General features: G+C 73.0%; 45 protein-coding genes. 24 read left to right on the top strand and 21 right to left on the bottom strand.

Translation table 11 applies throughout. The features are described from left to right. Nucleotides 1-161: 161 nt before the first annotated feature. The 7 genes from ABZ719_RS27910 (at nucleotide 162) to ABZ719_RS27880 (ending at nucleotide 9,251) form a co-directional block, all read left to right on the top strand. A complete protein-coding gene (locus ABZ719_RS27910) occupies nucleotides 162-1,004 on the top strand; it encodes a nitrilase-related carbon-nitrogen hydrolase (RefSeq protein WP_366727928.1) in 843 nt (280 codons plus the stop codon). Next, on the top strand, nucleotides 1,001-2,284 hold the full coding sequence (locus ABZ719_RS27905; RefSeq protein WP_366727927.1) for an aspartate aminotransferase family protein: 1,284 nt from the start codon (nucleotides 1,001-1,003) through the stop codon (nucleotides 2,282-2,284). Before ABZ719_RS27910 ends, ABZ719_RS27905 begins: the two co-directional genes overlap by 4 nt. Before the next feature lie 253 nt (nucleotides 2,285-2,537). Then, complete coding sequence (locus ABZ719_RS27900) at nucleotides 2,538-4,157, top strand: PucR family transcriptional regulator (RefSeq protein ID WP_366727949.1); 1,620 nt, start codon at nucleotides 2,538-2,540, stop codon at nucleotides 4,155-4,157. 219 nt (nucleotides 4,158-4,376) lie between these two features. Next, entirely contained in the window at nucleotides 4,377-5,219 is an 843-nt protein-coding gene (locus ABZ719_RS27895) for a nitrilase-related carbon-nitrogen hydrolase (RefSeq protein WP_366727926.1), read from the top strand. Between the two features lie 31 nt (nucleotides 5,220-5,250). Further along, nucleotides 5,251-6,654 (top strand): dihydropyrimidinase, encoded by a 1,404-nt coding sequence (gene hydA, locus ABZ719_RS27890; RefSeq protein ID WP_366727925.1) that lies wholly within the window; start codon nucleotides 5,251-5,253, stop codon nucleotides 6,652-6,654. A gap of 11 nt (nucleotides 6,655-6,665) precedes the next feature. Next, nucleotides 6,666-7,691, top strand: coding sequence for a TIGR03842 family LLM class F420-dependent oxidoreductase (locus ABZ719_RS27885; RefSeq protein WP_366727924.1), 1,026 nt, complete (start codon nucleotides 6,666-6,668; stop codon nucleotides 7,689-7,691). Nucleotides 7,692-7,721: 30 nt separating this feature from the next. Beyond that, nucleotides 7,722-9,251 carry an NCS1 family nucleobase:cation symporter-1 gene (locus tag ABZ719_RS27880; protein WP_366727923.1) on the top strand — a complete coding sequence of 510 codons (1,530 nt, stop codon included), beginning with the start codon at nucleotides 7,722-7,724 and terminating at the stop codon, nucleotides 9,249-9,251. Between the two features lie 101 nt (nucleotides 9,252-9,352). On the opposite strand, the gene ABZ719_RS27875 is transcribed toward ABZ719_RS27880, so the two are convergent. The 5 genes from ABZ719_RS27875 to ABZ719_RS27855 form a co-directional block, all read right to left on the bottom strand. Next, a complete protein-coding gene (locus ABZ719_RS27875) occupies nucleotides 9,353-10,078 on the bottom strand; it encodes a hypothetical protein (protein WP_366727922.1) in 726 nt (241 codons plus the stop codon). Nucleotides 10,079-10,248: 170 nt separating this feature from the next. Beyond that, complete coding sequence (locus tag ABZ719_RS27870) at nucleotides 10,249-11,313, bottom strand: lipoate--protein ligase family protein (protein WP_366727921.1); 1,065 nt, start codon at nucleotides 11,311-11,313, stop codon at nucleotides 10,249-10,251. 664 nt (nucleotides 11,314-11,977) lie between these two features. Then, a complete protein-coding gene (locus tag ABZ719_RS27865; protein WP_366727920.1) occupies nucleotides 11,978-12,637 on the bottom strand; it encodes a response regulator transcription factor in 660 nt (219 codons plus the stop codon). Next, complete coding sequence (locus ABZ719_RS27860) at nucleotides 12,634-13,848, bottom strand: histidine kinase (RefSeq protein WP_366727919.1); 1,215 nt, start codon at nucleotides 13,846-13,848, stop codon at nucleotides 12,634-12,636. The genes ABZ719_RS27865 and ABZ719_RS27860 overlap by 4 nt, the downstream gene beginning before the upstream one ends. Beyond that, the gene (locus tag ABZ719_RS27855; RefSeq protein ID WP_366727918.1) at nucleotides 13,848-14,681 is read right to left on the bottom strand and encodes a CPBP family intramembrane glutamic endopeptidase; all 834 of its coding nucleotides are present in this window, start codon (nucleotides 14,679-14,681) and stop codon (nucleotides 13,848-13,850) included. Before ABZ719_RS27855 ends, ABZ719_RS27860 begins: the two co-directional genes overlap by 1 nt. A gap of 327 nt (nucleotides 14,682-15,008) precedes the next feature. On the opposite strand from ABZ719_RS27855, the gene ABZ719_RS27850 reads away from it, so the two are divergent. The 5 genes from ABZ719_RS27850 (at nucleotide 15,009) to ABZ719_RS27830 (ending at nucleotide 21,046) form a co-directional block, all read left to right on the top strand. After that, entirely contained in the window at nucleotides 15,009-16,838 is a 1,830-nt protein-coding gene (locus ABZ719_RS27850) for a gamma-glutamyltransferase (RefSeq protein ID WP_366727917.1), read from the top strand. A 220-nt stretch (nucleotides 16,839-17,058) separates the two neighbouring features. Further along, on the top strand, nucleotides 17,059-17,904 hold the full coding sequence (locus tag ABZ719_RS27845; protein ID WP_366727916.1) for an inositol monophosphatase family protein: 846 nt from the start codon (nucleotides 17,059-17,061) through the stop codon (nucleotides 17,902-17,904). 496 nt (nucleotides 17,905-18,400) lie between these two features. Beyond that, nucleotides 18,401-19,810, top strand: a complete 1,410-nt coding sequence (locus tag ABZ719_RS27840; RefSeq protein WP_366727915.1) for an NAD(P)/FAD-dependent oxidoreductase — start codon at nucleotides 18,401-18,403, stop codon at nucleotides 19,808-19,810. Then, nucleotides 19,807-20,343, top strand: coding sequence for an O-acetyl-ADP-ribose deacetylase (locus tag ABZ719_RS27835; protein WP_366727914.1), 537 nt, complete (start codon nucleotides 19,807-19,809; stop codon nucleotides 20,341-20,343). Before ABZ719_RS27840 ends, ABZ719_RS27835 begins: the two co-directional genes overlap by 4 nt. Nucleotides 20,344-20,620: 277 nt before the next feature. Next, complete coding sequence (locus tag ABZ719_RS27830) at nucleotides 20,621-21,046, top strand: PPOX class F420-dependent oxidoreductase (RefSeq protein WP_366727913.1); 426 nt, start codon at nucleotides 20,621-20,623, stop codon at nucleotides 21,044-21,046. A gap of 170 nt (nucleotides 21,047-21,216) precedes the next feature. Here ABZ719_RS27830 and ABZ719_RS27825 read toward each other — a convergent pair whose 3' ends face one another. Further along, nucleotides 21,217-22,278, bottom strand: a complete 1,062-nt coding sequence (locus tag ABZ719_RS27825) for an alpha/beta hydrolase-fold protein (RefSeq protein ID WP_366727912.1) — start codon at nucleotides 22,276-22,278, stop codon at nucleotides 21,217-21,219. A 252-nt stretch (nucleotides 22,279-22,530) separates the two neighbouring features. Between ABZ719_RS27825 and ABZ719_RS27820 the strand changes: the two genes are divergently transcribed. Together ABZ719_RS27820 and ABZ719_RS27815 are read left to right on the top strand one after the other, a co-directional pair. Next, entirely contained in the window at nucleotides 22,531-24,027 is a 1,497-nt protein-coding gene (locus ABZ719_RS27820) for an AlkA N-terminal domain-containing protein (RefSeq protein WP_366727911.1), read from the top strand. Nucleotides 24,028-24,038: 11 nt separating this feature from the next. Beyond that, nucleotides 24,039-24,521: a methylated-DNA--[protein]-cysteine S-methyltransferase gene (locus tag ABZ719_RS27815; RefSeq protein ID WP_366727910.1), complete on the top strand. Its 483-nt coding sequence runs from the start codon at nucleotides 24,039-24,041 to the stop codon at nucleotides 24,519-24,521. Here ABZ719_RS27815 and ABZ719_RS27810 read toward each other — a convergent pair. Next, nucleotides 24,518-25,261, bottom strand: a complete 744-nt coding sequence (locus tag ABZ719_RS27810) for a Sir2 family NAD-dependent protein deacetylase (protein ID WP_366727909.1) — start codon at nucleotides 25,259-25,261, stop codon at nucleotides 24,518-24,520. The genes ABZ719_RS27815 and ABZ719_RS27810 overlap by 4 nt on opposite strands. Before the next feature lie 103 nt (nucleotides 25,262-25,364). Further along, nucleotides 25,365-25,856 carry an NUDIX hydrolase gene (locus ABZ719_RS27805; protein WP_366727908.1) on the bottom strand — a complete coding sequence of 164 codons (492 nt, stop codon included), beginning with the start codon at nucleotides 25,854-25,856 and terminating at the stop codon, nucleotides 25,365-25,367. A gap of 277 nt (nucleotides 25,857-26,133) precedes the next feature. Here ABZ719_RS27805 and ABZ719_RS27800 point away from each other — a divergent pair, with 277 nt between their 5' ends. After that, on the top strand, nucleotides 26,134-27,252 hold the full coding sequence (locus ABZ719_RS27800; RefSeq protein ID WP_366727948.1) for a glycerate kinase: 1,119 nt from the start codon (nucleotides 26,134-26,136) through the stop codon (nucleotides 27,250-27,252). Between the two features lie 72 nt (nucleotides 27,253-27,324). On the opposite strand, the gene pssA is transcribed toward ABZ719_RS27800, so the two are convergent. From pssA to ABZ719_RS27755, 9 genes are all read right to left on the bottom strand, one after another. Further along, nucleotides 27,325-28,143, bottom strand: coding sequence for a CDP-diacylglycerol--serine O-phosphatidyltransferase (gene pssA, locus ABZ719_RS27795; RefSeq protein WP_366727947.1), 819 nt, complete (start codon nucleotides 28,141-28,143; stop codon nucleotides 27,325-27,327). A 22-nt stretch (nucleotides 28,144-28,165) separates the two neighbouring features. Further along, entirely contained in the window at nucleotides 28,166-28,822 is a 657-nt protein-coding gene (locus ABZ719_RS27790) for a phosphatidylserine decarboxylase (RefSeq protein ID WP_078884257.1), read from the bottom strand. Nucleotides 28,823-28,992: 170 nt separating this feature from the next. Further along, nucleotides 28,993-30,198: an acyl-CoA dehydrogenase family protein gene (locus tag ABZ719_RS27785; RefSeq protein ID WP_366727907.1), complete on the bottom strand. Its 1,206-nt coding sequence runs from the start codon at nucleotides 30,196-30,198 to the stop codon at nucleotides 28,993-28,995. Next, nucleotides 30,199-30,714, bottom strand: a complete 516-nt coding sequence (locus ABZ719_RS27780; RefSeq protein WP_366727906.1) for a MaoC family dehydratase — start codon at nucleotides 30,712-30,714, stop codon at nucleotides 30,199-30,201. 5 nt (nucleotides 30,715-30,719) lie between these two features. Beyond that, complete coding sequence (locus ABZ719_RS27775; RefSeq protein WP_366727905.1) at nucleotides 30,720-31,694, bottom strand: CoA ester lyase; 975 nt, start codon at nucleotides 31,692-31,694, stop codon at nucleotides 30,720-30,722. After that, nucleotides 31,691-33,838 (bottom strand): protein meaA, encoded by a 2,148-nt coding sequence (locus ABZ719_RS27770; protein WP_366727904.1) that lies wholly within the window; start codon nucleotides 33,836-33,838, stop codon nucleotides 31,691-31,693. Before ABZ719_RS27770 ends, ABZ719_RS27775 begins: the two co-directional genes overlap by 4 nt. Before the next feature lie 17 nt (nucleotides 33,839-33,855). Beyond that, a complete protein-coding gene (gene ccrA / locus ABZ719_RS27765; protein ID WP_366727946.1) occupies nucleotides 33,856-35,193 on the bottom strand; it encodes a crotonyl-CoA carboxylase/reductase in 1,338 nt (445 codons plus the stop codon). Between the two features lie 539 nt (nucleotides 35,194-35,732). Next, nucleotides 35,733-36,560 carry a TetR family transcriptional regulator gene (locus ABZ719_RS27760; RefSeq protein WP_366727903.1) on the bottom strand — a complete coding sequence of 276 codons (828 nt, stop codon included), beginning with the start codon at nucleotides 36,558-36,560 and terminating at the stop codon, nucleotides 35,733-35,735. 172 nt (nucleotides 36,561-36,732) lie between these two features. Further along, nucleotides 36,733-38,538 carry a 3-hydroxybutyryl-CoA dehydrogenase gene (locus tag ABZ719_RS27755; protein ID WP_366727902.1) on the bottom strand — a complete coding sequence of 602 codons (1,806 nt, stop codon included), beginning with the start codon at nucleotides 38,536-38,538 and terminating at the stop codon, nucleotides 36,733-36,735. Nucleotides 38,539-38,956: 418 nt separating this feature from the next. Here ABZ719_RS27755 and ABZ719_RS27750 point away from each other — a divergent pair, with 418 nt between their 5' ends. Further along, nucleotides 38,957-39,532 carry an adenylosuccinate lyase gene (locus ABZ719_RS27750; RefSeq protein ID WP_366727901.1) on the top strand — a complete coding sequence of 192 codons (576 nt, stop codon included), beginning with the start codon at nucleotides 38,957-38,959 and terminating at the stop codon, nucleotides 39,530-39,532. A gap of 186 nt (nucleotides 39,533-39,718) precedes the next feature. Here ABZ719_RS27750 and ABZ719_RS27745 read toward each other — a convergent pair whose 3' ends face one another. The 3 genes from ABZ719_RS27745 to ABZ719_RS27735 all read right to left on the bottom strand — a co-directional run bounded on the left by ABZ719_RS27745 (nucleotide 39,719) and on the right by ABZ719_RS27735 (nucleotide 43,151). Beyond that, nucleotides 39,719-40,117, bottom strand: a complete 399-nt coding sequence (locus tag ABZ719_RS27745; protein WP_366727900.1) for a RidA family protein — start codon at nucleotides 40,115-40,117, stop codon at nucleotides 39,719-39,721. A gap of 63 nt (nucleotides 40,118-40,180) precedes the next feature. Further along, complete coding sequence (locus tag ABZ719_RS27740) at nucleotides 40,181-41,782, bottom strand: alpha/beta hydrolase (RefSeq protein ID WP_366727899.1); 1,602 nt, start codon at nucleotides 41,780-41,782, stop codon at nucleotides 40,181-40,183. Nucleotides 41,783-42,059: 277 nt separating this feature from the next. Then, nucleotides 42,060-43,151, bottom strand: a complete 1,092-nt coding sequence (locus ABZ719_RS27735; protein ID WP_366727898.1) for an Rv2578c family radical SAM protein — start codon at nucleotides 43,149-43,151, stop codon at nucleotides 42,060-42,062. 203 nt (nucleotides 43,152-43,354) lie between these two features. Here ABZ719_RS27735 and ABZ719_RS27730 point away from each other — a divergent pair, with 203 nt between their 5' ends. From ABZ719_RS27730 to ABZ719_RS27695, 8 genes are all read left to right on the top strand, one after another. After that, nucleotides 43,355-43,798, top strand: coding sequence for an SRPBCC family protein (locus ABZ719_RS27730; RefSeq protein ID WP_366727897.1), 444 nt, complete (start codon nucleotides 43,355-43,357; stop codon nucleotides 43,796-43,798). Between the two features lie 160 nt (nucleotides 43,799-43,958). Beyond that, nucleotides 43,959-46,379 carry an MFS transporter gene (locus ABZ719_RS27725; RefSeq protein WP_366727896.1) on the top strand — a complete coding sequence of 807 codons (2,421 nt, stop codon included), beginning with the start codon at nucleotides 43,959-43,961 and terminating at the stop codon, nucleotides 46,377-46,379. A gap of 239 nt (nucleotides 46,380-46,618) precedes the next feature. Next, nucleotides 46,619-49,273: a SpoIIE family protein phosphatase gene (locus ABZ719_RS27720; protein ID WP_366727895.1), complete on the top strand. Its 2,655-nt coding sequence runs from the start codon at nucleotides 46,619-46,621 to the stop codon at nucleotides 49,271-49,273. Between the two features lie 139 nt (nucleotides 49,274-49,412). Further along, nucleotides 49,413-50,141 (top strand): methyltransferase domain-containing protein, encoded by a 729-nt coding sequence (locus ABZ719_RS27715; RefSeq protein WP_366727894.1) that lies wholly within the window; start codon nucleotides 49,413-49,415, stop codon nucleotides 50,139-50,141. A 588-nt stretch (nucleotides 50,142-50,729) separates the two neighbouring features. Beyond that, a complete protein-coding gene (locus tag ABZ719_RS27710) occupies nucleotides 50,730-53,612 on the top strand; it encodes a bifunctional glycosyltransferase family 2 protein/CDP-glycerol:glycerophosphate glycerophosphotransferase (protein ID WP_366727893.1) in 2,883 nt (960 codons plus the stop codon). Further along, nucleotides 53,609-54,742, top strand: coding sequence for a glycosyltransferase (locus ABZ719_RS27705; RefSeq protein ID WP_366727892.1), 1,134 nt, complete (start codon nucleotides 53,609-53,611; stop codon nucleotides 54,740-54,742). The genes ABZ719_RS27710 and ABZ719_RS27705 overlap by 4 nt, the downstream gene beginning before the upstream one ends. 98 nt (nucleotides 54,743-54,840) lie before the next feature. After that, nucleotides 54,841-56,271, top strand: a complete 1,431-nt coding sequence (locus ABZ719_RS27700; protein WP_366727891.1) for a glutamate decarboxylase — start codon at nucleotides 54,841-54,843, stop codon at nucleotides 56,269-56,271. A 15-nt stretch (nucleotides 56,272-56,286) separates the two neighbouring features. Then, complete coding sequence (locus ABZ719_RS27695; RefSeq protein ID WP_366727890.1) at nucleotides 56,287-57,156, top strand: class II glutamine amidotransferase; 870 nt, start codon at nucleotides 56,287-56,289, stop codon at nucleotides 57,154-57,156. A 101-nt stretch (nucleotides 57,157-57,257) separates the two neighbouring features. On the opposite strand, the gene ABZ719_RS27690 is transcribed toward ABZ719_RS27695, so the two are convergent. Continuing rightward, on the bottom strand, nucleotides 57,258-57,671 hold a 414-nt coding region (locus tag ABZ719_RS27690), incomplete at its 5' end, for a C40 family peptidase (protein WP_366727889.1).

Here is a 57,671-nt window from a genome sequence, read left to right as displayed (position 1 = left end):
CGCCGCCGGGCCAGGGCGCTCACCCAGCGGAGTGTGAAACAGGATCGACTCCGCGGGTTCACGACGATGGTCTTGGCAAGGCGGCCGGGGAGGCTTACGTTCGTGCCTCTACGTGTGTTCTACGGGCGTAGAGGCTCTGACGTACGTCGAAGGAGCAGCTCATGGCCAATGTCGTCCGTGCGGCCCTGGTCCAGGCCACCTGGACCGGCGACACCGAGTCCATGGTCGCCAAGCACGAGGAACACGCCCGCGAGGCGGCCCGGCGCGGTGCCCGGATCATCGGGTTCCAGGAAGTCTTCAACGCGCCCTACTTCTGCCAGGTGCAGGAACCGGAGCACTACCGCTGGGCCGAACCGGTCCCGGACGGGCCGACCGTGCGCCGGATGCGGGCCCTCGCCCGGGAGACCGGGATGGTCGTCGTCGCCCCGGTCTTCGAGGTCGAGCAGACCGGCTTCTACTACAACACCGCCGCCGTGATCGACGCCGACGGCAGCTATCTCGGCAAGTACCGCAAGCACCACATCCCGCAGGTCAGGGGCTTCTGGGAGAAGTACTACTTCAAGCCCGGCAACCTCGGCTGGCCGGTCTTCGACACCGCCGTGGGCCGGGTCGGCGTCTACATCTGCTACGACCGCCACTTCCCCGAGGGCTGGCGGCAGCTCGGCCTCAACGGCGCCCAGCTCGTCTACAACCCGTCCGCCACCCACCGCGGTCTGTCCTCCCACCTGTGGCGGCTGGAGCAGCCCGCCGCGGCCGTCGCCAACGAGTACTTCGTCGCCGCGATCAACCGCGTGGGCCGCGAGGAGTACGGCGACAACGACTTCTACGGGACGTCGTACTTCGTCGACCCGCGCGGGCAGTTCGTCGGCGACGTCGCCGGTGACGCCGGAGAGGAACTGGTCGTCCGCGACCTCGACCTGGACCTCATCGAAGAGGTGCGGCAGCAGTGGGCCTTCTACCGCGACCGCCGCCCCGACGCCTACGAAGGGCTGGTGCAGCCGTGAACGACCTGTACGACCGTCACCGGGCCGTGCTGCCCGACTGGCTCGCCCTCTACTACGAGGACCCGCTGGAGATCACCCACGGCGAGGGCCGCCACGTCTGGGACGCCGCGGGCCGCCGCTACCTTGACTTCTTCGGCGGCATCCTGACCACCATGACCGCGCACGCGCTGCCCGAGGTCACCAAGGCGGTGAGCGAGCAGGCCGCCCGGATCATCCACTCCTCGACCCTCTACCTCAACCGTCCGATGGTCGAACTGGCCGAGCGCATCGCCCAGTTGAGCGGCATCCCGGACGCCCGGGTCTTCTTCACCACCTCGGGCACCGAGGCCAACGACACCGCGCTGCTGCTGGCGACGGCGTACCGGCGCAGCAACACGGTCCTGGCGATGCGCAACAGCTACCACGGCCGTTCCTTCAGCACGGTCGGCATCACCGGCAACCGCTCCTGGTCGCCCAGCTCCCTGTCCCCGTTGCAGACGCTGTACGTCCACGGCGGCGTGCGCACCCGCGGCCCCTTCGCGCACCTGGACGACGCCGGGTTCATCGCGGCCTGCGTCGACGACCTCGTAGACCTCCTCGGTCACACCCGGCCGCCCGCCGCGCTCATCGCCGAACCCGTCCAGGGGGTCGGCGGTTTCACCTCCCCGCCCGACGGCCTGTACGCCGCCTTCCGGGACGTCCTGAAGGAACACGGCATCCTGTGGATCGCCGACGAGGTGCAGACGGGCTGGGGCCGCACCGGCGACCACTTCTGGGGCTGGCAGGCGCACGGACGCAGCGGGCCGCCGGACATCGTCACCTTCGCCAAGGGCATCGGCAACGGCATGTCCGTCGGCGGGGTCATCGCCCGCGCCGAGATCATGAACTGCCTGGACGCCAACAGCATCTCCACGTTCGGCGGCACCCAGATCACCATGGCCGCGGCCCTCGCCAACCTCAACCACCTCGTCGAACACGACCTCCAGGGCAACGCCCGGCGGGTCGGCGGACTGCTCATCGAGCGGCTGCGGGCCGTCGCCGCCGGGCTGCCCGGCGTACGGGAGGTACGCGGACGCGGGCTCATGATCGGCGTCGAACTGGCCCGGCCCGGCACCGACGAGGCGGACCCGCGGGCCGCGGCCGCCGTGCTGGAGGCGGCCCGGGAAGGCGGCCTCCTCATCGGCAAGGGCGGCGGCCACGACACCAGTGCGCTGCGCATCGCCCCGCCGCTGTCGCTGACCGTCGCCGAGGCCGAGGAGGGCGCCGCGATCCTGGCGGACGCGCTGCGCGCCGCCCACTGAGGGCGCGCGCGAGGCGCACCCCGCAGCGAGAGGCGAGAAGAGGGGAGTGCCGCCCATGACCACCGCCTCGGACCGGACCCCGGCCGCCCCCGGCCGCCCGGGACCGGCAGCCCCCGGCCCCGGGGGACCGGGCTGCCCGGTACCCGCCGCCCGCCCCGCGCCGGAGACCGGCCTGTCTGCCCCACCTGTTCCGTCGTCCCCACCTGTTCCGTCCTCCCCACCCGTTCGGTCCGTCCCCTCCGTTCCTTCCGCCCTGTCCGCCCTGTCCGTCCGCCAGGTGCTCGCCCTGGAGCGCGTGCTCGCCGGGGAGCCCGAGGTGGTGGCCGGCGCGGGCCGGCTCGACCGGCCCGTGCGCTGGGTGCACGTCGCCGAGGCCGCGGACGTCGGCGTGATGCTCAGCGGCGGCGAGATGGTGCTCACCACCGGCGTGCTGCTCGCCGGGGACGAGGAGAAACAGGCCGAGTACATCCGCTCCCTGCACCGCGCGGAGGCCGCGGCCGTGGTCCTGGGCCTCGGGCGGGCGTTCCCCGCGCCGCCCGAGGTGATGCGCCGGGCCGCCGAGCGGTGCGGGCTGCCGCTGGTCGTCCTGCACCGGCCCTTCCCGTTCGCCGAACTGACCGAGGAGGTCCAGTCCCGGCTGGTGCGGCGGAAGTTCGCCTCGGTCAGCCTCTCGGAGGCCGTGCGCACCGCCCTCACCGCACTGATCACCGCCGGCGCCCCGCTCCAGGCGCTGCTCGACGAGATCGCCCGGCACAGCGCCTGCCCCGTCGTCGTCACCAACCTCGCCCACCGGGTCCTCGCCACCGCCGGGGAACGCTCCGCGGTGGACGACGTCCTGCGCGACTGGGAGCGCATCGCCCGGCAGGCCGGCCGCAGCGAGGGCGACGGCTGGATCCGCGCCGAACTCGGCGGCCGAGGCGAGAGATGGGGCCGGATCGTGCTCTGCGGCCACCGCGGGGACGCCGCCGCCGGACGGCTCCTGGCCGACCGCGCCGCCGAGGCCCTGGTCCTGCACCGGATGCTCGGCGCCGCCGCGGGCGGCTCCTGGGAGGAACAGTCCGCGCAGAGCCTGCTGGCCGACCTGATCGGCGAGGCCGTGCCCGCCCGGCACCTGCTGCCCCGGGCCCGGGCGGCCGGCCTCCCGGTCAACCGCCGCACCTTCGTGCCGCTGTTCGTACGGGGCGCCGACCCGGCCGGACTCGACCGGCTGCTGCGGCTGCTGGGCCTGCCCGGCCTGGCCGCCGCAGTGTCCCCCGGCCTCACCGCCTGCCTCCTCAGCCTCCCCCGGGACCAGGACGCCGAAGCCCTCACCGCCCACTTCGCGACCCGGCTGCGCGCGGGACCGGACGGGCCGTGCGCCGGCCCGGGACACGGCGGCCCGGGACACAGCGGGCCGGACCAGGCACCCCCGGGCACCGGCGCCCCGTACGCCGGTCCGGTCGTGGCGGCCGGGGAGGCCCGCGCGGACTGGGACGACGTACCCGCCGGGCTGCGGGAGGCGCGGCACGTGGCCGACGCCGTGGGGGACGCCGCCTCCACCCGGGACCTGCCGGCCGTGGTCCGGCTCAAGGACGTCCACCTGCGCGGGCTGGTGCGGCTGCTGCGTGACGACCCGCAGGTGCAGTCCTTCGCCGAGCGGGAGCTGGACGGGCTGCTGTGCGGCACCGCGCAGGACCTGCTGGACGTGCTGCGCACCTACCTCGCCACCGGCCGCAACAAGTCCCGCACCGCCCGGCTGCACCACGTCTCGCGGCCCGCGCTCTACCGCCGCCTGGAAGCCATACAGAGCCGCCTCGGAGTCGATCTCGGCGACTTCGAACAGGCCGCCTCGGTGCACATCGCGCTCCTCGCGCACGACGCGCAGCAGCAGTGAGCGGGGCGGGGCGCGAGGACGCGGGAGGAGGCGCGGCGGCAGACGCGGACACGGAAGCGGCATGACGAGCGGCGGACGGCAAGGACGGTGAGGCATGGGACGGCGCCAGGGTGACACGGTGGCACGCCGCGGCCCCGGGGACGTGACACCGTGCACCTCACCACCGGGCCCGCCCCCTCCCTACGCTCACCGCACACCGACCCAGCAGCGGAGGTTCCGATGAGCCGAGTGATCCGTGCCGCCCTCTTCCAGACCGCCTGGACCGGCGACAAGGAGTCCATGATCGCGGCGCACGAGCAGGCGGTGCGCGACGCGGCAGCCCAGGGCGCCCAAGTCCTCTGCTTCCAGGAGCTGTTCTACGGACCGTACTTCTGCCAGGTCCAGGACCCCGCCTTCTACGCCTACGCCGAACAGATCCCCGAGGGCCCCACCGTCCGCCGCTTCCGGGCGCTCGCCCGGGAACTGGGCATCGTCCTCGTCCTGCCGATGTACGAGGAGGAGCAGCCGGGGGTCCTCTACAACACCGCCGCCGTGATCGACGCGGACGGCTCCTACCTGGGCAAGTACCGCAAGACCCACATCCCGCAGGTGCACGGCTTCTGGGAGAAGTTCTACTTCCGGCCCGGCAACAGCGGCTGGCCCGTCTTCGAGACCGCCGTCGGCAAGGTCGGCGTCTACATCTGCTACGACCGGCACTTCCCCGAGGGCTGGCGGGCGCTCGGGCTGGCCGGCGCGGAGATCGTCTTCAACCCGTCGGCCACCTCACGCGGCCTGTCCGGCTACCTGTGGCAGCTCGAACAGCCGGCGGCGGCCGTCGCCAACGAGTACTTCGTCGGCGCCATCAACCGCGTCGGCGTCGAGGAGTACGGCGACGACGACTTCTACGGGACGTCGTACTTCGTGGACCCCGAGGCGCGGTTCGTCGGCGAGGTGGCGAGCGACAAGGAACCCGAACTCGTCGTCCGCGACCTGGACCTGGCCAAGCTCCGCGAGGTGCGCGACCGCTGGCAGTTCTACCGCGACCGGGCGCCGGGCGCGTACACGCCGCTGACCGCCCCCTGACCCGGAACGTCCACCTGCAAGGAGTGGGAGCATGAGCAGCCGTACCGTCATCCGCGGCGGCCTCGTCGTCACCGCCGCCGACGAGACGCACGCCGACGTCCTGATCGAGGACGGCCGCATCGCCGCCCTCGCCGCCTCCGGCACCCCGGCGGCCGAGGCGTTCACGGCGGAGCGGACCATCGACGCCACCGGCAAGTACGTCATCCCGGGCGGCGTCGACGGACACACCCACATGGAGATGCCCTTCGGCGGCACCTACGCCTCGGACACCTTCGAGACCGGCACCCGGGCCGCCGCCTGGGGCGGCACGACCACCATCGTCGACTTCGCGATCCAGTCCAAGGGCGGCACCCTGCGCGAGGGCCTGGACGCCTGGCACGCCAAGGCCGAGGGCAACTGCGCCGTCGACTACGGCTTCCACATGATCGTCTCCGACGTGAACGAGGACACGCTCAAGGAGATGGACCTGCTGGTGGAGGAAGGTGTGACCTCCTTCAAGCAGTTCATGGCCTACCCGGGTGTGTTCTACAGCGACGACGGGCAGATCCTGCGCGCCATGCAGCGCGCCGCCGGCAACGGCGGGCTGATCATGATGCACGCCGAGAACGGCATCGCCATCGACGTCCTGGTCGGACAGGCCCTCGCCCGCGGCGAGACCGACCCCCGCCACCACGGTGAGGTCCGCAAGGCCCTCCTGGAGGCCGAGGCCACCCACCGCGCGATCCGCCTCGCCCAGGTGGCGGGCGCCCCGCTGTACGTCGTGCACGTCTCGGCGCGCGAGGCGGTCGCCGAACTGACCCGGGCCCGCGACGAGGGGCTGCCGGTCTTCGGCGAGACCTGCCCGCAGTACCTGTTCCTGTCCACCGACAACCTCGCCGAACCGGACTTCGAGGGCGCGAAGTACGTGTGCAGCACACCCCTGCGCCCCCGGGACCACCAGGCCGCCCTGTGGCGGGGCCTGCGCACCGACGACCTCCAGGTGGTCTCCACCGACCACTGCCCCTTCTGCTTCGCAGGCCAGAAGGAGCTGGGCCGCGGCGACTTCTCCAGGATCCCCAACGGGCTGCCGGGCGTGGAGAACCGCATGGACCTGCTCCACCAGGCCGTCGTCGACGGGCACATCTCGCGCCGCCGCTGGATCGAGATCGCCTGCGCGGCCCCGGCCCGCATGTTCGGCCTGTACCCGAAGAAGGGCACCATCGCACCGGGCGCCGACGCCGACGTCGTCGTCTACGACCCGCACGCCGAGCAGGTCCTGTCCGCGGCGGCACACCACATGAACGTCGACTACTCGGCGTACGAGGGCAAGCGGGTCACCGGCCGCGTCGAGACCGTGCTCTCGCGCGGCGAGCCCGTCATCACCGAGCGGGAGTACACCGGACGCGCCGGCCACGGCGTCTACACCCCGCGCTCCACCTGCCAGTACCTCGACTAGGAGCGGCGCCCATGGACTTCGGACTCGTCCTGCAGACCGACCCGCCGGCCTCGCGCGTCATCAGCCTGATGCAGCGCGCCGAACACAACGGTTTCCGCTACGGCTGGACCTTCGACTCCGCCGTGCTGTGGCAGGAACCCTTCGTCATCCACAGCCAGATCCTCGCCCGGACCGAGCACCTGACCGTCGGCCCGATGGTCACCAACCCGGGCACCCGCACCTGGGAGGTCACCGCCTCCACCTTCGCCACCCTCAACGACATGTTCGGCAACCGCACGGTGTGCGGCATCGGCCGCGGCGACTCCGCGATGCGCGTGGCCGGCCGCAAGCCCGACACGCTGGCCCGCATCAGCCAGGCCATGAAGGTCATCCGGGCGCTGGGCAGGGGAGAGGAGGCCGACCTCGGCGGCGGCACGGTCGTCCGCTTCCCCTGGGTCGGCCCGGGCGCCGAAGTGCCCGTCTGGATGGCCGCGTACGGGCCCAAGGCCCTGAGGACGGCGGGCGAGGAGGCCGACGGCTTCATCCTCCAGCTCGCCGACCTGTACCTCACCGAGTACATGGTGAAGGCGGTGAAGGACGCCGCCGTCGCCGCCGGACGCGACCCGGCCGAGGTGAAAGTGTGCGTGGCCGCGCCCGCCTACGTCACCGCCGACGACTCGCCCGAGGCGCTCGCCCACGCCCGTGAGCAGTGCCGGTGGTTCGGCGGCATGGTCGGCAACCACGTCGCCGACCTGGTCGCCCGCTACGGCGAGCACTCCGCCGCCGTCCCCGACGCCCTCACCGACTACATCAAGTCCCGCCAGGGCTACGACTACGCGCACCACGGGCGCAGCGGCAACCCGGACACCGCGTTCGTGCCCGACGAGATCGTCGACCGGTTCTGCGTGATCGGACCGGTCGCACAGCACATCGAGAAGCTGAACGCGCTGCGCGGACTGGGCGTGGACCAGTTCGCCGTGTACGCCATGCACGACGCGCGGGAAGCCGTGATCGACGCGTACGGCCGAGAGGTCATCCCCGTCGTCAACCCCGGATAGCCGAGCACCCCTTCTCGATTGGGGCCGTCCATGACCGACACCGCACCCGCGGGCATACCGCCGACCGCCCAGGTCACCCTCCCCGACGGGCGCGTGGAGATCGCCCCCGGCACTCCACCGCCCAGCGGCCCCTACGCCAACGCCGACCTGCTCCCGGTCCCCGTGGCACGGCGCACCTGGACCACCTACAACTTCTGCGCCCTGTGGGTCGGCATGGCCCACAACACGGCCTCCTGGACCCTCGCCTCCGGACTGATCGCCGTCGGCATGGACTGGAAGCAGGCGGTGTTCACCATCGCCGTGGCCAATCTGACCGTGCTCGTCCCGATGCTGCTCACCGGCCACGCGGGACCCCGGTACGGCATCCCCTTCCCGGTCTTCGCCCGTGCGTCCTTCGGGGTGCGCGGCGCCAACCTGCCCGCAGTCGTGAGGGCGTTGGTGGCGTGCGGCTGGTTCGGCATCCAGACCTGGATCGGCGGCGAGGCGATCTACTTCCTGGCCGGGAAGCTGATCGGGGCCGGCTGGAGCGACGCCTCCCGCATCGGCGGGTACGCCTGGACGATGTGGCTGTCGTTCGCGATCTTCTGGGCGATCCAGGTCGCGATCATCCACCGGGGCATGGACACCGTCCGCCGCTTCGAGAACTGGGCGGCGCCCTTCGTCCTCGTCGGCGCGCTGGTGATGCTGTGGTGGATGAGTGCCAAGGCCGGCGGCTTCGGCCCGCTGTTCGACCAGCCCTCCCGGCTCGGCTGGGGAGCGGACTTCTGGCGACTCTTCGCGCCGTCGCTGATGGGCATGATCGGTTTCTGGTCGACGCTGTCCCTGAACATCCCCGACTTCACGCGCTACGGCAGGAGCCAGCGGGCACAGACCTGGGGCCAGGCGCTGGGCCTGCCCACCACCATGACGCTGTTCGCGTTCCTGTCGGTGCTCGTCACCTCGGGTTCGCAGGCCGTCTACGGCCGACCGGTCTGGGACCCCGTGCAGTTGGCGGCGAAGACGGACAGCACGGTCGGGCTGCTGTACGCGCTGGTGACCGTGCTGGTGGCGACCCTGTCGGTGAACATCGCCGCCAATCTGGTCTCCCCGGCCTTCGACTTCTCCAACGTCGCCCCGCGCAAGGTGAGTTTCCGCACCGGGGCGCTCGTCACGGCCGTGCTCGCCGTGGTGATCTGCCCGTGGAGGCTCTACTCCGACCCGCAGGGCTACATCTTCACCTGGCTCGGTCTGGTCGGCGGGCTGCTCGGCACGGTCGCGGGCATCCTCGTCGCCGACTACTGGATCCTGCGCCGCACCCGGCTCGACCTCGGTGACCTGTGCCGTCCGGGCGGGCGCTACTGGTACGCGGGCGGCTGGAACTGGCGGGCGGTGACCGCCTTCCTCGTGGGCGGCGTGCTGGCCGTCGGCGGCGCGGACTTCCATCCGCTGATCGACGGCCGGCCCGTCGCGGCCCTGAAGCCGCTGGCCGACTACGGCTGGGCGGTGGGCCTGGGCACGTCGGCCGTGCTGTACCTGCTGCTGTCGCTGCCCGCCCTGCGGGAGCGGTCCGCTTCCCGCTGAGGGGCGGAGGACAGAGCCGGGCGGGACGGACGGCGAAGGCGGCCCGGCGGGACGGGACCGGCCGGGCCAGGGGTGGACGGGAGGGCACCTGGCCGGGGCGGTCAGTTCCCCTGGCCGGCCCCGCTGTTCACCAGCGCCGCCACCGCCTCCCTGGCGGCCTTGATCGCGCCCTTGTTGATCTCGTCCGTGGCGGGCGCCTTCTTCGACTCGAAGTCGCTGCCGTTGTACGTCACCACCACCAGCGCGTTGGCGGCCCGGACCAGCACCACGCCCTCCCGGGTCTGCTGCTTGTCCTCGGTGGTGAGGTTCACCACCGAGTACGCGGCGTCACCGAGGCCCGGGACCGCTCCGCCGCCGCTCTTCTCACCCGTGCGCTGCTGGTAGGCGGTGGTGGCCGCCTCGTTCGACCGCATCACCTCGAAGGACACGTCGAGCCAGCGGTAGTCGTAGCCCTTGAGCGCGTTCCACGAACAGGTGCGGCGCACGCTCTCGTCCGTCGACGCGATCTCCTTGCCCGCCGTCTTCGCACCGGGCACCAGCGCGGTGACGGTCTTCGTGGAGACGGCGGTGCAGGGCGCCGGGGCCGACGTGTACGTCTTGGGCCGGTCGGCCGCGGCCGTCGCCGAGGACGCTCCGGGGACCTGGGGCGAACCGTTCGAGGAGGCCGACCGGGTGCCGGCGCCGCCGGCCCCCTGACCGGCCGCGCCGTGGCCGCCGGCGGGCGGGGCGGCGAACGGGCCGGACGTCAGCGCCCAGCCCGCACAGGCGAGTACGACGACCGGACTCAGCCGCGCGGTGAGTGCGAGCGGCAGGGGAAGATCACGCACGGCACACTTCTCGTGTGGGGGAACGGACGATGCGGGGGCCGTCCGCAGTGTGGACGGGACGACAGTGTCACATGCCCGCCTGTGCGGCGGAAGTGCGACCTCGCTCCGTGCTCAGGCGCTCACGCGGCGGGCGCCGCCCGGGCGCGCGCAGGACGCGAGGGGCAGGGGTGTCAGGGGACGCGCGCCGTCCACTGGGGCGTGCCGAACTTGGTGCGCGCCAGTTCCTGGGCACGGGCGAGTTCCTCGCCGGTGACCTTGCCGTCCGTCAGTCCGTACCGCCCGTCGAAGGACTGGATCATCCGCTCGATGACGGTCTCGCGGGCCAGGCCGGTCTGCCGGCGCAGCGGGTCCACCCGCTTCTTCGCGCTCTTCGTGCCCTTGTCGGACAGCTTCTCCCGCCCGATCCGCAGCACGTCGAGCATCTTGTCGGCGTCGATGTCGTAGGACATGGTCACGTGGTGCAGCACGGCGCCGGGCCCGCCGCCGGGACCGACGATCCGCTTCTGCGCGGCGCCCGCGATCTTGCCCTGGTCGGTGGCGATGTCGTTCAGCGGCTGGTACCAGGCCCGGATGCCCATGTCACCGAGGGCGCCCAGCACCCAGTCGTCCAGATACGCGTAGCTGTCCTGGAAGGACAGCCCCTGCACGAGCGCCTCGGGGACCGACAGCGAGTACGTGATCGTGTTGCCGGGCTCGACGAACATCGCGCCGCCGCCGGAGATGCGGCGCACCACCTCGACGCCGTGCCGGGCGGCGCCGTCGGCGTCCACCTCGTTGCGCAGCGACTGGAAGCTGCCGATGATCACCGCGGGGGAGGCCCACTCCCACACCCGCAGGGTCGGCGGGCGGCGGCCCGCGGCGACCTCGGCGGTCAGCACCTCGTCCAGCGCCATGTGCAGGGCGGGGGACTGCGGGCCCTCGTGGATCAGCTGCCAGTCGTAGTCGGTCCAGTCGGTGGCACGGGCCAGCGCGCGGCGCACCGCGATCCCGACGCCCTCCGAGGTCAGCCCGTACATGACGGTGCCCTCGGGCAGGGCGGCGTCGATCCGGGCGGCGAGCCCCGCCGCGTCGGTGTCGGCCGGGGCGCCCTCCAGCGCGCCGTTGACCGCGTCGAGTGCCTCGTCGGGCTCCAGGAAGAAGTCGCCCGCCACGCGCACCCGCCGCAACAGGCCGTCCTCGGACTCCACGTCCACGACGACGAGCTTGCCGCCGGGCACCTTGTACTCACCGTGCACTTTCCCGGGCCTCCCTTGCTGCCGCAGGGACAACGCCCGGGCCGGCCGCCGTGTTCCCGGCCTGCCGCACGGCGGGCCGGTGACCCACGCCGGTGATGCCCGCCGGTCGTGTGCGCCGGTCGTGTGCACCGGTGACGCGTCCCTGGGCCGCATCCCGGTGACGCGTACCCGTGATGCGCCGGTGACCCGGAAGTATGGCTTCCATCACAGTCGCGCCGGACGGCCCCTGATGGGCTGGCCGGTGCGCAGAGCCACCCCCCTCGTCCTGATCCTCACCGCGTGCCTCGGGCTCTCGGCGGACGGTGACCAGTCCGGACCCCGGGCACCGGAAGCCGGGTCCGCGGCGGCCGGCACCGCCGGCTCCCAGCCGCTGGACGCCTACGACATGACCCCCGCCGAGACACGCACCGTGAAGGGGGCTGGCGGGGAGCGGCGGGTGGGGCGTGCGAGGGGGGGAGGGTCGTGAGGCGGGGTCTGGCCGGGAGCGGCGGGTGGGGCACGCGCGGAGCCGTGAGGCGGGATCCGGTCTCGCCGGGAACGGGCTGTGCGGCGGGGCGCTCGTGCGGGGGCGGCCGGTGAGCCGGAACAGGTCGGGCCGGCAGGTCAGTTCGGCCGAACAGTTCGGCCGGTCAGACCGGTCAGGCCGGCCGGCCGAGTCGGCCGGTCAGGTCGCCAGGCCGTGCCGGTAGGCGTAGACGACGGCCTGCACGCGGTCGCGGAGCTGGAGTTTGGCGAGGATGCGGGAGACGAAGGTCTTGACCGTCTCCTGGCTGATGACGAGTGCCGCGGCGATCTCGCTGTTGGACAGGCCGTCCGCGATGAGGCGCAGCACCTCCAGTTCGCGGGGGGTGAGCGGGATGTCGCGTGAGGTGCCCTCGGCGGGCCGGATGCGCGCGGCGTAGCGCCCCACGAGCCGGCGGGTCACCTCGGGGTCCAGGAGGGCCGCGCCGGTGGCTACGGTCCGGATGCCGTGCAGCAGCCGGTCCGGCGGGGCGTCCTTGAGGAGGAAGCCGCTGGCCCCGGCGCGCAGTGCCTCGTAGACGTACTCGTCCAGGTTGAACGTGGTCACCACGAGAACCTTCACGGGGTGGGCCACCCCGGCACCGGCCAGCAGGCGGGTGGCTTCCAGGCCGTCGAGGACCGGCATGCGGATGTCCATCACGACGACGTCCGGCCGCACCGCGCGGGCGAGTTCCACGCCCGTGCGCCCGTCTCCGCACTCACCCGCCACCTCCATGTCGGGCTGCGCGCCGATGATGGTAACCAGGCCGGTGCGGACCAGCATCTGGTCGTCGCAGACCAGGACCCGGATCGGTGCGCTCACGAGGTTCCGCCGGCGGGGATGCGCGCCCGCACGGTGAAGCCGCCGTCCGCCGCGCCGCCGGCGCTGAAGTCGCCGCCCAGGACGCCGACGCGTTCGCGCAGACCGGCCAGGCCCCGTCCGCTGCCGATCGCGGCGGCGGTGCGCGAACCGGTGCCGTCCGTGCTGACCTCCACGGTGATCTCCCTTTCGCCGTGCCGCACCTGGACGGAAGTCCGGCTGCCGTGAGCGTACTTGAGGGCGTTGGTCAGCGCTTCCTGCACCACCCGGTAGGCGACGAGGTCGGCGCTTCCGGTCGACGCCGGGGGCGTGCCCTCCTCGGTGAAGTCCACGGGCTGCCCGGCCCGGCGGGTCTGCTCGACGAGCGTGAGGACCCTGCCGACGGCCGGTGTCCTGGGTTCCTTGGCCCCCGCCGCGCCGGTGCCCGTACCGTGCTCGGTGCCCTGGCCGGCGCCGTGGCCCGGGTCCGGGCCGGGGTTGAGCAGGTCGAGCAGGTGGCGCAGGTCGGTGAGGGCGCGGCGGCCGGTGTCGCTGACGGCCGTCAGGGACTGCTCGAGCCGCTCGGGCGCGGCCGTCAGGTAGCGGGCGGCCTCGGCCTGCACCACCATGGCGGTGACGTGGTGGGTGACCACGTCGTGCAACTCCCGGGCGATCCGGGCGCGTTCGGCGGTACGGGTCTGCTCCGCGACGCGCTCGCGGCGCTCGGCCTCGGCGACCCGGGTGGACCGCAGCCACGCCCCGGCGCCCCACGCGAGCGCCAGCACCAGGTAGAACGTCACGAACTCCTCGGGCGTCTCACGGCCCGAACCGAGCCGGGAGAGCGCGACCGCCAGCGGCACGTACGCCACGGAGAGGAGGACCGCGGTGGTGCGCCTGCGGTGTTCCAGATGGGATCCCGCGCTGATCAGCACGAGGGGCAGGGTGGCGCCGGCGCTCGAGTGGTAGCCGCGCAGCTGGTCGAGGGCGAAGCCGCCCGCCACCAGGGCGAGACAGACGGCCGGCCACCGCCGGCGCACCGCGAGCGGCAGGCACTCGAGCGCGAGGGCGACGGCGGCGAGCGCGTCGAAGGGGCGTGTCGGCAGGTCCCCGACCTCCGTGCCGTGGCCGCGCAGTCCCGGCAGGAACGACGCGAGCAGGAACAGGATCCCGAGCGGGAGGTCGCGGACCGTGACGTCGAGCCGGTGCCATGCCTGGCGGGCCCCCTGAAGGCTCATCACCGGGCGAGTGTAGCCAGGGCGTCGACGCGCCCGGTCCGCCGGCGGGGGACGATGGTGCCGCGCCGGTGGGCCAGCCACAGGAAGACGAGCGTCAGCAGCGCACCGAACACCACCGAGTACACACTGGCCTCCGGACCGAACTCGCCGCCCGTGATCAGCTTGCTGCCCGACGTCGAGGCGTCCAGCAGACCGTGCACGTCGCCGTTGCCGGAGACCTCGGTGCCGAAGATGCCGGACTCGGCGAAGTTCCAGCCGAAGTGCAGACCGATCGGCAGCCACAGCGAGCGGGTGGCGATGTAGGCGGCGGCGAGCGTGCCGCCGGCCTCGATGGCGATGGCGACGGCACCCAGGACGGTGGCGTCCTTGTTGAGCAGGTGGCTCGCGCCGAACACCACGCCGGACAGCACGAGCGCGATGTACGTGCCCGTTCCCCGCTCCACGAGCCGGAAGAGCAGCCCGCGGAACATCAGTTCCTCCGTGACGGCGGCCCCGGCCATGAAGCCGACCAGCGCGATCGCACCGGTCAGCGAGCCGGAGCCGTGGACCTCGTAGTCCCCGAGGAAGTAGAGGTTCGCGATGACGCACCCGAACCACACGACGCCGAGGACCAGGCCCCGCAGCAGCGCCCCCCGCGCCCCCTGCCGGGCCAGCTCCGTGACCGGGCGCCCTTCGGTGCGCCCGACGACCCACCGGTAGACCAGCACCGACAGCACGGCCGCCAGGCCGCCCAGGAGCAGGGAGAGCCACGGGTTGCCCTGTACCGCGTTGACGATCTGACCGCCGACCGCACTGACCGCCACCACGGCCAGGATCTGCCACACCAGTTTCATGACGACTCTTTCTCGCGGGTCCCGTTTCCGGTACCTCGTCCGGTCCGCGGCAAGGGCTCCGCGGCTGCACCGAACGCTAGGGAAACGGTGATCGAGAAGCGTCACCTCACAGTGGACACCTGCACGTAGCTCTCACGGGGGACAGGGCGGAACCCGGGCACCGCGCACCCGGGCCCGTGCGGGGTCGGCGTCCTCCACGGGTGGGCCCGTCGCGCGTGCTCCACGGGTGTTGCCGGTCGCGCGTGCGGGGAGCATCGCGGCAGGCGGGAACGCGACGGCGGCTTCGCCCGGGTCCACCGACGTACACGACAGCGAGGTCAGGTCGACATGCGCTTCACGACGCGCCCCACCCTCCAGGGCACCTTCGGCATGGTGTCCTCCACCCACTGGCTGGCCTCCCAGTCGGCGATGGCCGTGCTGGAGGGCGGCGGCAACGCCTACGACGCGGCCGTCGCCGGCGCGTTCGTGCTGCACGTCGTGGAGCCGCACCTGAACGGGCCGGCCGGCGAGGTCCCGATCCTGCTCGCAACGGCCGGCGGCGAGGTACGGGTGCTGTGCGGGCAGGGGGTGGCGCCGGCCGGGGCCACGGCCGCGCACTACCGGGGGCTCGGCCTCGACCTCGTGCCGGGCACCGGACCGCTCGCCGCCGCCGTCCCGGGCGCCTTCGACGCGTGGATGCTGCTGCTGCGCGATCACGGCACCAAGACGCTCGACGACGTCCTGCGGTACGCCATCGGGTACGCCGAGCACGGGCACGCGCCCGTGGAACGCGTCGGGGCGACCGTGGAGACCGTACGGGAACTGTTCGAGACCGAGTGGACCTCGTCGGCCGAGGTGTACCTGCCCGGCGGCCGGGCACCCCGGCCCGGGGAACTGCTGCGCAACCCCGCGCTGGCCGCCACCTGGAAGCGGCTGCTCGCCGAGACGGCGGGGGCCGGCGACCGGGAGGCACGGATCGACGCCGCGCGCGAGGTGTGGCGGTCCGGCTTCATCGCCGAGGCACTGGTGCGCCAGGCCCGGCGGCCCACGCTGGACACCAGCGGCGAGCACCACACCGGGACCCTCACCGCCGCCGACCTCGCCGGCTGGTCCGCCACCTACGAAGCCCCGGTGACCTACGACTGGAACGGCTGGACCCTGTGCAAGGCGGGCCCCTGGAGCCAGGGACCGGCGTTCCTCCAGCAACTCGCCCTGCTCCCGCCCGAACTGCCCCCCTACGGGTCCGTGGACTACGTCCACCTGCTCGTCGAGGGCTGCAAGCTCGTCATGGCCGACCGCGAGGCCTGGTACGGGGACGCGGCCGGCGTACCGCTCACCGACCTGCTCTCCGCGCGGTACAACGCCGGGCGGCGCGCACTGATCGGTGACGAGGCCTCCTACGACCTGCGCCCGGGCAGCCCCGGCGGGCGTACCCCGCGGCTGAGCGCGCACGCGTACCGGGTCGCCGCGGACGGCGGCGACTTCGACGCCCTGGGCGTCGGCGAGCCGACGGTCGCCAAGCCGTCCACGTCGCCCGTGCCCGGCGAGCCCGCGGTCCGCGCCGACGGCGCCACCCGCGGCGACACCTGCCACCTCGACGTCGTCGACCGCTGGGGCAACATGGTCGCCGCCACCCCCAGCGGCGGCTGGCTCCAGTCCAACCCCGTCGTGCCCGGACTCGGCTTCCCGCTCGGCACCCGGCTGCAGATGACGTGGCTGGAGGAGGGCCTGCCGAACACGCTGACCCCCGGCCGCCGCCCGCGCACCACCCTCAGCCCGTCGCTCGCGCTGCGCGACGGCGTACCCGTCATGGCCTTCGGCACGCCCGGTGGCGACCAGCAGGACCAGTGGCAGGTGCACTTCTTCCTGGCGGTCGCCCTGCGCTCCGCCGTCCGCGGCGGACTGGACCTCCAGGGCGCCGTCGACGCCCCGAACTGGCACAACGACGCCTTCCCGGGATCCTTCTACCCGCGCGGCATGCGCCCCGGCTCCGTCACCGTGGAGTCCCGCACCGACCCGGAGGTCGTCGCCGGGCTGCGCCGCCGCGGCCATGACGTGACGGTCGGCGACGCCTGGTCCGAGGGCCGCCTGTGCGCGGTCGCCCGGGACCCGCGCACCGGGGTCCTGTCGGCGGCGGCGAACCCGCGCGGGATGCAGGGGTACGCGGTGGGCCGCTGAGCGGCACGGGAGCGGGCCCGCCTCCGGGGCCCGCCACCGCCCCCGGCACAGGGCCCTTCCACCGGGGCCCCCGGCACAGGACCCGTCACCGGGACCCCCGGAACCCCCGGCACAGGGCCCCTTCACCGGAGCCCCCCCGGCCCCGGGTGTTCACGCCGATTCCACCCGGTGTGCACCCTGCGGGCGGGCGTTGTCACAGGCGCGTGCTCTCATGGGGGACATGATCGAAGAGACGGAAACCATCGAAGAGTTTCTCGCGGACCGCTCGGCCGACGTGGAGGAGGCGCTCCGCAAGGCCGCCGCGGCCGAGATCATGCCCCGCTTCCGCCGGCTCGCGGAGCACGAGATCGACCAGAAGTCCGGGCCGCACGACCTGGTCACCGACGCCGACCGGCTCGCCGAGCGGTACCTGACCGACACGCTCGCCGCCCTGCTGCCCGGCTCCCTCGTGGTCGGCGAGGAAGCGGTGCACGCCGACCCGGGGGTGTACGGGGCGATAGGCGGTGACGTCCCCGTCTGGATCGTCGACCCGGTGGACGGCACCCGCCAGTTCGTCCACGGCGATCCCGGCTTCTGCACGCTGATCGCCCTCACCCTGCGCGGTGCGGTGCTGGCCTCCTGGACCTACGCCCCGGCCCTCGACCGACTCGCCACAGCCGTACGCGGCCGCGGTGCCCGCCTCGACGGCGAACCGCTGCGCGCCGGCGCGCCCGAGCCGGGCCGCGCGCTGCAAGTGGCCACCTCCCACCCGGACTACACGACCGACGCGCAAAAGCGCGCCCTGCACGGTCTGTGGACGGACGGGTTCGCGCCCCGCCCCTGCGGCTCGGCGGGCCTGGAGTACCTCGCCGTCGCCCGCGGCGAGTCGGACGCGACCGCGTTCACCTGGGAAGCGGCCTGGGACCACGCGGCGGGCCTGCTCCTCGTCGAGGAGGCGGGCGGCACCCATCTGACCCTCACCGGCGAGCCGTTCCGCATCACCGGCGGCAACGCCCTGCCGTTCACGGCCGCGAGGGACGCGGCCACCGCCCGGCGGGTGACCGGCGTACTCACACCACCGGAGTGAGCCGTGCACCGGCAGCCCGGACCGTTCCCCTCCGTGGGGCCGACCCGCCTGCCCCGGCGACCGGACCGCCGGCCTACAGAGACCGGCCTACAGAGACCGGCCCACAGGGAGCGGACCGGTTCGCAGGGACGGGTCCGCAGAGACCGGCCCACAGGGACCGGACTGTTCGCAGAGACCGAACGGCAGAGACCGAACCGCAGAAGCCGGATCGCGGGGACCGGACCCTAGAGGCCGACCCCTGGAGGCCGGATCGCAGGGCCGGACCGCAGAAACCTCATCGCCGGCATACGACCCCAGCGGCCGGGCCCCTGACCGGTGACCACGGCGTCTGCCGGTCAGTGCGGCACCGCCACCGCTCCACCCCCGGCAGCGGCCACCGCGCCCTGTGCCGGAGGCGGCGCCCTGCGGTCCGGGGCGCCGGGCCGGCGGCATATCCTGGCCCGGACGACAGGTCCGCGTGGCCATCGGCTGACGAAGGGGTCCGAAGGTGCCGTCGATGCTCGATGTCGTGGTGGTGGGAGCGGGACCGAACGGCCTGACCGCCGCCGTGGAGCTGGCCCGCCGCGGCTTCTCCACAGCCGTGTTCGAGGCCCGTGACACGGTCGGCGGCGGTGCCCGCACCGAGGAGCTGACCCTCCCGGGCTTCCGGCACGACCCGTGCTCCGCCGCCCACCCCCTCGCCGTCAACTCGCCCGCCTTCCGTGCCCTGCCCCTGGACCGCTACGGCCTGCGCTGGCTCCACCCCGAGCTGCCCATGGCCCACCCCTTCCCCGACGGCACCGCCGCCGTCCTGGCCCGCTCCGTCGCCGAGACGGCCGCATCGTTCGGACCGCGTGACGCCGGCGCGTACCGCAGGCTGGTCGAGCCGTTCCTGCCCCACTGGGACACCCTGGCCCGCGACTTCATGTCCCTGCCGCTGACCGCGCTGCCCCGCGACCCGGTCACCCTCGTCCGCTTCGGACTGGCCGGGCTGCCGCCCTCGACCTGGCTGACCCGCCGCTTCCGCGACGAGCGGGCCAGGACGCTCTTCGCCGGCCTCGTCGCCCACGTGATGGCCCCGCTCGGCGGCTTCGCCACCGGCGCGATCGGCCTGGTCTTCGCGCTGGCGGCGCACGCCCGAGGCTGGCCGCTCGCCCGCGGCGGCTCGCAGGCGATCTCCGACGCCCTCGCCGGCTACCTCCAGGACCTCGGCGGCGCCGTGCACACCGACTACGAGGTCAAGCGCCTCGACGACCTGCCGCCCGCCCGGGCCTACGTCTTCGACACCTCGCCCACCGCCCTGGCCCGCATCGCTGGCCTCGGCCGCTACTACGACTCCTACCGGTACGGCCCCGGCGTCTTCAAGATCGACTACGCGCTGGACGGTCCCGTCCCCTGGACCGCAGAGGAGCCCCGGGCCGCCGGCACCGTGCAGATCGGCGCGGACAGCGCCGAGATCGGCGCCGCGCTGCGCGCCGCCTCCCGCGAGGGCCGCGCACCCGACAGACCCTTCCTCATCACCGTCCAGCCCACCGTCGTCGACCCCACCCGGGCCCCCGCGGGCAAGCACGTCTTCTGGGCGTACGGTCATGTGCCGGCCGGCTGGGACGGCGACCTCACCGACGCCGTCGAACGCCAACTGGAGCGCTACGCGCCCGGGTTCCGCGACCGCGTCCTCGCCCGGGCCACCGCGGGACCGGCCCAGCTCGCCGCACGCAACGCCAACTACGTCGGCGGCGACATCGCCTCCGGCGCGGTCTCCGGACTGCAGATCCTGCTCCGGCCCAAGCTCACCCTGTTCCCGTACCACACCCCGCACCCGGCCGTCTTCATCTGCTCCTCGGCCACTCCGCCGGGTCCCGGAGTGCACGGCATGTCCGGACACAACGCCGCCAAGGCGGTCTGGAGGAGGCTGAGACAGACATGACCCACCCTTCCGGCGCCGCCCCGGGGCCCGCCATCACCCTGGTCCTCGGCGACATCACCCGGCAGCGCGCCGACGCTCTGGTCAACGCCGCCAACTCCTCCCTGCTCGGCGGAGGCGGCGTCGACGGCGCCATCCACCGGCGCGGCGGGCCCGCCATCCTGGAGGAATGCCGTGCGCTGCGCGCCTCCAGGTACGGCAAGGGCCTGCCCACCGGCCGGGCCGTCGCCACCACCGCGGGCGCGCTGGACGCCCGCTGGGTGATCCACACCGTCGGACCGGTGTACCAGGGACCGGGCAGCGACCCGTCGCCCCTGGCGTCCTGCTACCGCGAGTCCCTGCGGGTCGCCGACGAGCTGGGCGCCCGTACGGTCGCCTTCCCGGCGATCTCCACCGGTGTCTACCGCTGGCCGCTCGACGACGCGGCCCGCATCGCCGTCCGGGCGGTGCGGGAGGCCAGGACCGCGGTCGAGGAGGTCAGGTTCGTGCTCTTCGACGAGCAGGCGTATCAGGCGTTCGCCGCGCGACTCGGCTGACTCCCGCCCGCCCGCGCCACCACCGGCGGCCCTGCGGGCGGACCCGCTCCGGGCGGACCCGTCCCGCGTGTCCGCCGCCGCCGACGGCCGGCGACGCACCATGATCTCCACGACGAGCCGTCCCCCGACCCGGTACCACCGCCCACCGCTCACCGACCCCCCGCCCGCGGTCCCGCCGCCCACCGATCCGCCGCCCACGGCCCGGCCGGCGACGAGCGGGCCGCCGCCCCGGCCGCCGGCCCGCCGCCCGCCGCCCGAACCTCCGAGGAGCTGCCCCGTGTCCGAGCCCCCGCTGCCCGCCGAGGCCGTCGCCCTGCTGCGCCGGCCCAACCCGTGCGTCATGGCCACCCTGCGCGCCGACGGCGCTCCGGTGTCCACCCCCACCTGGTACGTCTGGGACGACGACGGGCGCGTGCTGATCAGCCTGGACGAGGGCCGCGTACGCCTCAAGCACCTGCGCCGCGACCCCCGCGTCACCCTCACCGTCCTCGCCGGGGACGACTGGTACACGCACGTCACCCTGATCGGCCGGGTCACCGGACTGCGCGAGGACGAGGGCCTCGCCGACATCGACCGCATCGCCCGGCACTACACCGGCGGGCCCTACCCGGACCGGGTCCGGGCCCGGGTCAGTGCCCGGATCGAGGTCGACCGCTGGCACGGCTGGGGCGCGCTCAAGGACAGTGACCAGGCGTCCACCTGACCGGGCGGCCTCCCGCGCGGCCCGCTTCCACGACCGGGCCGCCCGGTGAGACGGGCCGGGCTCCGAGACCGGCCCGCCCCCGCGACCGGCCGGCTTTCGCGACGGGACGGCCTTCGCGACGGGAGCCGCGACCGGCCGGCTTCGGCCCCGCCCCTACTTCAGCCCCGCCCCTACTTCGGCGCCGACAGCCACGCGCCCAGCCAGTGGAAGGCCAGCGGGTACGACGCCGCGAACGTGTGGTAGTTGTGCCCGCCGCTGGGCAGCAACTGGGTGCGCACCTGCACCGAGGACGCCGCCGACGCCGCCAGGAACTTCTCGATGGAGGCGGGCGGGCTGACCCGGTCCTGGCGGGAGGTGGCGAGGAACAGGCTGACCCGGGCCGTGGAGCCGACGACGAGATCGGCCGGCGTGTTGGCCCGGCGCAGCTTGGGGTCCTTCAGGACCGCGGTGTCGCCCGTCAGCGGGTCCGGGTCGATGGCCGCGCCCGCACCGAAGATCTTCGGGTACTGCAGCGGCAGTTTCGCGGCGCAGTAGCCGCCGGTGGAGTAGCCCATCAGGCCCCAGCCCTTGCTGCCGCGCAGGGTGCGGAACTTGTGCCGGACCAGGTCGGGGACGTCGTAGGCCAGCCAGGTGGCGACCTTGCGGTCGGGAAGGTCGCTGCAGTCCGTGTCCACGCTGCCCGGGTCGATCACCGGCATCACCAGGATGAAGGGGTGCACCTTCCGCTGGTTCATGAGTTTCTCGAAGTCCCCGGGCATCCCGCCGTGCTCCAGCCAGGACTGCGGCGAACCGGGGACGCCGTGCATGAGGATCAGCACCGGGAACCGCTTCTTGCGGTAGGCGGGCTCCTTGTACTGCGGCGGCGTCCACACCAGGACCTGGCCCGACAGGGTCGAGCGGCTGCCGCGGAAATACGTGTCGAGCACGCCGTCGCGCGTCCCGTGGTTGAACTTGGCGCGGCTCACCGGCGGGCCGGGCATCGCGTCCGCGTTCGCACTGCTGGTCGTGCCCAGCAGGTCCTGCCAGGAGGCGTACAGCCCGTAGCTGTTGTTTATCCAGGTCGCCACCACGGTGATGGCGGTGAGCTGGCACAGGGCGATCATCGCGCCGTGCACCAGCCAGCGCACCGGTCGCGGCCCGCGCACCTTCGACCACACCGCGACCGTTGCGATCATCGCGAGGACCGTCGCGACGACGAGAACGAAGAAGAACGTCGCACCAGTCAGCGCCACGCGGCCACCTTCCCGTAGCGGCACGCCGCACCGGCGGCTGCCGTCCGAAAACCAAGAAGCCGGTGCGTCCACGGGCAGACCCTGCGAACCCCCAGCACCAACCAGGATGCAAAATGGGGAGCCCGGGTTGCCGATGCGCACACCGAAATACGGTGAAAAGTTCGCCAAGGCGATCCGGAGCCGCCCAGGACATGCAAGGGTGATGTCGGATTCCCGCCAGCGACCGGACGGCGGATGCAGGATCCTGGACCCATGCAGAAGGGGATGCACACCGACCGTGCACGCTGTGTCCGCGCCGTCCAGTCCAAGGACGAACGATTCGACGGCTGGTTCTTCACCGCCGTCCTGACCACCCGCATTTACTGCCGGCCCAGCTGTCCCGCGGTGCCGCCCAAGCCGGAGAACATGACGTTCCTGCCGAGCGCGGCCTCCTGCCAGCAGGCCGGGTTCCGGGCCTGCAAACGCTGCCGCCCCGACACCAGCCCCGGCTCACCGGAGTGGAACCGGCGCGCCGACCTCGTGGCCCGCGCCATGCGGCTCATCGCCGACGGTGTCGTGGACCGCGACGGCGTCCCCGGCCTCGCCGCCCGCCTCGGCTACAGCACCCGCCAGATCGAACGCCAGCTCCTCGCCGAACTCGGCGCGGGCCCGCTCGCGCTCGCCCGCGCCCAGCGCGCCCAGACCGCCCGGCTGCTCATCGAGACCACCGCCCTGCCGATGGCGGAGATCGCCTTCGCCGCGGGCTTCGCCTCGATCCGCGCCTTCAACGACACCGTGCGCGAGGTCTTCGCGCTCACCCCCAGCGAGCTGCGCGGCCGCACGCCCCGGCAGCCCGCCCCGGGCAGGGCGCCCGCCGTCACGCCCGGCGCCCTCTTCCTCCGCCTCCCCTTCCGCGCCCCGCTCAACCCGGACAACCTCTTCGGCCACCTCGCCGCGACCGCCGTACCCGGCGTCGAGGAGTGGCGCGACGGCGCCTTCCGCCGCACCCTGCGCCTGCCCTACGGGCACGGCATCACCGCCCTCACACCGCACCCGGACCACATCGCCTGCCGGCTCACCCTCAGCGACCTGCGCGACCTGCCCGTGGCCATCAGCCGCTGCCGCCGCATGCTCGACCTGGACGCCGACCCGGTCGCCGTCGACGACCAGCTGCGCGCCGACCCCGTCCTGGCCCCCCTGGTCGCCAAGGCCCCCGGCCGGCGTGTGCCGCGCACCGTCGACGAGGCCGAGTTCGCCGTCCGGGCCGTCCTCGGCCAGCAGGTCTCCACGGCCGCCGCCCGCACCCACGCGGCCCGCCTCGTCACCGCCCACGGCGAGCCGGTCGACGACCCCGACGGCGGCCTCACCCACCTCTTCCCGGCCCCCGAGGCGCTGGCCGCCGTCGACCCCGAGTCGCTGGCCATGCCCCGCAGCCGGCGCACCACCTTCACCACCCTCGTCCAGCGGCTGGCCGACCGCACCCTCCAGCTGGGGGTGGAGAGCGACTGGGCCCGGACCCGCGCCGACCTGCTGGCGCTGCCCGGCTTCGGCCCGTGGACCGCCGACGTCATCGCGATGCGCGCTCTCGGCGACCCCGACGCCTTCCTCCCCACCGACCTCGGCATCCGCCGCGCCGCCCGGGAACTGGGCCTGCCGTCCACCCCGGCCGCCCTCACCGCGCGTGCCGCGGCCTGGCGTCCCTGGCGGGCCTACGCCGTGCAGTACCTGTGGGCCACGGACAGCCACCCCATCAACTTCCTTCCCGTCTGAGGACGTTCGCCATGAAGCAGCACACCGTCATCGACAGCCCCTACGGCCCGCTCACGCTCGTCGCCGAGGACGGCGTCCTGTGCGGCCTGTACATGACCGACCAGCGCCACCGTCCGGCCCAGGAGACCTTCGGCGAGCCGCGAGGCGGCGCCTTCGCCGAGGCGGTGGAGCAGCTCGACGCGTACTTCGCGGGCCGCCGCCGGGAGTTCACCCTGCCGCTGCGCCTGACCGGCACCCCCTTCCAGCGCCGCGTGTGGGAGCAACTGCGCGCGATCCCCTACGGCGAGACCCGGACGTACGGCGAACTCGCCCACGCCCTCGGCAACCCCCAGGCATCCCGCGCCGTCGGCCTGGCCAACGGGAAGAACCCCATCGGCATCATCGTCCCGTGCCACCGCGTCATCGGGGCGAACGGCAGCCTCACCGGCTACGGCGGCGGCCTCGCCCGCAAGCGCCGGCTGCTCGACTTCGAACAGGGCGCCGGTCTCTTCTAGAGGTTGGGGGCGCTCTCGTCGCGCAGCCGGTCCAGCAGGGCGGGCAGTGAGGTGCCGATGGGTTCGCGGATCACCTCGTCGGCGATGTCGTCGTACGGCGTGGGTTCGGCGTTGACGACGACGAGCCGGGCGCCGTGGTCCGCGGCGACCCGCGCGAGCCCGGCGGCGGGGTGCACCTGCAGGCTCGTCCCCACGGCGATGAACACCTGGCAGGCCTTGGCGATGGCGACCGCCTCACCCAGCACGACCGCATCGAGGCGCTCGCCGAACATGACCGTGGCCGACTTGAGGATGCCGCCGCACCGCCGGCAGGGCGGATCGTCCTCGCCGGCCTCGACACGCGCGAGGGCGTCCTCCATGGGGCCGCGCGCATGACATTCGGTGCACACGAAGTCACGTACCGTGCCGTGCAGTTCGACGACCTTGCGGGCGGGCATCCCGGCGAGCTGGTGCAGCCCGTCCACGTTCTGGGTGATCACCCGGACGGGCACCCCGGAGCGTTCCAGCTCGGCCACCGCCCGGTGCGCGGCATTCGGCTCGGCCCCCAGCGTCCGGTTCTCGCGCCGCATCCGCCAGGACCGCCGCCGGATCTCCGGATCGCCCATGTAGTACGCGTAGGTCACGAGCTTCTCGGCTTCGGGGTCCTTGCGCCACAGCCCGTTGGGGCCGCGGTAGTCCGGGATGCCGGAGTCGGTGGAGACACCGGCTCCGCTCAGGAGGGCGACGAGGGGCTTGGCCATGGGTCCGAGGGTAGGACGGGCGGGCGGACCCGGCGAATCCTTTGTCAGGGGTACGGACGGTACGGGCCTGACGGGAGCCGGCGCGGGGAGGACCGCGGCGCGGTCAGCCCACGCGGTACCCGTTCTCCAGTTCCGCGGTGCCCGCGCCCTCGGTGAGCACGTCCAGGGCGGCCAGGACCCGCCGGCCCAGCGAGCCCGCCAGATGGGCGGCGAGGTCGTCGCGCGCCACCAGGCGCCAGGACAGCAGTTCCTCCTCCTGGAGCCGGATCGCCTTGAAGTCCTCCTCCGCGAGGATCCCGCCGTCGTAGAGGTAGGCCACCAGCGGCGGGCGGCCGGTGCCGGGCACCCAGTCCACCGCGAGCAGCCGCCCGAGCGGGCGGTCGAGGCCGATCTCCTCCAGGGTCTCGCGGCGCGCCCCCTGGCGGGGGCTCTCCCCGGTGTCCGATTCGACCGTGCCGCCCGGCAGCGCCCAGCCCTCCCGGTAGTTCGGCTCGACGAGCAGCACCCGCCCCTGGGCGTCACGGAAGAGGGCGGCGGCACCGGCGAGCACACGGGGCAGGCCGGCGATGTAGGTGGCGTAGTCCGCAGTGGTCATCCAGGAAGGGTAAGGGCAACCGGGGGAGGGGCGGGCACGGTCGCGGAGCTTCCCGGAGGCCCGGCGCTCGCCGGGGCAGGCCCTTCCCGGGACGGCCCGGTGCCGCTCGGGCCGCTGCTCGGTCAGGGCCCGCCGCTTCTCAGGGAGCGGGCGGGGCATGACGGCGGGGGGCGTCGCCGGTTATGGTCACAGCGGCGCGGCTGGCCCCCTGACGTGCGGGGCCCGGAGAGCAAGGGGATGCAAGGTGGCGGACGCTGCAGTGCACGGCACCCGCAGGGTGCTGGTTGCCGCGGACAAGTTCAAGGGCTCGCTGACGGCCGTGCAGGTCGCCGAGCGGGTGACGGCCGGGCTGCGCAGGGTCGTGCCGGACCTGGAGGTCGAGGCGCTGCCCGTGGCCGACGGCGGCGACGGCACCGTGGACGCGGCGGTCGCGGCCGGGTTCGAGCGCCGTGAGGTACGGGTCACCGGCCCCCTCGGCGAGGCGGTGACGGCCGCGTTCGCGCTGCGCGGCGACACCGCGGTCGTGGAGATGGCCGAGGCCAGCGGGTTGCAGCGGCTTCCGGCCGGTGTCTTCGCGCCGCTGACGGCCTCCACGTACGGCTCGGGTGAGCTGCTGCGGGCCGCGCTGGAGGCGGGCGCGCGGACGATCGTGTTCGGGGTCGGCGGCAGCGCGACCACCGACGGCGGCGCGGGCATGCTCAGCGCGCTCGGCGCGCGCTTCCTGCGGGCCGACGGGGAGCCGGTCGCGCCCGGCGGCGGGGGTCTGGCGGACCTCGCGCACGCGGATCTGTCCGCGCTCGACCCGCGGCTCGCCGACGTCGAGTTCGTGCTCGCCAGCGACGTCGACAACCCGCTGACCGGGCCCAAGGGCGCCGCGGCGGTCTATGGGCCGCAGAAGGGCGCCTCGCCCGAGGACGTGGAGACGCTGGACGCGGCCCTCGCGCACTACGCGAAGGTGCTGGAGGGGGCGATCGGGGCCAGGGCCGCCGAGTACGCCGCCTCGCCCGGCGCCGGTGCCGCGGGCGGTATCGGGTACGGCGCGCTCATCCTCGGTGCCCGGTTCCGGGCCGGGATCGAGGTCATGCTCGACGTGCTCGGCTTCGCGCCGGCGCTTCAGCGGGCCTCCCTGGTGATCACCGGTGAGGGTTCGCTGGACGAGCAGACCCTGCACGGCAAGGCCCCGGCCGGGGTCGCCGCCGCCGCCCGCGCGGCGGACAAGGAGGTCGTCGCGGTGTGCGGGCGGCTCGCGCTCGCCCCCGAGGTGCTGGGCCGGGCGGGGATCCGCCGGGCCTACGCGCTCACGGACATCGAGCCGGACGTGGCCAAGTGCATCGCGGACGCCGGGCCGATCCTGGAGCGGGTGGCCGAGCGCATCGGCGAGCACTTCCTGCGCTGACCCGGCCGGCGACGGACGAACGGAAGGGCCCCGGAACCGTACGGTTCCGGGGCCCTTGTGCGTGCCGAGGGGTTACGGGAGCTGCGCCGCCCGTGCCTCGCGCCGGTTGTCGCGGAAGTTGTTGACCCGGCGGGCCGTGGCGAACAGCGGGATCACCGCGCCCATCACCAGTTGGAGCGCGCAGCCGGTCTGCAGCAGCAGCTGACCGCTCGGGGCGTCGAAGGCCCAGGCGGCCAGCAGGCCCATCGACAGCACGATCCAGGAGAGCATCGCCACCGCGAGACGGCCGCGCGGCTTGGGGTACTCCACGCGGCTCACCATCAGCCACGCCGTGCCGAGGATCGCCAGCAGCGTCGCCACGAAGGGCAGCTCCAGCAGGACGACGGAGACCACCGTCAGCGCGCCGAACGGCGAGGGCATGCCCTGGAACACGCCGTCCTTCATCGTCACGCAGGAGAATCTCGCCAGCCGCAGGACGACCGCGAGGAGTACGACGATCGCGCCGAGCGCCGCCATCCGCTGGTGGGCGTCGTCGGCGACCATGCCGTAGACCAGCACGAAGTAGGCCGGGGCCAGGCCGAAGCTGATCAGGTCGGAGAGGTTGTCCAGCTCCGCTCCCATGGGGGAGGAGCGCAGCTTGCGCGCGACCAGCCCGTCGAACAGGTCGAAGACCGCCGCGCACAGCATCAGGATGACCGCCGTGGCGGCGCTGTGCCGGGCCATGCCCGACTCCTGGCTGCCGGTGAGGTGCGGGATCAGGATGCCGGTGGTGGTGAAGTACACCGCCATGAACCCGCACGTGGCGTTGCCCAGGGTGAGGGTGTCCGCTATCGACAGGCGCAGCGAGAGGGGCATCTCCTCCTCGTCGTCCATGTCGTCGGCCTCGGGCACCCAGCCGGCCTGGGTCTCGGGATCAATCACGGTCAATGCGAGTCACCCCAGCCACGGTCTTCTGGCCGACCTCCACCGCGACCTCCACGCCCTCGGGCAGGTAGAGGTCGACGCGCGAGCCGAAGCGGATCAGACCGATCCGGTCGCCCTGCTCGACCTTGGTGCCCGACGGGAGATAGGGGACGATGCGGCGGGCCACCGCGCCGGCGATCTGGATCATCTCGATGTCGCCGAGTTCGGTGTCGAAGTGCCAGACGACCCGCTCGTTGTTCTCGCTCTCCTTGTTGAACGCCGGAACGAACCCGCCGGGAACGTGCTCGACCGACGTGACCGTGCCGGAGAGCGGGGCGCGGTTGACGTGGACGTTCAGCGGGCTCATGAAGATCGCGACGCGGGTGCGGCCGTCCTTCCACGGCATGATGCTCTGCACCACACCGTCGGCGGGCGAGATGACCCGGCCCGGGGTGATCTCGCGCTCGGGGTCGCGGAAGAACCACAGCATCCCCGCCGCGAGCGCGGTGGCGGGGACGGCTACTGCCTTGGCCACGCCCGAGCGGCGGGCGCGGACCAGGCTGACGGCTGCGGTGGCGACGGTCGGCAGAAGCCACGGCGATGCTCCGCGCGCGAGGCGTACGCCGGCGAGGCTGTCGCGAGGTGCAGAGGTTTGGCTGTGGGGCATGGATGACCTTCGTAGCGGATGATGCCGCGCTCTCGACGGGGGACGGCGGCTTTCCGCGATCGTAGCGGTTAAGGGCCACAACTGGGTAAGCCGGGAAGCCGAGTCGACGGCCGAAGACCGCTGACGGGGTGTGATCTTCTTCTCGGATAAAACACCCCGTATGCGGACATTCAGCCTTGGAACCGATACTCCTCGAGCAGCCGGCGGCCGATGATCATTTTCTGGATCTCGGCGGTACCTTCACCGATGAGCAGCATCGGGGCCTCGCGGTAGAGACGCTCGATCTCGTACTCCTTCGAGAAGCCGTAGCCGCCGTGGATGCGGAAGGCGTCCTCGACGACCTCCTTGCAGTATTCGGAGGCCAGGTACTTCGCCATGCCCGCCTCAAGGTCATTGCGCTGGCCGGAATCCTTCTTCCGGGCCGCGTTCACCATCATGGCATGAGCGGCCTCGACCTTGGTGGCCATCTCGGCCAGTTTGAACTGAATGGCCTGGTGCTGGGCGATCGGCTTGCCGAAGGTGTGCCGCTGCTGCGCGTAGCGCACGCCCAGCTCGAAGGCGCGCTGGGCGACACCGCAGCCGCGGGCCGCCACGTTCACCCGGCCGACCTCGACTCCGTCCATCATCTGGTAGAAGCCGCGGCCGGTGACCCCGCCGAGCACCCGGTCGGCCGGGACCCGCAGGCCGTCCATGATCAGCTCGGTGGTGTCGACGCCCTTGTAGCCCATCTTGTCGATCTTGCCGGGGATGGTCAGACCCGGCCGCACCTCACCGAAGCCGGGCTCCTTCTCCACCAGGAAGGTCGTCATCGACCTGTGCGGGGCCGTCCCCTCCGGGTGACCCTCGTCACTGCGCACCAGCACCGCGACCAGCGAGGACGTGCCGCCGTTGGTCAGCCACATCTTCTGGCCGGTCAGGACGTACTCCTCGCCGTCCCGCACCGCCTTCGAGGTGATCGCCGACACGTCCGAGCCGAGGGCCGGCTCCGACATCGAGAAGGCGCCCCGGACCTCGCCGAGGGCCATCCTCGGCAGGAAGTGGTCCTTCTGCTCCCGCGTGCCGTGCTGCTTGAGCATGTACGCGACGATGAAGTGGGTGTTGATGATGCCGGACACCGACATCCAGCCGCGCGCGATCTCCTCCACGCACAGCGCGTACGTCAGCAGCGACTCGCCCAGTCCCCCGTACTCCTCGGGGATCATCAGACCGAACAGGCCCAGCTCCTTGAGGCCGTCCACGATCTGCTGCGGGTACTCGTCGCGGTGCTCCAGCTCGGTCGCGACCGGGATGATCTCCTTGTCGACGAAGTCCCGCACGGTGGAGACGATCTCCTGCTGGACGTCGGTGAGACCGTGGGTCTGGGCGAGACGGCTCATCTACTTCTTCCCCTGTTCCTTCGGTTCGGGGCGGCCCGGCTGCTCGCCGCCGCGCTCCTTGATGTACGTCGCGGTCGGCACCATCACCTTGCGGCGGAAGACGCACACCACCGTGCCGTCCTGCTTGTAGCCCCGGGTCTCGACGTGCACGATGCCGCGGTCGTCCTTGGACTTCGAGGGCCACTTGTCCAGCACGGTCGTCTCGCCGTAGAGGGTGTCGCCGTGGAAGGTCGGCGCCACGTGCCTGAGCGATTCGATCTCCAGGTTGGCGATCGCCTTGCCGGACACGTCGGGCACGCTCATGCCGAGCAGCAGGGAGTAGACGTAGTTCCCGACCACCACGTTCTTGCCGAAGTCCGTCGTCTCCCCGGCGTAGTGCGCGTCCAGGTGGAGCGGGTGGTGGTTCATGGTGAGGAGGCAGAAGAGGTGGTCGTCGTACTCGGTGACCGTCTTGCCGGGCCAGTGCTTGTAGACCGCGCCGACCTCGAACTCCTCGTAGGTGCGTCCGAACTGCATCGCGCTCAGGCCTCCGGGATCTCGAACTTGCTGGTGCGCCGCATGCCGGCGGCGCGGCCCTTGCCCGCGACGACCAGCGCCATCTTGCGGCTGGCCTCGTCGATCATCTCGTCGCCGAGCATCGCCGAGCCCTTCTTGCCGCCGGCCTCCGAGGTGCAGTACTCGTAGGCGTCCAGGATCAGCTCGGCGTGGTCGTAGTCCTCCTGGGAGGGCGAGAAGACCTCGTTGGCGGCCTCCACCTGACCGGGGTGCAGCACCCACTTGCCGTCGAAGCCCAGCGCCGCGGCGCGCTGCGCGACCTCGCGGAAGCCGTCCACGTTGCGGATCTGCAGGTAGGGGCCGTCGATCGCCTGGAGGTCGTGGGCCCGGGCCGCCATCAGGATCTTCATCAGGATGTAGTGGTAGGCGTCCGCGGGGTAGCCGGGCGGCTGCTCGCCCACGACCAGCGTCTTCATGTTGATGGAGGCCATGAAGTCGGCCGGGCCGAAGATGATCGTCTCGGTGCGCGGCGAGGCGGCGGCGATCTCGTTGACGTTGTTCAGGCCCCGCGCGTTCTCGATCTGCGCCTCGATGCCGATGCGGCCCACCTCGAAGCCCATGGTCTTCTCGATCTGCGTCAGCAGCAGGTCGAGCGCCACGACCTGCTCGGCGCTCTGCACCTTCGGCAGCATGATGCAGTCCAGGTTCTGGCCGGCGCCCTCGACGACGGTGACGACGTCGCGGTACGTCCATTCGGTCGTCCAGTCATTGACCCGGACCACCCGCGTCTTTCCGCTCCAGTCGCCCTCGTTGAGGAACTTGACGATGGTGTGCCGCGCCTCGGGCTTGGCCAGCGGAGCGCACGCGTCCTCCAGGTCGAGGAAGACCTGGTCGGCGGGCAGGCCCTGCGCCTTCTCCAGGAAGCGCGGGTTGCTGCCGGGGACGGCCAGGCAGGAGCGCCGCGGGCGCAGTCGGTTGACCTGCGGAGCGGGACTGGTCATGCGGGGACCTCCAGGGGGTCGAGCTTGTTCGCTGTGCGGATCTCGTCCACGATGCGGCCGATGATGCCGGTGATGTCGAAGTCCTTCGGGGTGAACACCGCGGCCACTCCGGCGGCCCTCAGCTGTTCGGCGTCACCGCCAGGGATGATGCCACCGGCGATCACCGGGATGTCTGTGGCACCGGCCACACGCAGCCGCTCCAGCACGTCCGGCACCAGTTGCGCGTGCGAGCCGGAGAGGATGGACAGGCCGACCGCGTGCACGTCCTCGGCCAGGGCCGCGTCCACGATCTGCTCGGGGGTCAGCCGGATGCCCTGGTAGACCACCTCGAACCCGGCGTCGCGGGCCCGCACCGCGATCTGCTCGGCGCCGTTGGAGTGCCCGTCCAGGCCCGGCTTGCCGACCAGGAAGCGCAGCTTGCCGACGCCGAGATCGCGGGCGGTGGCGTCCACCTTGCGGCGCACGTCGTGCAGCGCCGAGCCCTCCGCCGCGGTGACCGCGACCGGCGCGGACGAGACGCCCGTCGGCGCGCGGAACTCGCCGAACACCTCGCGCAGGGCCCCGGCCCACTCGCCGGTGGTGACTCCGGCGCGGGCGCACTCCAGGGTGGCCTCCATGAGGTTGTCGGTGCCCTTCGCGGCCTCCTTCAGCTTCTCCAGCGCCTTGCACGGGCGCGGGTGGTTGAAGGGCGGCTGGTAGCGGGTGTCGCGCCAGTGCTGCAGCGCGGCGATGACACGGGCCTCGACAGCCGGGTCGACCGTCTGGATGGCTGTGTCCAGGTCCGCGGTCAGCGGACTGCGCTCGGTCGTCTCGAAGATGTTGACGCCCACGATCTTCTCCTGACCGGACTCGATACGGGCCCGCCGCTCGGCGTGCGAGGAGACGAGCTGCGACTTGAGGTAGCCGGACTCGACGGCGGCCATCGCGCCGCCCATCTCCTGGATCCGCTCGATCTCGGCCAGGGACTCCTCGACGAGTTTCGCGACCTTCGCCTCGATGACGTGTGAACCCTCGAAGATGTCCTCGTACTCCAGCAGGTCGCTCTCGTGCGCCAGCACCTGCTGGATGCGCAGGGACCACTGCTGGTCCCAGGGGCGGGGCAGACCCAGGGCCTCGTTCCAGGCCGGCAGCTGCACGGCACGCGCGCGGGCGTCCTTGGAGAGGGTCACGGCCAGCATCTCCAGCACGATCCGCTGGACGTTGTTCTCCGGCTGCGCCTCGGTCAGCCCCAGGGAGTTGACCTGGACGCCGTAGCGGAAGCGGCGGTGCCTGGGGTCCTGGATGCCGTAGCGCTCCAGCGTGATCCTGTCCCAGATCCGTCCGAAGGCGCGCATCTTGCACATCTCCTCGACGAACCGGACGCCCGCGTTCACGAAGAAGGAGATGCGTCCGACGACGTCGCCCATGCGCTCCGGCGGCACCTGGCCGCTGTCGCGCACGGCGTCCAGGACGGCGATCGCGGTGGACATCGCGTAGGCGATCTCCTGCACCGGCGTGGCCCCGGCCTCCTGCAGGTGGTAGCTGCAGATGTTGATCGGGTTCCACTTGGGGAGGTGGGAGACCGTGTACGCGATCATGTCGGTGGTCAGGCGCAGCGACGGACCCGGCGGGAAGACGTGCGTGCCCCGGGACAGGTACTCCTTGACGATGTCGTTCTGGGTCGTGCCCTGGAGCTTGGTGACGTCGGCGCCCTGCTCCTCGGCGACGACCTGGTAGAGCGCCAGCAGCCACATGGCCGTGGCGTTGATCGTCATCGAGGTGTTCATCTGCTCCAGGGGGATGTCCTGGAACAGCCTGCGCATGTCACCCAGGTGCGCGACCGGCACCCCCACCCGGCCGACCTCGCCGCGGGCGAGGACGTGGTCGGCGTCGTACCCGGTCTGGGTCGGCAGGTCGAAGGCGACCGACAGACCGGTCTGCCCCTTGGCGAGGTTGCGCCGGTACAGCTCGTTGGACGCCTCGGCGGTGGAGTGGCCGGCGTAGGTGCGCATGAGCCACGGCCGGTCCCTCTCCCTTCGCGCCCGCGGCGCGGGGCGCTCCGTGCCGGTGCCGGTGTCCCCCGGCCCCTCGCCGTGCTTCCTGGTCTTCGTCTCCTGCGACACCGGCGCGCCCTGCGCCGCAGGCACCGTCCGACGCTCAGTCATCTCTGCCTCCGGGTGTCTCAGATGTCGCGGAAGCGGTTGATGGCGTCGAGGTGCCGCGCGCGCATCTCCTCGTCGCGCACGCCCAGCCCCTCCTCGGGGGCCATGCACAGCACGCCGACCTTGCCCTGGTGCACGTTGCGGTGCACGTCGTGGGCGGCCTGGCCGGTGTCCTGGAGGGAGTACACCTTGGAGAGCGTGGGGTGGATCCTGCCCTTGGCGATGAGCCGGTTGGCCTCCCACGCCTCGCGGTAGTTGGCGAAGTGGGAGCCGATGATGCGCTTCAGGGACATCCACAGGTAGCGGTTGTCGTACTGGTGCATGTAGCCCGAGGTCGAGGCGCAGGTGGTGATGGTGCCGCCCTTGCGGGTGACGTAGACGCTCGCGCCGAAGGTCTCGCGGCCGGGGTGCTCGAAGACGATGTCGATGTCCTCGCCGCCGGTGAGTTCGCGGATGCGCTTGCCGAAGCGCTTCCACTCCTTGGGGTCCTGGGTGTTCTCGTCCTTCCAGAACCGGTAGCCCTCGGCGTTGCGGTCGATGATCGCCTCGGCGCCCATCGACCGGCAGATGTCCGCCTTCTGCGGCGAGGAGACCACGCAGATCGGGTTGGCGCCGCCGGCCAGCGCGAACTGGGTGGCGTACGAGCCGAGACCACCGCTCGCCCCCCAGATGAGCACGTTGTCGCCCTGCTTCATGCCGGCGCCGTTGCGGGAGACGAGCTGGCGGTAGGCGGTGGAGTTGACCAGGCCGGGCGCGGCGGCCTCCTCCCAGCTGAGGTGGTCCGGCTTGGGCATCAGCTGGTTGGACTTGACGAGGGCGATCTCGGCGAGGCCGCCGAAGTTCGTCTCGAAGCCCCAGATGCGCTGTTCCGGGTCGAGCATGGTGTCGTTGTGCCCGTCGGAGGACTCCAGCTCGACGGAGAGGCAGTGGGCCACGACCTCGTCGCCCGGCTGCCAGGCGTTGACGCCGGGTCCGGTGCGCAGGACGACGCCCGCGAGGTCGGATCCGATGATGTGGTACGGCAGGTCGTGCCGCCTGGTGAGTTCGCTGACCTTGCCGTAGCGCTCCAGGAAGCCGAACGTCGACAGGGGCTCGAAGATCGAGGTCCACACGGAGTTGTAGTTCACCGAGGAGGCCATGACGGCCACCAGGGCCTCACCCGGGCCCAGTTCGGGCAGCGGCACGTCGTCCAGGTGCAGCGACTTGCGCGGGTCCTTGTCGCGGGTCTCCAGACCCGCGAACATCTCCGTCTCGTCCTTGTGCACGGTGATCGCGCGGTACGACTCGGGGAGCGGCAGGGCGGCGAAATCGGCGGACGTGGCGTCCTTCGACTGGATCGCGTCCAGGATGTCCTTCACGGTCACGGTGTTGCCTCCGGCGGTGAGCGTCCCGGTGAGGGCCAGGGGCGCTGAGGGTTCGTCGGTGCGGGGTGGGTGCTGCGGGGGTTCGGGCGGGTGCCGTCGGTTCGGCGGGGTGCCGGTGGTGCGGCGGGTGGTGCGTGGCGGCGCTTTGTGGCGCGGAAGATGCCTGTGACGCAGGCGTCCGGGCGTGCGGGCCGGGGCCCGCCGGGACAGTCGGCACGCGGTGCGGTCGCTGCGTGCCGGTCGCCCGGACACCTTCAACGTATGACACCGCGTGTCAGCTGACAAGGCACTGAGTGCCACAACTTCCGCTCAGACGAAATCTTTACGCTACAGATGAGCGATGATCGATCGAACGGGTCCGGAAAGGCGGACGAAAAGCGCCTTTGACATGCCGGAACGGCCACCCCGAAAGGTGGCCGTCAACGCCGCGCGCCGACGGGGGCGTGGCCGTCGGGGGCGCGCGGGAGGGTGCTGGAGCCGGGGGTGGGTGCGGTGCCCGAGCCCGGGGGGAGTGCCGAAGGGGAGGGCGGTGCTCAGCGCTCCTTGAGCGCCTCCTCGATGGTCCGCATGACCTCGTCCAGCGGCGCGTCGGTGCGGGCCACGGTGACCAGGACCTCGCCCTGCCGGGACACCGCGGCGGGGGAGGCGGCGGCCGGCCGGGCCGCCGCACCGGCCGTGGAGCGGCCCGCCCCGATCCCCGTCCCGAAGGTCTTGCGGACGATCGCGAAGGCGTGGTCCAGCTGCGCCTCCACGTCGCCCTGGCCGTCCGCCCGCAGCCAGCGTCGCAGCACGTGGTTGTGCGCGGTGACCACCGCCGAGGCGGCGACCTCGGCCAGCAGCGGGTCGTCGTTGGCGTCGTCCGCGTGCGCGCGCTCGTCGAAGTGGCCCAGCAGATACCGGGTGAACAGGCGCTCGTAGCGGGCCACCGAGGCGATCTCCGCCTCGCGCAGCGTCGGCACCTCGCGGGTCAGCTTGTAGCGGGCGACCGAGATCTCCGGCCGGGCCGCGTACATCTTCATGACCTCCTTGATGCCGCGGCAGACCGTGTCGAGCGGGTGCTCGTGCGCGGGGGCGGCGTTGAGGACGGCCTCCGCGCGGACGAGCGTGTCGTCGTGGTCGGGGAAGATCGCCTCTTCCTTGGAGCGGAAGTGGCGGAAGAAGGTGCGGCGGGCGACCCCGGCCGCCGCGGCGATCTCGTCGACCGTGGTCGCCTCGTACCCCTTGGTCGCGAACAGCTCCATCGCCGCGGCGGCCAGTTCCCGGCGCATTTTGAGCCGCTGGGCGGCGGCGCGGGAACCGGCGGCGCTCTCCGGAGCGTCGGGCGCAGCGGGTGTACGTGAGGACTTGGCGGGCTGGGGCATGACCCGAACGTACTGCATACGCGCAGCCCGGTGCGCGGGTGCCCGGCCTTCGCCGGGCCCGGTGACCGGGGGCGGGGCCGCCGGTTCGAGCAGACCGCCCCACTCGGCGCCCTCCTGGAACCGGCCACCCGGCCGCCGGCCGGCGCGCTCGCCCGGCCGGTCGCCCGGCCGGTCAGCGGCGGGCATGTTCGCGGAAGCCGCGGCCCGTCTTGCGGCCGAGGCAGCCCGCGGCCACCAGGTGCTCCAGGAGGGGCGCCGGGGCCAGACCCGGCTCGCGGAACTCGTGGTGCAGGACCTTCTCGATGGCCAGCGAGACGTCCAGGCCGACCACGTCCAGCAGCTCGAAGGGACCCATCGGGTAGCCGCCGCCCAGCTTCATCGCCGCGTCGATGTCGTCCAGCGAGGCGTAGTGCTCCTGCACCATCTTGATCGCGTTGTTGAGGTACGGGAACAGCAGGGCGTTGACGATGAAGCCGGCCCGGTCCCCGCAGTCCACCGCGTGTTTGCCGATGGTCGCGCACACCTCGCGGACGGTGGCGTGGACGTCGTCGGCGGTCAGCACCGTACGCACCACCTCGACGAGCTTCATGGCCGGAGCCGGGTTGAAGAAGTGCATGCCGATCACGTCCTGCGGGCGCGAGGTGGCACGGGCGCAGGCGACCACCGGCAGCGAGGAGGTGGTGGTGGCCAGCACCGCGCCCGGCTTGCAGACCTTGTCCAGCGTGCCGAACAACTGCTGCTTGACGGCCAGGTCCTCGGCGACCGCCTCCACGGCCAGGTCCACGTCGGCGAAGTCGTCGTACGTGCCGGTGGCCGTGATCCGGTCCAGGGTCCGCGCCGCGGCCTCGGCGGACAGCCGGCCCTTGTCGACGGAGCGCGAAAGGGACCTGCCGACACGGGCCTTGGCGGCCTGTGCCTTCTCGGCGCTGCGCGCGGCGAGCACCACCTCGTACCCGGCCTTCGCGAACACCTCCGCGATGCCGGAGGCCATGGTGCCCGAGCCGGCCACCCCGACACCGCGGACGGACCGGCCCGGGACGAGGGCGTCGCCGTCCAGCGGGGTGAGCGAGTCCCGCACCACCGTGCCGCTGCCCGGCGAGGCGTAGGTGTAGAAGCCGCGGCCCGCCTTGCGGCCGGTCAGACCCGCCTCGCTGAGCTGCTTGAGGACCGGCGCGGGGGCGTGCAGCCGGTCACGGGACTCGGCGTACATGGCCTCCAGCACCGTCCGGGCGGTGTCGACCCCGATCAGGTCGAGCAGCGCCAGCGGACCCATCGGCAGCCCGCAGCCGAGCCGCATCGCGGCGTCGATGTCCTCCCGGGAGGCGTACTTGGCCTCGTACATCGCGGCGGCCTGGTTGAGGTAGCCGAACAGCAGCCCGTCGGCGACGAACCCGGGCCGGTCGCCGACCGCGACCGGTTCCTTGCCCAGTTCGACGGCGAGGTCGGTGACGGCGGCGACGGCCTGCGGCGAGGTCAGCACCGAGGAGACGACCTCGACGAGCTTCATGGCCGGGGCCGGGTTGAAGAAGTGCAGGCCGAGCACGCGCTCGGGCCGGGCCGAGTCGGCGGCCAGGCGGGTCACCGACAGCGCGTTGGTGCCGGTCGCCAGGATCGTCTCCGGCCGCACCACGGCGTCCAGTTCGCGGAAGATCCGGTGCTTGATCTCGTACGACTCCGGTGCCACCTCGATGACCAGGTCGGCGTCGGCCGCGGCGGTCAGGTCGGCACAGGTGCGCACACGGGCGAGGACGTCCGCGCGCTCCTGCTCGCTCAGGCGCCCGCGCGCCACCGCGTGGGCGGTGGAGGCCTCCAGGGCGGCGACGGACCGGGCGGCCGCCGCTTCGCTGATGTCGATGCCGACGACCTCGCGGCCGGCGCGGGCCAGGACTTCGGTGATGCCGGTGCCCATGGTGCCGAGACCGATGACGGCCACGGTCTTCAGCGGGCAGGCGGGCGTGTCGGAGAGGGGAGCGGCCATCGCGGGACTCCAGGAATGAGGGGTGACGACTGGGAGCGCGGCCCGGTGCGCCGTCGGCGCACCGGGTGCGGAAGGACAGGGTGCGGGTGCTGCCGGGCTGCGTGCGCACACGCCCGGGTGCCGTTGCCGCGGGCGCGCACACGCCCGCACGGCGCGGGAGCGGCCGGCTCTGTCCCCGAGCCGGGTCGTGCACCGGCGCCGGCGGTACCAGCGGTACCTGAAGCGCCGGGGGCACCGGAGACCGGGTGCCGGACCGACAGCACTCGCGGTGGCTGCGTCACCAGGCCACTGCGAGTCGGTGCGAGCGGTGGCTCGCTCGTCCGAGATTAACCCGTGGGTAACGAGCGCGCCAGGGGCGAGGGGCCCCGAGTTCGCGAGGCGGCTCCCGCACGGCCCGTCACGCCTCTAAGGTGGCCTCGTGGACGAAGAGTTGCGATCACTCACGGAGCGTTTACGGCAGGAGTCGGGCGGGACGGCGGAGTACCGGCAGCTCCTGGCGACGCAGGACCTGGACGAACTGGCCGGTGTCCTCACCGCCGCGGGCCGGCCGCTGTGGGCCAGGGAACTGGCCGCCTTCCGGCTGGGGACCGCGGGCGACCGCCGGGCCTTCGAGTCCCTCGTCCTGCTCCTCAACCACCGCGACCCCCCGCGCTGCGCCGCCGCCGCGCACGCCCTGGCCCGCCTCGGTGACCCCCGCACGGCCCGCGCGGCGGCGGCCCTCGCCACCAACGAACTGCGCGTCGCCTACGCCCTGCACCCGGTGCGCCTCCTCGTCGCCCTGCGCGCCCCCGAGTCGGTGCCCGCGCTGATCACCACGCTGCGTCGGCGGCTGCGCCCCCACGACCCCTACCGCCGGGTGGCGCTGGCCTGCGTGGAGGGCCTCGGCGCGCTCGGTGACCCCCGCGCCCGTCCGGTGCTCGACGAGGCCCTCGCCCACCCGGCCCTCGCCGAGGCGGCCGTCCACGCACTGGCCCGGCTCCCGAAGCAGCGCTGAAGCGGGGAGCGCCCGCTCAGCCCGCCGGCTGCCCGGCGTACCGCGCCCCGGGCGCGGCGGCCGCGCCCGCCTCGTAGGAACCCCCGGCGCCCTCGCCGCGGAAACCCGCGGGTCGGCAGGAACGCCGGGCGCGGGTGTTCCCCCCCCCATAGCCGGCCGGCAGCGTCTCCCGCCCGCCGGCAGCCCTCACCCGTCCACCACCGCGAAGGCCTCGATCTCCATCAGGAACTCCGGGCGGACCAGGGCGGCGACCTGGACGGCCGAGCAGGCGGGGAGGCGGTCGTCGGGTATGTGGGCGGCGCGGGCCTCGCGGATGGCCGGCAGGTGGGCCGTGTCGGTGACGAAAAAGGTGAGTTTGACGACGTCGTCGAAGGTCGCGCCGGCCGCCGACAGGCAGCGGCGGAGATTCTCGAAGACCTGACGGGCCTGGGCCGCCGGGTCGCCCTCCCCGACGAGGGCGCCCTTCTCGTCCAGGGCGAGCTGGCCCGAGACGGCGACGAACCGGCCGGTGCCCAGGACGACATGGGAGTACTGGGCGGCGGGGGCGACGCCCTCGGGGGCGGGGATCCTGGTCAGTTCGCTCATGCCCCCATGGTGGACCATGGCTCTGACAGTCAGGGCCCCCGCCCCCGGCGGGGACGCAGCGCCTCAGCCCCGGAAGCGGACCAGGTCGTGCAGGGCCGCCCCGCGGGCGGCGCCGGTGCCGCGCGGCGGCTCCGTGGCCGAGGCCCTGGCGCTCAGCGGCTTCGGGTCGGGCACCTTCCGGCAGACGGCGTCGGCCCCGCCGGCCGCACCGCGCGGCACCCTGCCGTCGCCCAGGTACGCCGACAAGTAGGCGTCCAGGCAGGCGTTCCCGCTCAGGGTGATGCCGTGGTTGCCGCCGCCCTGCTCGACGACCAGGCTGGAGCCCGCCAGCAGCCGGTGCACCCGTACGCCGCCCTCGTACGGGGTGGCGGCGTCGTCGGTCGCCTGGAACAGCAGCACCGGCGGCAGGCCGCGGTTGGCGATGTCCACCGGCCGTGCGGCCGCGCCCGGCCAGAACGCGCACGGCGCGTTGTACCAGGCGTTGTTCCAGGCCATGAACGGTGCCTTGCCGTACACCGCCCAGGTGTCCTCGCGCCACTGCCGCCAGTCGCGCGGCCAGGCGGCGTCACGGCACTGCACCGAGGAGTAGACGCTGTAGCCGTTGTCACCGGCGGCGTCGACAGCGCCGAAGTCCTCGTAGGCCTGGACGAGCGGGGCCGTCCTGTGGTCCTTCACGTAGGCGGCGAACGCCTGGGCCAGATAGGGCCAGTAGCCGTTGTAGTAGCCGCCGGGGATGAAGGTGTCCTCCAGTTCGGAGGCGCCGACCCTGCCCTCCGCGGGCTTCCTGGCGAGCGCCGAGCGCATCGTGAACCACGCGGCCTCGACCCGGGCCGGGTCGGTGCCCAGGTGGTAGGCGGCGTCGTTGCGGGCGACCCAGGCCATGAACGCGCGGTGGCGGTCGTCGAAGGCCTGGTCCTGCCGGAGGTTGTCGTCGTACCAGATCCCGCTCGGGTCCACGACCGAGTCCAGCACCAGGCGCCGCACCCGCCCGGGGAACAGCTTGGCGTACACCGCGCCGAGGTAGGTGCCGTAGGAGTAGCCGAAGTAGCTGATCCGCCGGGCGCCGAGGGCCCGGCGGACGGTGTCCATGTCCTGGACGGCGTCGACGGTGCCGATGTACGGCAGCACGCTCGCGTACTTCTTCGCACAGGCGGCGGCGTAGGAGCGCACGCGTGCGAGGTTGGCCTGTTCGAGCGCGGCGGTCGCGGGCACCGAGTCCGGGCGCACGGTCCCGAAGTGCCCGGGCGCGCAGTCCAGGGCGGGGCTGCTCCGGCCCACCCCGCGCGGGTCGAAACCGATGACGTCGTACTGGGCCGCGACGGCCCCGGGCAGCGCGGAGGCGACGAAGGGGGCCAGGGAGAGCCCGCTGCCGCCGGGGCCGCCCGGGTTGACCAGCAGCGGTCCCTGGTACGTCTTCGCGGTGTGCGGGATGCGGGACAGCGCCAGGGTGATCTGCCGCCCGGACGGCCGCCGGTGGTCCAGCGGCACCTTCACGGTGCCGCACTGGAGCGTCGGATGGTCCGTGGTGCCGCACTTCTTCCAGCTGATCCCGGCGGCTCGGGCGACGGCTGCGGGGTGCGGTGTGCGCGCGTCGGCGGGGACGGCGGTGACGGTACCGGCCACGACGAGTGCGGCACCGCACAGCACGGCAGCGCGTTTTCTCATGCGTCCTCCCAGGACGGAGAGGCTGCGGACCGCGCCTGCCGCGATCCTCGCCGCATCGTCCCGGAAAGCACCCCCGGAAGAACGCGAACCGGGGGCTGTTGACCCGAATGGGCTGACCGATGCGCTCGAACGATCTCCGGTGGGCCGACGACGGCCCCCGGTGCGCCGACGACGGTCCCGGCCTCCGGGCGACCGCCCCGGCGCCGGGGTGATCACCTGTGCTGTCCCGGTGCCGGGCGATCACCCGCGGTGAGCCGGCGATCCCGGAGGGACGGTCTCAGAGGAGCGAGAGCTGGACCGGTTCGGCGGGGGCCGGACCGGGGGAGTCCTGGCCGGGCGGTGGCGCCTGCGGCCGGATGCGCCGCGCGGCGCCCGCGCGCGCGGGGCCGATCCCGTACTCCTGGGCCAGCTCGTGCACCTGACGGGTGATCCGGCGCTGGTACCACTTGGGCGCGTAGGCGCCGTCGGCGTACAGCCGCTCGTAGCGCCGCACCAGGTGCGGGTGGTGCTGCCCCAGCCACGCCATGTACCACTCCCGGGCACCGGGCCGCAGGTGCAGCGTGAGCGGGGTGACGGAGGTGGCCCCCGCCGCCGCGATGGCCCGCACCGTCGCCCGCAGCTGCGCGGGGTGGTCGCCGAGGAAGGGGATCACCGGCGCCATCAGCACCCCGCAGCCGATGCCGTGCTCCCCGAGGGTGCGTACGACGTCCAGGCGGCGCTCCGGCGGCGGTGTGCCCGGCTCCACCGTGCGCCACAGCTCATGGTCGGTGAAGCCCACGGAGACGGAGATGCCCACGTCGGTGACCTCCGCCGCCCGCACCAGCAGGTCCAGGTCGCGCAGGATCAGGGTGCCCTTGGTCAGGATCGAGAACGGGTTCGCGCGCTCGGTCAGCGCGGAGATGATGCCGGGCATCAGGCGGTAGCGGCCCTCGGCGCGCTGGTAGCAGTCGACGTTGGTGCCCATCGCGATGTGCTCGCCCTGCCAGCGGCGCGCGGCGAGCTGGTGGCGCAGCAGCTCGGGCGCGTTCACCTTGACCACGATCTGCGTGTCGAAACCGAGACCGGTGTCCAGGTCCAGGTAGCTGTGCGTCTTGCGGGCGAAACAGTAGACGCACGCGTGCGTGCAGCCCCGGTAGGGGTTGACCGTCCATTCGAACGGCATGCGGGAGGCCCCGGGGACCCGGTTGATGATCGAGCGGGCCCGGACCTCGTGGAAGGTGATCCCGCGGAACTCGGGCGTGTCGAACGTGCGCGTGGTGACCGCGTCCGCGCCGAAGAGCGCGGCGTCGGCCCGGCTGTGTCCGGTGTCCCCGGAGTGTCCGGACTCCCCGGTGTCCCCGGAGTCCGCTGTGAGGTTGTCCCAGCGCATGACGCCTCCTCGGTAGCACTCCCCACAGAATAGAACACATGTTCCCATGATCGTGCGGATGGCCGCGGCGGGCCCGTTCCGGAGCCGTTCGCGACCGTCCGCCGTGCCGGGTCCGATCACTTGCCGCACCCCGATTTGGGGCCCGGGGGAGCGGGGTGGTTGGCTTGCCCCAACCCTGAGAACGGATGTCCTGGAGGAACCCCATGGCGCAGGTCGAGGCCACTACCGAGCGGGTCGTCGCGGCGGACGCGGAGAAGGTGTTCGACGCCCTCGCCGACTACAGCGGCACCCGCGAGCGGCTGCTGCCCGAGCACTTCAGCGAGTACGAGGTGCGCGAGGGCGGCGACGGCGAGGGCACCCTCGTCCACTGGAAGCTCCAGGCCACCAGCAAGCGCGTCCGCGACTGCCTGCTGGAGGTGAGCGAGCCCACCGACGGCGAACTGGTCGAGAAGGACCGCAACTCCTCCATGGTCACCACCTGGCGGGTCACCCCGGCCGGCGAGGGCAGCTCCCGCGTCGTCGTCACCACCACCTGGCAGGGCGCGGGCGGCATCGGCGGCTTCTTCGAGAAGACGTTCGCCCCCAAGGGCCTCGGCCGGATCTACGACGCCCTGCTCGCCCGGCTCGCCACCGAGGTCGAGAAGTAGTCCCGCCCCGCAACTGACCCGGCACCGGCCCCCGTTGGCCGCGTCACCGGTTCGGGTGATCTCCCCACCGCCCCGCCTCGTGCCGTAACCCCGCGGGCTGTCCGTAGTTGTCGCTTTGCGCGCGGAATCTGCGCGACAGCGCGACGAGGGAGAGGGTCAAGTGGGCGGGATCACTCTGGTGCAGGACGAACCGGTCACGGCGCCACCGGAGACCCGCGCCGCGCCGGCCGGGAGCACCGCCGTGCTCCCGGCCGGCGCCGAGCCGCTCAGCCCCCGCCGGGTCCGGCTGGTCTTCGTCGGGCTGATGCTCGCCCTGCTGCTGGCCGCCCTGGACCAGATGATCGTCGCCACCGCGCTCCCCAAGGTCGTCGGGGAGCTGCACGGCCTGGACAAGATGTCCTGGGCGATCACCGCCTACCTGCTCACGGCCACGGTGGGACTGCCCGTCTACGGCAAGCTCGGCGACCTGGTGGGCCGCAAGGGGGTCTTCCAGTTCGCCATCGCGGTCTTCGTCATCGGCTCCGCACTGGCCGGGCGGGCCGGGACCATGGACCAGCTGATCGCCTTCCGCGCCGTACAGGGGCTCGGCGCCGGCGGCCTGATGATCGGCGTGCAGGCCATCATCGCGGACATCGTGCCGCCCCGGCAGCGCGGCCGGTTCATGGGGCTCATCGGCGCCGCCTTCGGCCTCGCCTCCGTCGCCGGCCCGCTGCTCGGCGGGTACTTCACCGACCACCTCTCCTGGCGGTGGTGCTTCTACATCAACGTGCCCTTCGGCCTGGTCACCCTCGCGGTCGTCACAATCGTGCTCAAGCTGCCCAGGCCGCACGTCAAGGCGCGCTTCGACATCCTCGGCACGCTGCTGCTCGGCACCGCCTCGACGTGCGCGGTGCTGCTGACCAGCTGGGGCGGCACCGAGTACGCCTGGGGATCGCGCGTCATCCTCGGCCTGGGCGCGGGCGCCGCCGTCGCGGCCGTCCTCTTCGTCGTCGCCGAACGCTTCGCCGCCGAACCCCTCATCCCGCTGCGGCTCTTCCGCGACTCCGTCTTCAACATCAGCGGCCTGGTCGGCCTGGTCGTCGGCGTCGCCCTCTTCGGCGCGGCGAGCTACCTGCCGACCTTCCTGCAGATGGTCGACGGCGCCTCCGCCACCGAGTCCGGGCTGCTCATGCTGCCCATGATGGGCGGCATCGTGGTCGCGTCCATCGTCTCCGGGCAGCTGATCAGCCACACCGGCCGCTACAAGATCCACCCGCTGCTCGGCAGCGCCCTGTCCGTCGTCGGCATGTGGCTGCTGTCCCGGCTGGAGGTCGGCACCTCCCGGCTCGAGTACAGCATCTGGATGGCCGTCCTCGGCGCGGGCATCGGCCTGGTGATGCCCGTCCTCGTGCTCGCCGTGCAGAACTCCGTGCGCCCCGCCGACCTCGGCACCGCCACCAGCGCCAACAACTACTTCCGCCAGATCGGCGGCAGCGTCGGCGCGGCCGTCTTCGGCACCCTCTTCGCCGACCGGCTCGCCGACGCCCTGCGCGACCGCCTCCCCGCGCGCGGGGGCGCCGCCCTCCCCGACCCCGAGTCGATCACCCCGCAGGTGGTGCACGCGCTGCCGCCGGCCCTGCGCGACGCCTACATCCAGGCGTACGCCGACGCGATGCCGCGGATCTTCCTCTACCTCGTGCCGGTGCTCGTCCTCGGCCTGATCATCGCCTTCTTCCTCAAGGAGAAACCGCTGGTGTCCCACAACACCCCCGCCCCGGCCGCCTTCGAGACCGAGCCGGCGCCCCTGAACCACACCGTGCCGCCGTCGCGGGCGCCGTACCCGGCCGGCGTCCCCGTCTGCGGCACGGTGCAGCACGCGGACGGGACCGTCGTGCCGCGCGCCGCGCTCACCCTGATCGACGTCGGCGGACAGCAGATCGGGCGGGGCGCCAGCGGCGAGGACGGGCGGTACGCGCTGTCCACGCCGGGCACCGGCTCGTACGTCCTGATCGCCGCGGCCGGCGGCCACCAGCCGCAGGCGGTCTCCGTGACCGTGGGCGAGCGGCCCGTCGAGCTCGACGTCGTCCTCGGCGGTGCCGGACGCCTCGCGGGCACCGTGTGCACCGCGGACGGCAGCCCCGTGCGGGACGCCACCGTCACCCTGACCAACGTCCACGGCGAGGTCGTCGCCAGCACCCGCAGCGGACGCGAGGGCGGCTACGTCATCACCGAACTGGTCGCGGGGGAGTACACCCTCGCCGCCAGCGCGCCCGCCTTCCGCCCGGCCGCGCTCCCCGTCAGCGTGCAGGCCTCCCGCGAGACCCGCCAGGACGTGGAACTGGCGGGCGGCGCCGTCCTGCGGGGCACCGTGCGGGCGAGCGCGGGACGGCCCGTCGAGGACGCGCGCGTGACGCTGCTCGACGCGGCGGGCAACGTCGTCGACACGCTCACCACCGGACCCGACGGATCCTTCCGGTTCGTGGACCTGTCCTCCGGCGAGTACACCGTGATCGCGGCCGGCTACCCGCCGGTCGCCACGGTGCTCCAGGTCGCGGGCGGCGGACGCACGGAACGCGACCTCCAGCTCGGCCACGAGGACTGAGCGGACCGGTGGGCGGGCGCGCCGGGGCGCGCGGGCACATGGCGTCCCGGCGGCCCCGGCGTCCCGGCGGCCCTGCGCGCCCGGGGCTGCCGGACGACGGGCCACCGGGACGCCGGAGTGCACACCGCCTCGCCGCCGGAGCCAATTCCCGGGTTTGCCGCACATCGTGACCGGACGGCCCCGTACCGTGGTGGGCCTGGGATCGCAGATCTTGCGGAGCCGTGCGAGAGGGGCCGGCCATGGACCGTGGCACCGACGGGGACGCGTCTCGCGGCCACGCGGCCGGGGGCGGAACTCCTGGCGCGGTACGGGCTGCGGCCGGTGCCGCGCGGGCCGGGGCCGGGAGGGTTCCGCTGGCCGTGGTCGTCGTCGACCGGGACGGCCTGGTGTCGCACTGGAGCACCGGCGCCCGGCGGCTGTTCGGCACCGGCAGGGAAGAGGCCGTCGGCCGGGCGGCGGCTGACCTGCTGCCCGTCTCCGGGGCGCTGCCCGACGCGGCCGAGGACGGCGGTGTGCTCCCGCACCCGGGGCACGCCGCTCACGCCGTCCCCGGCGCCGACGACGGCCACGACGGGCTCGGGCCCGGCCTGGAGTCCTCCCTCGACGGGCGCCTGTCCTACCCGGCCGCGGGCCGCGCCCGGCTCACCGTGCCGGGGCGCGACCGCGTCGACGTCCTGTGGTGGGCCTACCCCCTGGTGGGCCCGGGACCGGAGCGGCTGCTGGTGCTCGCGGCCGACGCGGACGCGCTGGGCCGACCGGCCGGCGCCGGCGGTCACGGCCCCGCCGGCGTGGGACTCTCCGGTGCGGCGGGGCTCGTGGGCGGTGCGGCGGCCGGGCACGGCGCCTTCACCGTGGAGCGCGTCGCGCCCGCCTTCGCGCTGCACACCGACTTCCCCGGCGCCGAGGAACTCGCGCGCAGGCTCCCGGAGATCCTGCCCAGCATGAGCGTGGGCGAGAGCGCCCGCATCGTCGCGCAGATCCTCGAACTTGGCTACCCCGTACTGGAGTTCAGTCAGAACGACCGGGTGCCCGTCACCCCCGACTGGGGAGTGCCCCGGCGGGCCGGGCGCGGTGCGCAGCGGCGGCGGGCCGCACGGGCCGCCGCGCCGGGACGCCCCGCCCCGCACGGTCCCGGCGAAGGCCTCGGCGAGACGCCCGACGGGCGCTCCGACGAGGCGTCCGACGGCGGGTTCGAGGACGAACCCGTCGACCTGGAGTACGCCGCCGTCCGGGAGCGCCTGGAGTTCCTCAACGAGGTCAGCGGCCGCATCGGCACCTCCCTGGACCTCGCACGGACCATCGTGGAGGTCAGCCGGGCCGTCGTCCCGCGCTTCACCGACGTCGCCGGCACCTATCTGCGGGAACAGGTCGTCGCGGGCGAGGGCTTCGCCGAGGGGGTGCCCGACACCACGACCATGTGGCACCGGGTCGCCCTGGAACACACCGACGAACCCGGTCGCTGGGACGACGTGGTCCCCGTCGGGGAGGCGATGCCCTTCCCGGCGCACACGCCGTTCTTCCAGTGCATGACGAGCGGCGAGCCCGTGCTCGTGCCGCGCATCGGGGAGGAGATGGGCCACGCCATCGCCTCGCAGTTCGAGAAGCGGGACATCCGCCCCCTGATCACCCACCGCTCGATGCTCGTCGTCCCGCTCAAGGCGCGCGACGTCGTCCTCGGCTTCATGATCCTGCTGCGCCACCCCGAGCGCGCGGAGTTCAACGACATGGACCGGGTCACCGGCGCGGAACTCGCCGCGCGCGCCGGGCTCGTGCTCGACAACGCGCGCATGTACACGTACCAGGAGAGTGTCGCCGAGACCCTCCAGGACAGCATGCTGCCGCACATCCCGGCGCGGATGGCGGGCTGTGACATCGCCACGCGCTATCTGCCGGGCACCCTGCTCGGCCGGGTCGGCGGCGACTGGTTCGACTCGGTCAAACTGCCCGGCGCCCGGACCGCGCTCGTCGTCGGCGACGTCATGGGGCACGGGCTCAACTCGGCCGCCATGATGGGCCAGTTGCGCACCGCCGTGCAGACCATGGCCGCCCTCGACCTGCCGCCCGCGCAGTTGCTGCGCAACCTCGACGACCTCGCCCAGCGGCTCGGCGACGCCTACCTGGCGACCTGCCTGTACGCCGTCTACGACCCGGTCGCGGGCGAACTGCACCTCGCGAACGCGGGCCACGTCCCGCCGGTCCTGGTGCGCGCCGCGGACGGCCGCAGCGAGCTGCTGGACCTGCCCACCGGAGCGCCGATCGGGGTCGGCGGGGTGCCCTTCGAGACGGTGCGCGTGCGCGTGGAGCCCGGTGACCGGCTGGTGATGTGCACCGACGGGCTGGTCGAGGTGCGCGGCGAGGACATCGGGTCCGGACTGGCCACCCTGTGCGCGTCCGCTGCCCATCCCGCCGCGTCCATGGACGACGCCTGCGACACGATCATCCGCGCCCTCAACCCGCGCGGGGGCCGTAAGGACGACGTGGCACTGCTGATGGCACGCCTCAACGGCATCGGGCCGGACGACGTCGCCGAGTGGCGGCTCGCCCGTGATCCGGCCGAGGTGGGCCGCGCCCGTGCGGCGGTCCGAGAGCAGGTGCACGCGTGGGGTCTGGGGCGCCTCGCCGACCCCGCCGGGCTGCTGGTCAGCGAGCTGGTCACCAACGCCGTACGGCACTCCCACGCACGCCCTGTCGCACTGCGCCTGGTCCGCGCGGACACCCTGCTCTGCGAGGTGGAGGACGACGACCACGACCTGCCCGTGCTGCTGAGCGCGGGTCCCGCCGACGAGGCCGGGCGCGGCCTGCGCGTGGTCAGCGCCCTCGCCCGCGAGTGGGGCACCAGCCGGACGCGCACGGGCAAGACGGTCTGGTGCGAACTGTCCCTTCCTCCTCGCTGAGGAGAGAAGGCGGGACGGCCGGGCCGGGACGGGGGTGTGAAGGAGCGGGCAGGGTGCTTGCCCGGAGGTGAGGGGCACGGTAGACCGTTCTCCCGCCGTCGCTCACGACGGATCACCGCCGCACACTGGGGAGTTGGCCATGAGCGTGACGAGTCGGTACCGGCAGGCCTGGGAGGGGTTCTGGCGTGCGGCGCCCGACGGACCGGGGGAGGTGTTCTGGGACGCCGGCCCGGCGGTGACCGCCGCCGTGCACGTTCCCCTGTTCGCCCCGCACCTGGCCGTCACCGGTCTGCCGCTGGTGGACCTCGGGTGCGGCAACGGGACGCAGACCCGGTTCCTGGCCGGCCGCTTCCCGAGGGTCGTCGGCGCGGACATCGCGGCGGCGGCCGTCGCACGCGCCCGGCTCGCGGACCGGGCCGGGCGGGCGGAGTACCGCGAGCTGGACGCCACCGACAAGGCCGCGGCGGACGCCCTGCACGCCGAGCTGGGCGACGTGAACGTCTATATGCGCGGTGTCCTGCACCAGTGCGAGCCCGACGACCGGCAGGCGCTCGTGGACGCGCTCGCGGTGCTCGTCGGGGAGCGCGGCCGGGCCTTCGTGGTCGAGCTGTCCGAGGCGGCGCGGCCGGTCCTGGGCCGGCTGGCGCGGGACCCCGCGGGGCCGCCGCCCAAGCTCGCCCCGGTCCTCCGGCACGGGATAGCCCCCGGCGAGGTGAGCGACGACACGGTGCCGCACCTGCTCCGCTCGGCCGGCCTCACCGTCCTGGCCGCGGGCGAGCTCCCGCTCGTCACGACGGAGCGCACCCCCGCCGGCACCCGGATAGAGCTGCCGTCCAGGTGGCTGGTGGCCACGGCCGCCCCGGAGTGAGGCCCCGGCCGCGCGACCGGCCGCCGGAAGGGCCCCGAGTCCCGCGACCGTCCCCGGGCGGAGCTCGGTCTCGCGGTTGCGGTCCGGTGAACCCGGTCTCGGGGGCGCGGTCCGGTGCACCCGGCTTGGCGGCCGCGATCCGGTGAACCCGGTCTGGCCGCGGTTCCGGTGCACCCGGTCTGGCGGTCGGGTCTGGCGGCCGCGGTCCGGTGACCCGGGGCTCGGTGTCGCGGCCCGGTGACCCCGGTCCCGCCACCGCAGTCCGGCCGTCCTGGGCCGCACCCGTCGCGGCCGGCCCTGTCCTCGGCCGAGCACGCACGCCCACACGCCCTGACATCCCGGCCCCGCGCCGCCGCGGCCCGCCGCCGACGGTCCGGCGGCCCGGTCCGCGGTCCGTGACCGGTGAGCCGGGCGCTCCAGCAGCGGGGCCAGCCGCCGCCACCGCCCCGCCCCAGCTCAGCGTGTCAGAGGGGCGGCGTATTGTCGCATTGACGTAGTTTGCAGGAGGGGTGGGGAGCAGGGGTGGTCCCTACAGCCTGTAGGGTGACGTTCACCCCCACCGCATCCCCCACCGTACAGAGACGAGAGGTGGCCGTGTCGAGCGTCGCGCCCGAACCGGACGTCAGCGTTGTCGTCATCGTCTACAACGACGAAGAGCGTCTTCCGGCGGCCGTCGGTTCCGTTCTGGAGCAAACTCTGCGCAACGTCGAGGTCGTCATCGCCGACGACTGCTCGACGGACGGCTCCTACGGGGTCGCGCAGGCGCTCGCCGCGGCCCACCCGGGCAAGGTCCGCGCGATCCGGCTCGCGGAGAACAGCGGCGGCTGCGGAGAGCCCCGCAACGAGGGTGTCAAGGCCGCCCGCGGCCGCTACGTGATGTTCCTGGACAGCGACGACACGCTGGAGCGCAACGCGTGCCGCAACATGGTCGAGGCCGCCGACCGCACCGGCGCCGACCTCGTCTCCGGCCTCTGCGTGCGCGTGTACACGGACAACCGGCACGGCAAGCGCGTCGCCTGGTACCCGTGGCTGTACCGCAGCACCCGCACGCTGGACTCCGTCGCCGAGCTGCCGGACCTGTTCGTCTTCGACACGCTGTCGACCAACAAGTGCTACCGGCGCGACTTCCTCCTCGGCAACGACCTCGTCTTCCCGCGCGGCATCCACTACGAGGACCTGCTCTTCTCCGCCCAGGCCTACCTGGCCGCGCGGCGCATCACCCTGATCCCGAACACGGTCTACCACTGGAACGTCGTGGAGAAGACCGAGGCCAAGTCGATCAGCAACCGCCGCGGCGAGATCAGGAACTTCGCCGACCGGGTCGAGATCCACCGCCGTATCGACGCCCTCCTGGAGCGCCAGGGCCAGGAGCGGCTGAAGCTGTGGAAGGACATCAAGTTCCTCAAGCACGACCTCGTGCTCTACCTGCGGGAACTGCCCTTCCTCGACGACGACTACCGGCACGGCTTCGCCGAGCTGGCCCGCGGGTACGTCCAGGACTTCCCCGAGGCCGCCTACGCCGAGCTGGACCGCGTCCACGCCATCTGCGCCCAGCTGCTGCTGCGCGAGGACTGGGCGGACCTGATGCCGGCCATCGACACCCTGATCAACCGGCAGAAGATCGCCACCCCGCTGGTCGAGCGGGACGGCCGGATCTACTGGACCGACCGCTACCTCGACGACCCGGACATGCGCTCCGTCCTGGACGTCACCGGCCTCGGCCACCACGCCAAGCGGCTGAACCAGATGTTCCTGCGCAACCAGCTCACCGAGTACGCCGTGGACGGCGGCGACGTCCGGCTCGCGGGTGCGATCGTCAACCCGCTGCACACCATCGCCCCCGGTGCCAGGCTCACCGCCGAGCTGGAGTTCCGGGCCCGGCGGCGCAGCCTGCAGACCTTCCGGTTCCCGGTCGCCGCCGTCACCCACGAGGGCGACACGATCGCCTGGCGGGCCGAGGTGCCCCTGACCCGGCGCCTGCGCCCGCTCGGCATCATCGACGACGTCTGGGACGTCCGTCTGCACCTGAGCGCGGACGGCGCGCGCACCACCAGCCGCCTCACCGTCGGCACCGTCGACCTCGAGCACGCCGAGGCCCTCCCGGTCCGGCCGCGCCTGACCAGGCTGATGGCCGACCGCATCGAGGCCCAGGTGTCCGCCAAGGGCCACCTCGCCTTCCGGCTCGCCCAGCACGGCCAGGCCGCCCGCACCGGCCGCGCCGCCGTCCAGCGCAACCTGCACGGCCGCCCCGCGCGCGCCGCCAAGGGCGCCTACCGCAAGCTGCGCGCCGTGCGCCGCGACCTGAACTCCGGCACCCGCAAGCTCCAGGTCTACGACCGCATGCTGAGCAAGCTCCCCGTCCGCAAGGGCACCGTCGTCTTCGAGAGCCACCTCGGCAAGCAGTACAGCGACAGCCCCCGCGCGATCTACGAGGAGCTGCGCCGCCGCGGCGTGCCCGTCACCGCCGTCTGGTCCTACGCGGGCGACCGGCCCAAGGGCTTCCCCGAGGATGCCGAGCTGGTGCGCCGCTGGTCGTGGCGGTACCTGAAGGCGCTCGCCCAGGCCGAGTACTGGATCGACAACCAGGGCTACCCGCTGCGCCTGGCCAAGCGCCCCGAGACGACGTACATCCAGACCTGGCACGGCTCCGCGCTCAAGCGGATGGGCTTCGACGAGCCCACCCACCGGATGCAGTCCGAGCAGGAGCAGCGCTCCTACCAGCAGGCCCTGGACCGGTTCGACCACTTCGTGGTCCGCAGCGAGCACGACGTGCGCACCCTCGCCCGCGCCTACCGCATCCCCGAGCACAAACTGCTGCGCACCGGCTACCCGCGCAACGACGCCCTCGTGCGGGCCCGCGAGTCGGACGCACCGGACCCGCAGGCGCGGCGGCTGGCCGAACGCCTGGGCATCGACCCGGGCAAGCGGGTGCTGCTGTACGCGCCGACGTTCCGCGCCCACCCCGACGGCCGGGTCCGCGACTTCGCGTTCCCCTTCGACGTCGAGGAGTACGCCGACCGCTTCGGCGACGACCACGTCCTGCTGGTGCGCGCGCACTACCTCAACCGGCTCACCCTGCCCCCCTCGGTCGCCGGACGCGTCATCGACGTCAGCGCGGAACCGGACATCACCCCGCTGATGCTGCTCGCCGACGCACTGATCACGGACTACTCCTCGGTGATGTTCGACTACGCGCTGCTCCAGCGCCCCATCGTGTTCTACGTCCACGACTGGGAGGAGTACGCCGAGGACACCCGCGGCACCTACTTCGACCTGCTCGCCGAGGCGCCCGGCCCCGTGCCGCGCACCCCGGAGGACCTCTTCGCCGCGCTCGGCGACCTGACCGCCGTGCACACGGCGTACGAGGCCCGGCTGAAGGAGTTCGTGGACAAGTACGGCGAGTACGACCGCGGGGACGCCGCGGCGCGGATCGTGGACCGTTTCTTCGGCCCCGCGGGAGAGGCCCGATGACCCAGCGCGACATCTTCTTCGTGGCCAACGAGGTCAACGAACTCGGCGGCGTGGGCCGCTGGCAGGCCCAGCTCGCCAGGCTGCTGGCCGACCGCGGCCACCGGGTCACCATCGCCGGTATCGCACCGGCGGGCCACCCGATGGACCTCGGCGAGAACCCCCCGTTCCGCACGGTCACGCTGTACGCCCGCCGGCCCCCGGGCCGCCCCCGGCCGCGCCGCCTGCTCGGCTCCGCCGACCCCGCCCTGCGCCGCCACGACGCCCACATGCGAGCCGCCGCCGGCCGGCTCACGGCCCTGTTCCGCGCCGCCTCGCCCGGTGCGGTGATCATCGTCACCCAGGTCTGGGCGATGGAGTGGGTGGCCCTCGCGGACACCGCCGGGCACACCGTCGTCGGCATGACCCACGAGTCCTTCGAGACGGCCCGCAAGTCGTCCCGTTTCGCCCGGGTCAAGAAGTACTACGCGGACGTCGACCGGCTCCTCGCCCTCACCCAGGAGGACGCCGACCGCTGGGTCGGCGAGGGCATGAACAACCTCGGCTTCATGCCGAACCCGCTGCCCATCGACCCCGGCACCCCCTCCCCGCGCACCGAGAAGGTCGTCGCGAGCATCGGCCGGCTCTCCCACGAGAAGGGCGTCGACCTGCTGCTGGACGCCTGGGCGGAGGCCGCCCCGCAGCAGCCCGGCTGGACCCTGCGGATCTACGGCAGGGGAGAGTCCGAGGCGGAGCTGCGCCGGCAGTGCGCCGAACTGGGCATCGAGGACTCGGTGGACTTCGCCGGGCAGACCGACGACGTGCCCGGGGCGCTGCGCGCCTCCTCCGTCTTCGTCCAGTCCTCCCGCGGCGAGGGCTTCCCGCTGGTGCTGCTGGAGGCGATGGCGAGCGGGGTGCCGTGCGTGGCGTTCGACTGCGCGCCCGGTGTCCGGGAGATCGTCACCCACGACGAGGACGGACTGCTCGCCCGGCCCGGCAACACCTCCGAACTCGCCCGCCACCTCGTCCGGCTGATGTCCGACGAACACCTGCGGGACGCGATGGGGGAACAGGCGCTGCGCAGCGTGCGGCGCTTCGACCCCGCCACCATCACCCGCCGCTGGGAAGAGCTGTTCGACTTCCTGGAGCGGTGACACGAGGATCCAACCGGCGATCGCGGGTACCGGTACGCCGACGACCGGCCGGGAACCGGCCGAGGACAGGCTGACGACAGACCGAGGACGGAGCGCGCATGACGGTGAGGCACTCCCGTGACGACCGCGGCAGGAGCAGGGACCTGATGGTCAACCCGGTCTTCAGCCGGGAACCGCTGAAGGTTCCGCGGTACGCGATGCCGTCGGGGGAGATGGAACCGGACACGGCCTACCAGATCATCCACGACGAGCTGATGCTCGACGGCAACGCCCGGCAGAACCTCGCCACGTTCGTCTCCACCTGGGCCGAGCCGGAGGCCCGGCGGCTCATGGACGAGTGCGCCGAGAAGAACATGATCGACAAGGACGAGTACCCGCAGACCGCGGAACTCGAGACCCGGTGCGTCCACATGCTCGCCCGCCTCTGGCACGCCGAGGACCCCCGGCACGCCGTCGGCTGCTCCACCACCGGGTCCAGCGAGGCCGCGATGCTGGGCGGGCTCGCGCTCAAGCGCCGCTGGCAGCACCGGCGGCGCGCGCAGGGCAAGCCGGCCGACCGGCCCAACCTGGTCATGGGCATCAACGTCCAGATCTGCTGGGAGAAGTTCGCCGACTACTTCGAGGTCGAGCCGCGCTACGTGCCGATGGAGGGGGACCGCTTCCACCTGACCCCCGAGAAGGCCGTCGAACTGTGCGACGAGAACACCATCGGGGTCGTCGCCGTCCTCGGCTCCACCTTCGACGGCAGCTACGAGCCCGTCGCCGGCATCGTCGCCGCCCTGGACGACCTCCAGGACCGCACCGGACTGGACATCCCCGTCCACGTCGACGGCGCGTCCGGCGCGATGATCGCCCCCTTCCTCGACCCGGACCTACCCTGGGACTTCCGGCTGCCGCGGGTCGCCTCCATCAACACCTCCGGCCACAAGTACGGCCTGGTCATGCCGGGTGTCGGCTGGGCGCTGTGGCGGGACAAGGACGCCCTCCCCGACGACCTCGTCTTCCACGTCAACTACCTCGGCGGCGACATGCCGACCTTCGCGCTGAACTTCTCCCGGCCCGGCGCGCAGGTCGTCGCCCAGTACTACAACTTCCTGCGCCTCGGCTTCGACGGTTACCGGCGGGTCCAGCAGACCTGCCGGGACGTCGCCACCCGGCTCGCCGCCGAGATCGCCGGACTCGGACCGTTCGAGCTGATCACCGACGGCAGCGACATCCCCGTCTTCGCCTTCCGGATGCGGGACGGCATCGACCACTACAGCGTCTTCGACGTCTCCGCGGCCCTGCGCGAGAGCGGCTGGCTGGTGCCCGCGTACACCTTCCCGAAGAACCGCACCGACCTGGCGGCCCTGCGGATCGTGGTCCGCAACGGCTTCAGCCACGACCTCGCCGACCTGCTCCTGGCCGACCTGCGCCGCGTCCTGCCCCGCCTGGACAAGCAGCACGAGCCGCACCGCAGCGCCGACGACGCCGGCGGTTTCGCCCACGGCGCGGAGACCAAGAACCCGCGCTCCCCGGGCCGCCACTGACCGAGGAGGTACCCGATGTGCCGTCTGTTCGGCCTCAGCAGTGCCCCGCAACGAGGCCGCGCCACCTTCTGGCTCCTGGACGCGCCCGACAGTCTCAGCCGGCAGAGCCGCCACGACCCCGACGGCACGGGCCTCGGCTACTTCGCCCCGGACGGCACCCCGCACGTGGACAAGGCCCCGATCGCGGCGTACCAGGACCGCGCCTTCGCCGAAGAGGCCCGGGAGGTCGAGTCCACCACCTTCCTCGCACACGTCCGCTACGCCTCCACGGGCAGCCTGGACGCCCGCAACACCCATCCCTTCGAGCAGGAGGGACGGCTGTTCGCGCACAACGGGGTCATCGAGGACCTCGGCCGGCTCGACGAACACCTCGGGCAGGACCGGGCGCTGGTGCGCGGCGACACCGACTCCGAGCGGTTCTTCGCCCTGATCACCCGCGAGATCCGCGACCACGGCGGTGACATCACCGCCGGCATCGGGCACGCCGCCCGCTGGATCGCCGGGCACCTGCCCGTCTACGCCCTCAACCTCGTCCTCATCACGCCGGGCGGGCTGTGGGCGCTGCGCTACCCGGACACCCACGAGCTGTACGTGCTGCGACGCCCCGCGGGGGGACCGCACGGCGGACGCCATCTCGACCACAGCGGCAGCCGGGGACGTATGCGGGTCCACTCGCAGAACCTGGCCGGGAAGCCCGCCGTGGTCGTGGCGAGCGAACGCATGGACGACAACCCCGAGTGGCGTCTCATGGAGCCGGGGGAACTCCTCCACGTGGGTCCCGACCTGAGCACCACCAGCAGCACCGTCCTGCCCGACGCCCCCGCCCGCCGGCTCACCCTGGCCGATCTGCGCCCCGAGGCCGCCGCCTCCCAGACGGTCGCGTGACCCCCGATCAGTGAACTGACGTCAGGTCAGGGATCTTTTCTTTCCTTCCGACTTGGCGTCAAGTCCCGTCCGTGTGCCGGGGATTCGCCCATGACGCGTCCTCAGACGCGCACGCCGAACTGGTAGGGCATGTTGCCCATCGACTCGTAGCGCACGAAAGCGCCGCTGTGCGGGGCGTGCAGGACCATGCCCTTGCCGGCGTAGAGGCCGACGTGGTGCAGGTCGCCGTAGAAGAAGACCAGGTCGCCCACCTGGAGCTGGCTCTGCGAGTAGATGCGCTGGCCGATGTTGGCCTGCGCCTCGGAGGTGCGCGGGATGGAGATGTTGGCCTGCGCGTACGCCCAGGAGGTCAGGCCCGAGCAGTCGAAGGTGGACGGGCCGTTGTGACCGTAGTCGTACGGGCTGCCGATCTTGCTCTGGGCGGCGGAGAAGGCGGCGCCCGCGTGGCCGCTGCCCGGGGTGATCTTGCCCATGGAGACCCGCTCGGTGCCCCGGGTGGCGCGGGTCTGCTCGGC

It is taken from the genome of Streptomyces sp. NPDC006743, assembly GCF_040703815.1.
In the GTDB taxonomy this organism is placed as follows: Bacteria; Actinomycetota; Actinomycetes; order Streptomycetales; family Streptomycetaceae; genus Streptomyces.
The sequence above is the reverse complement of the archived record's forward strand: the minus strand, read 5'-3'. Positions and strand labels throughout refer to the sequence as shown.

What these genes read in the sequence shown, in the direction of transcription:
- ABZ719_RS27880 (WP_366727923.1), top strand. Translation starts at nt 7,722, where the DNA reads ATGACCGACACCGCACCCGCGGGCATACCGCCGACCGCCCAGGTCACC.
- ABZ719_RS27770 (WP_366727904.1), bottom strand. Translation starts at nt 33,838, where the DNA reads ATGACTGAGCGTCGGACGGTGCCTGCGGCGCAGGGCGCGCCGGTGTCG.
- ABZ719_RS27790 (WP_078884257.1), bottom strand. Translation starts at nt 28,822, where the DNA reads ATGCCCCACAGCCAAACCTCTGCACCTCGCGACAGCCTCGCCGGCGTA.
- ABZ719_RS27895 (WP_366727926.1), top strand. Translation starts at nt 4,377, where the DNA reads ATGAGCCGAGTGATCCGTGCCGCCCTCTTCCAGACCGCCTGGACCGGC.
- ABZ719_RS27815 (WP_366727910.1), top strand. Translation starts at nt 24,039, where the DNA reads ATGAAGCAGCACACCGTCATCGACAGCCCCTACGGCCCGCTCACGCTC.
- ABZ719_RS27705 (WP_366727892.1), top strand. Translation starts at nt 53,609, where the DNA reads ATGACCCAGCGCGACATCTTCTTCGTGGCCAACGAGGTCAACGAACTC.
- ABZ719_RS27740 (WP_366727899.1), bottom strand. Translation starts at nt 41,782, where the DNA reads ATGAGAAAACGCGCTGCCGTGCTGTGCGGTGCCGCACTCGTCGTGGCC.
- ABZ719_RS27820 (WP_366727911.1), top strand. Translation starts at nt 22,531, where the DNA reads ATGCAGAAGGGGATGCACACCGACCGTGCACGCTGTGTCCGCGCCGTC.
- ABZ719_RS27805 (WP_366727908.1), bottom strand. Translation starts at nt 25,856, where the DNA reads ATGACCACTGCGGACTACGCCACCTACATCGCCGGCCTGCCCCGTGTG.
- ABZ719_RS27720 (WP_366727895.1), top strand. Translation starts at nt 46,619, where the DNA reads ATGGACCGTGGCACCGACGGGGACGCGTCTCGCGGCCACGCGGCCGGG.
- ABZ719_RS27745 (WP_366727900.1), bottom strand. Translation starts at nt 40,117, where the DNA reads ATGAGCGAACTGACCAGGATCCCCGCCCCCGAGGGCGTCGCCCCCGCC.
- ABZ719_RS27695 (WP_366727890.1), top strand. Translation starts at nt 56,287, where the DNA reads ATGTGCCGTCTGTTCGGCCTCAGCAGTGCCCCGCAACGAGGCCGCGCC.
- ABZ719_RS27840 (WP_366727915.1), top strand. Translation starts at nt 18,401, where the DNA reads ATGCTCGATGTCGTGGTGGTGGGAGCGGGACCGAACGGCCTGACCGCC.
- ABZ719_RS27850 (WP_366727917.1), top strand. Translation starts at nt 15,009, where the DNA reads ATGCGCTTCACGACGCGCCCCACCCTCCAGGGCACCTTCGGCATGGTG.
- ABZ719_RS27845 (WP_366727916.1), top strand. Translation starts at nt 17,059, where the DNA reads ATGATCGAAGAGACGGAAACCATCGAAGAGTTTCTCGCGGACCGCTCG.
- ABZ719_RS27715 (WP_366727894.1), top strand. Translation starts at nt 49,413, where the DNA reads ATGAGCGTGACGAGTCGGTACCGGCAGGCCTGGGAGGGGTTCTGGCGT.
- ABZ719_RS27910 (WP_366727928.1), top strand. Translation starts at nt 162, where the DNA reads ATGGCCAATGTCGTCCGTGCGGCCCTGGTCCAGGCCACCTGGACCGGC.
- ABZ719_RS27700 (WP_366727891.1), top strand. Translation starts at nt 54,841, where the DNA reads ATGACGGTGAGGCACTCCCGTGACGACCGCGGCAGGAGCAGGGACCTG.
- ABZ719_RS27810 (WP_366727909.1), bottom strand. Translation starts at nt 25,261, where the DNA reads ATGGCCAAGCCCCTCGTCGCCCTCCTGAGCGGAGCCGGTGTCTCCACC.
- ABZ719_RS27785 (WP_366727907.1), bottom strand. Translation starts at nt 30,198, where the DNA reads ATGAGCCGTCTCGCCCAGACCCACGGTCTCACCGACGTCCAGCAGGAG.
- ABZ719_RS27860 (WP_366727919.1), bottom strand. Translation starts at nt 13,848, where the DNA reads ATGAGCCTTCAGGGGGCCCGCCAGGCATGGCACCGGCTCGACGTCACG.
- ABZ719_RS27855 (WP_366727918.1), bottom strand. Translation starts at nt 14,681, where the DNA reads ATGAAACTGGTGTGGCAGATCCTGGCCGTGGTGGCGGTCAGTGCGGTC.
- ABZ719_RS27755 (WP_366727902.1), bottom strand. Translation starts at nt 38,538, where the DNA reads ATGGCCGCTCCCCTCTCCGACACGCCCGCCTGCCCGCTGAAGACCGTG.
- ABZ719_RS27730 (WP_366727897.1), top strand. Translation starts at nt 43,355, where the DNA reads ATGGCGCAGGTCGAGGCCACTACCGAGCGGGTCGTCGCGGCGGACGCG.
- ABZ719_RS27780 (WP_366727906.1), bottom strand. Translation starts at nt 30,714, where the DNA reads ATGCAGTTCGGACGCACCTACGAGGAGTTCGAGGTCGGCGCGGTCTAC.
- ABZ719_RS27760 (WP_366727903.1), bottom strand. Translation starts at nt 36,560, where the DNA reads ATGCCCCAGCCCGCCAAGTCCTCACGTACACCCGCTGCGCCCGACGCT.
- ABZ719_RS27835 (WP_366727914.1), top strand. Translation starts at nt 19,807, where the DNA reads ATGACCCACCCTTCCGGCGCCGCCCCGGGGCCCGCCATCACCCTGGTC.
- ABZ719_RS27885 (WP_366727924.1), top strand. Translation starts at nt 6,666, where the DNA reads ATGGACTTCGGACTCGTCCTGCAGACCGACCCGCCGGCCTCGCGCGTC.
- ABZ719_RS27735 (WP_366727898.1), bottom strand. Translation starts at nt 43,151, where the DNA reads ATGCGCTGGGACAACCTCACAGCGGACTCCGGGGACACCGGGGAGTCC.
- ABZ719_RS27775 (WP_366727905.1), bottom strand. Translation starts at nt 31,694, where the DNA reads ATGACCAGTCCCGCTCCGCAGGTCAACCGACTGCGCCCGCGGCGCTCC.
- hydA (WP_366727925.1), top strand. Translation starts at nt 5,251, where the DNA reads ATGAGCAGCCGTACCGTCATCCGCGGCGGCCTCGTCGTCACCGCCGCC.